The 55588-nt window shown below is 74.4% G+C and carries 50 protein-coding genes and 1 tRNA gene (2 of these 51 only partly in view); 19 read left to right on the top strand and 32 right to left on the bottom strand.

The window, feature by feature from the left end; all coding sequences use genetic code 11:
- The 18 genes from IEX99_RS13995 to IEX99_RS13910 all read right to left on the bottom strand — a co-directional run.
- Positions 1–922, bottom strand: the 5' portion of a protein-coding gene (locus IEX99_RS13995) for an ABC transporter ATP-binding protein (RefSeq protein WP_188901303.1). It extends 74 nt beyond the left edge of the window; the window shows 922 of its 996 coding nt (coding positions 1–922); its start codon is at positions 920–922; the stop codon falls past the left edge of the window.
- A complete protein-coding gene (locus tag IEX99_RS13990; RefSeq protein WP_188901302.1) occupies positions 919–1629 on the bottom strand; it encodes a DUF1028 domain-containing protein in 711 nt (236 codons plus the stop codon). The genes IEX99_RS13995 and IEX99_RS13990 overlap by 4 nt, the downstream gene beginning before the upstream one ends.
- A gap of 135 nt (positions 1630–1764) precedes the next feature.
- Positions 1765–2781 carry a branched-chain amino acid ABC transporter permease gene (locus tag IEX99_RS13985; RefSeq protein WP_188901300.1) on the bottom strand — a complete coding sequence of 339 codons (1017 nt, stop codon included), beginning with the start codon at positions 2779–2781 and terminating at the stop codon, positions 1765–1767.
- Between the two features lie 3 nt (positions 2782–2784).
- Positions 2785–3669, bottom strand: coding sequence for a branched-chain amino acid ABC transporter permease (locus tag IEX99_RS13980; protein ID WP_188901298.1), 885 nt, complete (start codon positions 3667–3669; stop codon positions 2785–2787).
- Positions 3670–3693: 24 nt separating this feature from the next.
- Positions 3694–4926, bottom strand: coding sequence for an ABC transporter substrate-binding protein (locus IEX99_RS13975; protein WP_188901296.1), 1233 nt, complete (start codon positions 4924–4926; stop codon positions 3694–3696).
- Between the two features lie 63 nt (positions 4927–4989).
- Positions 4990–6228, bottom strand: coding sequence for an ABC transporter substrate-binding protein (locus tag IEX99_RS13970; protein WP_188901294.1), 1239 nt, complete (start codon positions 6226–6228; stop codon positions 4990–4992).
- A 62-nt stretch (positions 6229–6290) separates the two neighbouring features.
- Positions 6291–7520, bottom strand: a complete 1230-nt coding sequence (locus IEX99_RS13965) for an ABC transporter substrate-binding protein (protein ID WP_188901292.1) — start codon at positions 7518–7520, stop codon at positions 6291–6293.
- Positions 7521–7632: 112 nt separating this feature from the next.
- Complete coding sequence (locus IEX99_RS13960; RefSeq protein ID WP_188901290.1) at positions 7633–8889, bottom strand: ABC transporter substrate-binding protein; 1257 nt, start codon at positions 8887–8889, stop codon at positions 7633–7635.
- Positions 8890–8952: 63 nt separating this feature from the next.
- Entirely contained in the window at positions 8953–10200 is a 1248-nt protein-coding gene (locus IEX99_RS13955; RefSeq protein WP_188901288.1) for an ABC transporter substrate-binding protein, read from the bottom strand.
- Between the two features lie 62 nt (positions 10201–10262).
- The gene (locus IEX99_RS13950; RefSeq protein ID WP_188901286.1) at positions 10263–11504 is read right to left on the bottom strand and encodes an ABC transporter substrate-binding protein; all 1242 of its coding nucleotides are present in this window, start codon (positions 11502–11504) and stop codon (positions 10263–10265) included.
- A gap of 75 nt (positions 11505–11579) precedes the next feature.
- A complete protein-coding gene (locus tag IEX99_RS13945; RefSeq protein WP_188901285.1) occupies positions 11580–12803 on the bottom strand; it encodes an ABC transporter substrate-binding protein in 1224 nt (407 codons plus the stop codon).
- Between the two features lie 91 nt (positions 12804–12894).
- Complete coding sequence (locus IEX99_RS13940) at positions 12895–13587, bottom strand: ABC transporter ATP-binding protein (protein WP_188901283.1); 693 nt, start codon at positions 13585–13587, stop codon at positions 12895–12897.
- Entirely contained in the window at positions 13580–14341 is a 762-nt protein-coding gene (locus tag IEX99_RS13935; protein WP_229678031.1) for an ABC transporter ATP-binding protein, read from the bottom strand. Before IEX99_RS13935 ends, IEX99_RS13940 begins: the two co-directional genes overlap by 8 nt.
- Before the next feature lie 237 nt (positions 14342–14578).
- Positions 14579–15943: a trigger factor gene (gene tig / locus IEX99_RS13930; protein WP_188901279.1), complete on the bottom strand. Its 1365-nt coding sequence runs from the start codon at positions 15941–15943 to the stop codon at positions 14579–14581.
- A 60-nt stretch (positions 15944–16003) separates the two neighbouring features.
- Positions 16004–16088: transfer RNA gene (locus IEX99_RS13925), tRNA-Leu, on the bottom strand.
- 130 nt (positions 16089–16218) lie between these two features.
- Positions 16219–18510: a 1-deoxy-D-xylulose-5-phosphate synthase N-terminal domain-containing protein gene (locus tag IEX99_RS13920; protein WP_229678042.1), complete on the bottom strand. Its 2292-nt coding sequence runs from the start codon at positions 18508–18510 to the stop codon at positions 16219–16221.
- A 247-nt stretch (positions 18511–18757) separates the two neighbouring features.
- Entirely contained in the window at positions 18758–20257 is a 1500-nt protein-coding gene (locus IEX99_RS13915; RefSeq protein WP_229678030.1) for a malonyl-CoA decarboxylase, read from the bottom strand.
- A 14-nt stretch (positions 20258–20271) separates the two neighbouring features.
- On the bottom strand, positions 20272–21720 hold the full coding sequence (locus IEX99_RS13910; RefSeq protein ID WP_188901275.1) for an NAD(P)H-hydrate dehydratase: 1449 nt from the start codon (positions 21718–21720) through the stop codon (positions 20272–20274).
- A gap of 481 nt (positions 21721–22201) precedes the next feature.
- Between IEX99_RS13910 and parA the strand changes: the two genes are divergently transcribed.
- The 3 genes from parA to IEX99_RS13895 are packed head-to-tail and all read left to right on the top strand — an operon-like array spanning position 22202 to position 23755.
- Positions 22202–22849 carry a ParA family partition ATPase gene (parA, locus tag IEX99_RS13905; protein WP_188901273.1) on the top strand — a complete coding sequence of 216 codons (648 nt, stop codon included), beginning with the start codon at positions 22202–22204 and terminating at the stop codon, positions 22847–22849.
- Between the two features lie 7 nt (positions 22850–22856).
- A complete protein-coding gene (locus IEX99_RS13900; RefSeq protein WP_229678029.1) occupies positions 22857–23315 on the top strand; it encodes a CopD family protein in 459 nt (152 codons plus the stop codon).
- Positions 23312–23755: a GNAT family N-acetyltransferase gene (locus IEX99_RS13895; protein ID WP_188901269.1), complete on the top strand. Its 444-nt coding sequence runs from the start codon at positions 23312–23314 to the stop codon at positions 23753–23755. Before IEX99_RS13900 ends, IEX99_RS13895 begins: the two co-directional genes overlap by 4 nt.
- A 597-nt stretch (positions 23756–24352) precedes the next feature.
- Here the strand turns inward: IEX99_RS13895 and IEX99_RS13890 are convergent.
- Positions 24353–25291 carry a DMT family transporter gene (locus IEX99_RS13890; RefSeq protein WP_188901267.1) on the bottom strand — a complete coding sequence of 313 codons (939 nt, stop codon included), beginning with the start codon at positions 25289–25291 and terminating at the stop codon, positions 24353–24355.
- 37 nt (positions 25292–25328) lie between these two features.
- Between IEX99_RS13890 and IEX99_RS13885 the strand changes: the two genes are divergently transcribed.
- From IEX99_RS13885 to IEX99_RS13865, 5 genes are read left to right on the top strand one after another with little or no spacing between them, the layout of a single operon-like run.
- Positions 25329–26012, top strand: a complete 684-nt coding sequence (locus IEX99_RS13885) for an NUDIX domain-containing protein (RefSeq protein ID WP_188901265.1) — start codon at positions 25329–25331, stop codon at positions 26010–26012.
- 2 nt (positions 26013–26014) lie between these two features.
- Positions 26015–26740: an alanyl-tRNA editing protein gene (locus IEX99_RS13880; protein ID WP_188901435.1), complete on the top strand. Its 726-nt coding sequence runs from the start codon at positions 26015–26017 to the stop codon at positions 26738–26740.
- Between the two features lie 5 nt (positions 26741–26745).
- Positions 26746–27594, top strand: a complete 849-nt coding sequence (locus IEX99_RS13875) for a sulfurtransferase (RefSeq protein WP_188901263.1) — start codon at positions 26746–26748, stop codon at positions 27592–27594.
- Entirely contained in the window at positions 27594–28814 is a 1221-nt protein-coding gene (gene metC / locus IEX99_RS13870; protein ID WP_188901261.1) for a cystathionine beta-lyase, read from the top strand. Before IEX99_RS13875 ends, metC begins: the two co-directional genes overlap by 1 nt.
- A complete protein-coding gene (locus tag IEX99_RS13865; RefSeq protein ID WP_229678027.1) occupies positions 28815–30038 on the top strand; it encodes an MFS transporter in 1224 nt (407 codons plus the stop codon). It abuts the gene before it with no gap.
- A gap of 36 nt (positions 30039–30074) precedes the next feature.
- Here the strand turns inward: IEX99_RS13865 and IEX99_RS13860 are convergent, their stop codons facing one another.
- Positions 30075–30590, bottom strand: a complete 516-nt coding sequence (locus IEX99_RS13860; RefSeq protein WP_188901259.1) for a Fur family transcriptional regulator — start codon at positions 30588–30590, stop codon at positions 30075–30077.
- A gap of 51 nt (positions 30591–30641) precedes the next feature.
- Between IEX99_RS13860 and hisI the strand changes: the two genes are divergently transcribed.
- The 5 genes from hisI (at position 30642) to IEX99_RS13840 (ending at position 34451) form a co-directional block, all read left to right on the top strand.
- Positions 30642–31064 (top strand): phosphoribosyl-AMP cyclohydrolase, encoded by a 423-nt coding sequence (gene hisI, locus IEX99_RS13855; protein WP_188901257.1) that lies wholly within the window; start codon positions 30642–30644, stop codon positions 31062–31064.
- 63 nt (positions 31065–31127) lie between these two features.
- Entirely contained in the window at positions 31128–31757 is a 630-nt protein-coding gene (locus IEX99_RS22520; RefSeq protein WP_229678026.1) for a GNAT family N-acetyltransferase, read from the top strand.
- Positions 31754–32647, top strand: coding sequence for a carbon-nitrogen hydrolase family protein (locus tag IEX99_RS13850; RefSeq protein WP_229678025.1), 894 nt, complete (start codon positions 31754–31756; stop codon positions 32645–32647). The genes IEX99_RS22520 and IEX99_RS13850 overlap by 4 nt, the downstream gene beginning before the upstream one ends.
- Positions 32644–33801: a lipid-A-disaccharide synthase gene (gene lpxB / locus IEX99_RS13845; RefSeq protein WP_188901253.1), complete on the top strand. Its 1158-nt coding sequence runs from the start codon at positions 32644–32646 to the stop codon at positions 33799–33801. The genes IEX99_RS13850 and lpxB overlap by 4 nt, the downstream gene beginning before the upstream one ends.
- Positions 33798–34451 (top strand): class II aldolase/adducin family protein, encoded by a 654-nt coding sequence (locus tag IEX99_RS13840; protein WP_188901251.1) that lies wholly within the window; start codon positions 33798–33800, stop codon positions 34449–34451. Before lpxB ends, IEX99_RS13840 begins: the two co-directional genes overlap by 4 nt.
- A gap of 99 nt (positions 34452–34550) precedes the next feature.
- Here IEX99_RS13840 and IEX99_RS13835 read toward each other — a convergent pair whose 3' ends face one another.
- On the bottom strand, positions 34551–35558 hold the full coding sequence (locus IEX99_RS13835) for a Gfo/Idh/MocA family protein (RefSeq protein ID WP_188901249.1): 1008 nt from the start codon (positions 35556–35558) through the stop codon (positions 34551–34553).
- 119 nt (positions 35559–35677) lie between these two features.
- Here IEX99_RS13835 and secD point away from each other — a divergent pair, with 119 nt between their 5' ends.
- A complete protein-coding gene (gene secD / locus IEX99_RS13830) occupies positions 35678–38299 on the top strand; it encodes a protein translocase subunit SecD (RefSeq protein ID WP_188901247.1) in 2622 nt (873 codons plus the stop codon).
- A 1-nt stretch (position 38300) separates the two neighbouring features.
- Complete coding sequence (locus IEX99_RS13825; RefSeq protein ID WP_188901245.1) at positions 38301–39302, top strand: tripartite tricarboxylate transporter substrate-binding protein; 1002 nt, start codon at positions 38301–38303, stop codon at positions 39300–39302.
- Positions 39303–39323: 21 nt separating this feature from the next.
- Here the strand turns inward: IEX99_RS13825 and IEX99_RS13820 are convergent, their stop codons facing one another.
- On the bottom strand, positions 39324–40496 hold the full coding sequence (locus IEX99_RS13820) for an iron-containing alcohol dehydrogenase (protein ID WP_188901242.1): 1173 nt from the start codon (positions 40494–40496) through the stop codon (positions 39324–39326).
- Between the two features lie 94 nt (positions 40497–40590).
- On the opposite strand from IEX99_RS13820, the gene IEX99_RS13815 reads away from it, so the two are divergent.
- Positions 40591–41253 carry an AroM family protein gene (locus IEX99_RS13815; RefSeq protein WP_188901241.1) on the top strand — a complete coding sequence of 221 codons (663 nt, stop codon included), beginning with the start codon at positions 40591–40593 and terminating at the stop codon, positions 41251–41253.
- Positions 41254–41272: 19 nt separating this feature from the next.
- On the opposite strand, the gene IEX99_RS13810 is transcribed toward IEX99_RS13815, so the two are convergent.
- On the bottom strand, positions 41273–42052 hold the full coding sequence (locus IEX99_RS13810; RefSeq protein WP_188901239.1) for a class II aldolase/adducin family protein: 780 nt from the start codon (positions 42050–42052) through the stop codon (positions 41273–41275).
- Positions 42053–42409: 357 nt separating this feature from the next.
- Between IEX99_RS13810 and IEX99_RS13805 the strand changes: the two genes are divergently transcribed.
- Positions 42410–42973, top strand: coding sequence for a GlcG/HbpS family heme-binding protein (locus IEX99_RS13805; protein ID WP_188901237.1), 564 nt, complete (start codon positions 42410–42412; stop codon positions 42971–42973).
- Between the two features lie 231 nt (positions 42974–43204).
- Positions 43205–44131, top strand: a complete 927-nt coding sequence (locus IEX99_RS13800; RefSeq protein ID WP_229678024.1) for a DMT family transporter — start codon at positions 43205–43207, stop codon at positions 44129–44131.
- On the opposite strand, the gene IEX99_RS13795 is transcribed toward IEX99_RS13800, so the two are convergent.
- The 7 genes from IEX99_RS13795 to IEX99_RS13765 form a co-directional block, all read right to left on the bottom strand.
- Complete coding sequence (locus tag IEX99_RS13795; RefSeq protein WP_188901233.1) at positions 44097–44558, bottom strand: acyl-CoA thioesterase; 462 nt, start codon at positions 44556–44558, stop codon at positions 44097–44099. The genes IEX99_RS13800 and IEX99_RS13795 overlap by 35 nt on opposite strands.
- 10 nt (positions 44559–44568) lie before the next feature.
- Positions 44569–44955, bottom strand: a complete 387-nt coding sequence (locus IEX99_RS13790) for a hypothetical protein (RefSeq protein WP_188901231.1) — start codon at positions 44953–44955, stop codon at positions 44569–44571.
- A complete protein-coding gene (locus tag IEX99_RS13785) occupies positions 44955–45662 on the bottom strand; it encodes an RraA family protein (protein WP_188901229.1) in 708 nt (235 codons plus the stop codon). The genes IEX99_RS13790 and IEX99_RS13785 overlap by 1 nt, the downstream gene beginning before the upstream one ends.
- A 127-nt stretch (positions 45663–45789) precedes the next feature.
- Entirely contained in the window at positions 45790–48108 is a 2319-nt protein-coding gene (locus tag IEX99_RS13780) for a xanthine dehydrogenase family protein molybdopterin-binding subunit (protein ID WP_188901227.1), read from the bottom strand.
- Positions 48109–48193: 85 nt separating this feature from the next.
- Positions 48194–48802 carry a cysteine hydrolase family protein gene (locus IEX99_RS13775; RefSeq protein WP_188901225.1) on the bottom strand — a complete coding sequence of 203 codons (609 nt, stop codon included), beginning with the start codon at positions 48800–48802 and terminating at the stop codon, positions 48194–48196.
- A 1-nt stretch (position 48803) separates the two neighbouring features.
- Positions 48804–50864 (bottom strand): hydantoinase/oxoprolinase family protein, encoded by a 2061-nt coding sequence (locus IEX99_RS13770; RefSeq protein ID WP_188901223.1) that lies wholly within the window; start codon positions 50862–50864, stop codon positions 48804–48806.
- Complete coding sequence (locus IEX99_RS13765) at positions 50861–52552, bottom strand: hydantoinase B/oxoprolinase family protein (protein WP_188901221.1); 1692 nt, start codon at positions 52550–52552, stop codon at positions 50861–50863. The genes IEX99_RS13770 and IEX99_RS13765 overlap by 4 nt, the downstream gene beginning before the upstream one ends.
- Positions 52553–52898: 346 nt before the next feature.
- Between IEX99_RS13765 and IEX99_RS13760 the strand changes: the two genes are divergently transcribed.
- Positions 52899–53090, top strand: a complete 192-nt coding sequence (locus IEX99_RS13760) for a hypothetical protein (protein ID WP_188901219.1) — start codon at positions 52899–52901, stop codon at positions 53088–53090.
- 22 nt (positions 53091–53112) lie between these two features.
- On the opposite strand, the gene IEX99_RS13755 is transcribed toward IEX99_RS13760, so the two are convergent.
- Positions 53113–55257: a glycosyltransferase family 4 protein gene (locus tag IEX99_RS13755; protein WP_188901217.1), complete on the bottom strand. Its 2145-nt coding sequence runs from the start codon at positions 55255–55257 to the stop codon at positions 53113–53115.
- A gap of 16 nt (positions 55258–55273) precedes the next feature.
- A protein-coding gene (locus IEX99_RS13750) for a glycosyltransferase family 4 protein (protein ID WP_229678023.1) crosses the window boundary here: on the bottom strand, positions 55274–55588 show its end. The gene runs 1053 nt beyond the window's last position; 315 of the gene's 1368 nt are visible here — the last part of the coding sequence; the start codon falls outside the window, past its right edge — the gene reads right to left on this strand; the stop codon is at positions 55274–55276.

The following is a 55588-nucleotide window of genomic DNA, read 5'->3' as shown; positions in this document are numbered from 1 at the left end:
CGAGCGGCGGGGCCTCCTCGGCGCAGCGCGCGATGCGGAACGGGCAGCGCGGGGCGAAGCGGCAGCCGGGGGGCGGGCGCGCCATGTCGGGGACGGCGCCCTCGATGCTCGCCAGCCGCCCGCCGGCGGCGCGGCCGAGCCGCGGCGCGGCGCCGAGCAGCCCGACCGTGTAGGGGTGCTGCGGCACGGCGAACAGCGCCGCGGCGGGCGCGCGTTCCGCGATGCGGCCGGCGTACATCACCGCCACGTCCTCGGCGTGGTCGGCGACGACGCCGAGGTCGTGGGTGATCAGCACCACCGCGGTGCCGGTCTCGCGCTTCAGCTCGTCGATCAGCGCCAGGATCTGCGCCTGCACCGTCACGTCGAGCGCGGTGGTCGGCTCGTCGGCGATCAGCAGGCGGGGGCGGCAGGCGAGCGCCATGGCGATCATCACCCGCTGGCGCATGCCGCCCGAGAGCTGGTGCGGATACTGCCGCGCCCGGCGCGCCGCGTCCGGGATGCGCACATGCGCGAGCATCTCGACCGCGCGGGCGAAGGCCTCGCGGCGCGAAAGGCCCTGGTGCAGGCGGAGCGCCTCCGCCACCTGCTCGCCCGCGGTGAAGGCGGGGTTGAGGCTGGTCATCGGCTCCTGGAAGACCATCGCCATCTCGGCGCCGCGCATCTTGCGCCGTTCCTCCGGCGCCAGCGTCGCGATCTCGCGCCCGGCGAGGCGGATCGAGCCGGAGACGCGGGCGTGGGGCGGCAGCAGGCCCATGATCGCCAGCGCGGTGACCGACTTGCCGCAGCCGCTCTCGCCGACGATGGCGAGGGTGCGCCCCGGGGCGACGGCGAAGGAGACGCCGTCCACCGCGCGCAGGATGCCGCGGTCGGTGGCGAACTCGACGGCGAGGTCGCGCACCTCCAGGGCGGGAGGCGCGCTCACGGGGCGTTCTCGCGGGTGGCGGCGGCGATCGCCGCCTCGATCACCGCGCGGTCGAAGACGCCGGGGTGGTCGCGGCCGGGGAGGAAACGGCGGAAGTGGACGAAGCGGCGCCGCGCCACCGCGTGCAGCCGGCGCAGCTCGGCGATCGGATCGGGATGGTCGTCCGCCCGCAGGTCCAGGTCCGGGTAGGGATCGGCGCTCGCCACCTGGAGCGCGGCGGACTGCCGGCCGCGCCGGTCGCCCCCCGCCGCCTCGCCGGCCTCGAGCGCGGCGAGCAGGCGCTCGGCGAGCGGGGCGCCGGCGGTGGCGAGGAAGGCGTCGCGCGTCGCCTCGATCACCGCCGGGCCGGCGAGCATGTTGCCGGCGACGGAGACATCCGTGCCGGCGAGATGTCCGGCCCAGCCGACGCAGGCCTCGCCGGTGTGGCGGGCGCTGCGCCCGTCCCAGGCCATGAGGTGGAGCTGCCGGGCGGCGCGGCCGGCGTCGGCGCCGGTCAGGGCGGCGACGATGGCCTCCGGCGCCTCGCCGGCGCGCAGCCGCGCCATGCCCTCGAGGGCGTAGATCGGGTTGACCAGCGCCTGGGTGGCGAGCGCGCCGACGCCGCCCTCGGCGCGCGGGCAGAGGGCGCCGACCGCGAAGAACCGCGTCGCCACGGCGACGCCGATGGCGCCGGCCGCGGGATCGCGGGCGAGGATGGACCAGGTCATGCGCGGCCATTCCACCGCCCCGGGCGGCGGGCGCCAAGGGCCAAAAACGCCCCGGCGGGGGCCGGGGCCGCGGATCGCTCCGCCGCCCCGTAGGGGACCGCCCGTGCCGCGCGGAGGCGCGCGGCGCCGGGGAGCCTACAGCTTCACCCGCAGCAGGTTGCCGATCTCGCCGACGATGCCGCGGCGGAAGGCGAGCACGCAGGCGACGAAGATCGCGCCCTGGATCACCGTCACCCAGGCGCCCATCTCGGCCAGGTAGTTCTGCATGGTGACGATCACCGCCGCGCCGACCAGCGGGCCGAACACGGTGCCGAGGCCGCCGACCAGGGTCATCAGCACCACCTCGCCCGACATCGCCCAGTGCACGTCGGTCAGCGTGGCGATGCCGAAGACCAGCGACTTGGTGCCGCCCGCGACGCCGGCGAGGGTGGCCGAGAGGATGAAGGTGACCAGCTTGTAGTCGTCGGTGCGGTAGCCGAGCGAGGTGGTGCGCGGCTCGTTCTCGCGGATCGCCTTGATCACCTGGCCGAAGGGCGAGTGCACGATGCGGTGGATCAGCAGGAATCCGGCGAGGAAGATGGCGGCCACGAACCAGTACATGGCCATGTCGTCCTGCAGCCCGATGAAGCCGAGCAGGGTGCCGCGCGGGATCTGCTGGATGCCGTCCTCGCCGCCGGTGAAGGGGGCCTGGACGCAGAAGAAATAGACCATCTGCGCCAGCGCCAGGGTGATCATGGCGAAGTAGATGCCGGAGCGGCGGATGGCGAGCCACCCGAACACGGCGCCGAGCCCTCCGGCCACCGCCGCGCCGGTCAGGATGGAGAGCTCCGGCGGCAACCCCCAGACCTTCGCGGCGTGCCCGGCGAGGTAGCCGCCCATGCCGAAATAGGCCGCGTGGCCGAAGGAGAGCAGGCCGACATAGCCGATCAGCAGGTTGAAGGCGCTGGCGAACAGGGCGAAGCAGAGCAGCTTCATCAGGAAGACGGGGTAGAGCCAGAACGGCGCCACCACCAGGAAGACGATGAGCACCGCGAGCGCGCCGAGCTGCGCGCGCGTGAACCCCCACAGGCCGAGTTCGTCCGGCCGGGAGGCGGCGGGCCGGCCGAGGGCGGCGCCGGGGGTGGCGGTCGTCAGGGAGGTGTCGGGCGACATGGTTCAGGCCCTTCCGAACAGACCGGCGGGACGCGCGAGCAGCACGATCGCCATGATGACGAAGATCACCGTGGCCGAGGCCTCGGGCCAGAAGACCTTGGTGAGCCCCTCGACCACGCCGAGGGTGAAGCCGGTGAGCACCGCGCCGAGGATCGAGCCCATGCCGCCGATGACGACGACGGCGAAGACCACGATGATGAGGTTGGTGCCCATCTGCGGGTTGACCGAGTAGATCGGCGCGGCGAGGACGCCGGCGAGCGCCGCCAGCGCCACGCCCCCGCCATAGGTGAGCGTGACCATGCGCGGCACGTTCACGCCGAAGGCCTGGACCAGCGGCGCGTTCTCGGTCGCGGCGCGGAGGTAGGCGCCGAGCCGGGTCTTCTCGATCACCAGCCAGGTGGTGAGGCAGAAGATCAGGGCGGCGATGACGACCCAGCCGCGGTAGACCGGCATGAACATGAAGCCGAGGTCCCAGGCCCCCTGGAGCTGGTCCGGGATCCGGTAGGGCAGGCCGGAGGAGCCGTAGTAGTTGCGGAACACGCCCTCGATCACCAGGGCGAGGCCGAAGGTGAGCAGCAGGCCGTAGAGGTGGTCGAGCTTGTAGAGGCGGCTGATGAACAGCTTCTCCAGCGCCATGCCGAACAGGCCGACGATGACGGGCGACAGCAGCATCGCCCACCAGTAGCCGAGCCCCGCGTAGTTGAGCAGCATCCAGGCGACGAAGGCGCCCATCATGAACAGGGCGCCATGGGCCAGGTTGACGATGTTGAGCAGCCCGAAGATCACCGCCAGCCCGAGCGAGAGCATCGCGTAAAAGGCGCCGTTGATCAGGCCGAGCAGCAGCTGTCCGAACAGCAGCGGCGCGGGTATGCCGAAGATTTCGTCCATAGGCGGTGTCTTCCCGGGTTTCGATCAGCTGCGAATGAAGGCGCAGCCGCCTTCGTTGAGCGGTCGGAACGCCTCCTCGCCCGGCGTCGTGGCGACCACCTTGTAGTAGTCCCAGGTGCCGGAGGATTCCTGCGGCGTCTTGACCTGGAAGAGGTAGGCAGGGTGCAGCTTGCGGCCGTCCTCGCGGATCCGGCCGGGGCCGAAGGCGTCGTCGTCGCAGGGCATCGCCTTCATCCGCTGCACCACCTCCACGCCGGAGGCCTTGGCGCGCTCCGCGCCCATGTCGGCCACGGCCTTGAGGTAGTGGAGCGTCGCGCCGTAGCAGCCGGCGGGCACCATCGCGGGCGGACGGTTCTGGTTGTTCGGCCGGATGCGCGCGGTGAAGGCGCGGGTGCGGTCGTTGAGGTCCCAGTAGAAGCTCTCGGTCAGCAGCAGGCCCTGCCCGAGCTCCAGCCCGAGGGCGTGGATGTCGATCACCCCCATCAGCAGGGCGGCGAACCGCATGTTGCGGTGCAGGCCGAACTCGCGCGCCGCCTTGATGGTGTTGACCGTGTCGGTGCTGGCGTTGGCCATGCCGAGCACCTTGGCGCGGCTCGCCTGCGCCTGGAGGACGAAGGCGGAGAAGTCGGTGGTCTGCGGGAAGGGATAGCGGACCGCGCCGAGCACCTGCCCGCCGGCGGCGCGCACGAAGTTGGCGGTGTCGCGCTCCAGCGCGTGGCCGAAGGCGTAGTCGGCGGTGATGAAGAACCACGTGTCGCCGCCCGCGCGGGTGATCGCCCCGCCCGTACCCTTGGCGAGCATGTAGGTGTCGTAGGTCCAGTGGATGGTGTTCGGGCTGCACTGGGCGCCGGTGAGGTCCGAGGTCGCGGCGCCGGAGTTCAGGAACACCTTGTTCTTCTCGCGCGCGATCGCGGCGATCGAGAGCGCGACCGAGGAGGTCGGGATGTCCACGATGGCGTCCACGCCCTGGTCGAACCACTGCCGTGCCAGGTTGGAGCCGACGTCCGGCTTGTTCTGGTGGTCGGCGGAGATGACCTCGATGTTGAAGCCCCGTCCGCTGAACTCCGCCGCCGCCTGCTGGGTGCAGACGACGCTGCCCGGCCCGGTCGCGTCGCGGTAGGGGCCGGACATGTCGGTCAGCACGCCGATGCGGATGGTGGTCCGCGCCTGGGCGCGCGCCCGGCGCCCGGGCAGGGCGGAAGCCGCCGCCGCGAGGCCGGCGGCGCCGAGAAGATCGCGGCGGGCAACTCCTGTCATGGTGATCGTTCCTCCCGTTCCTTCTGTCGCGTCACATGCCGCCGCGCGGTCCCGGATTCCGCCTCAGCTCCGGACGAGGGGGCAGCCGCCCTCGTTCAGCGGGCGGAACGCCTCCTCGGCCGGGGTGGTCTGCAGCAGCTTGAGGTAGTCCCAGGCCCCCCGGCTCTCCTCCGGCTTCTTCACCTCGAACAGGTAGGAGGGGATGATGCGCCGGCCGTCGGGGCGGATCTCGCCGCGGCCGAAGGCGTCGTCCTCGGTCGGCATCGCCTTCATGCGGTTGATCACCGCGGTGCCCGACGCCTTGGCGGCGGGCACGCCCATGTCGGCCACCGCCTTCAGGTAGTGCAGCACGGCGGAGTAGTTGCCGGCGGTGACCATGTTCGGCGGCCGCCGGTCGGTCAGCCGGCCCCGCACGCGCTCGGTGAAGGCGCGGGTGCGGTCGTTGAGGTCCCAGTAGAAGCTCTCGGTCATGACGAGACCCTGCGCCGTCTGCTGGCCGAGCGCGTGGACGTCGTCGATGAACATCAGCAGCGCGGCGAGCTTCACGCCGCGCCGCGTCAGCCCGAACTCCGCCGCCTGCTTGATGCAGTTGGTGGTGTCCTGACCGGCGTTGGCCAGCCCGATCACCTTGGCCCGGCTCGCCTGCGCCTGCAGCAGGAACGAGGAGAAGTCGGTGGTGCCCGGGAACGGCGTGCGCACGCCGCCGAGCACGCGCCCGCCGGCCTGGCGCACGAAGTTGGCGGTGTCGCGCTCCAGCGCGTGGCCGAAGGCGTAGTCGGCGGTGATGAAGAACCAGGTGTCGCCGCCCGCCCGCACCGTCGCCCCGCCGGTGGACTTGGCCAGCATGTAGGTGTCGTACACCCAGTGGATGGTGGTGGGCGCGCACTGGGCGCCGGTGAGGTCCGAGGTCGCCGAGCCGACGTTGATGTAGGCCTTGTCCCGCTCGCGGCAGACCTGGTTGACCGCGAGCCCGACCGAGGAGGTCGGCACGTCGAGGATCATGTCCACCCCGTCGCGGTCGATCCACTGCCGCGCCAGGTTGGAGCCGACGTCCGGCTTGTTCTGGTGGTCGGCCTGCAGCACCTCGACGGTGAAGCCCCGGTTGCCGAACTCCTCGGCCGCCGCACGGGCCAGGGCGACGCCATTGGCCCCGCCGATGTAGCTGTAGAGGCCGGACTGGTCGTTCATCACGCCGATCCGGATCGTGTTCGCGGCCTGGGCGCGCGCGAGGCGAGGCGCGCACTGCGCGAAGGTCGCGCCGACGGCGGCGCTGGCGATCAGCTTGCGGCGGGTGAGCGTCATCTCTGCCTCCGTTCGTTCGCAGCAGGACCCGCCGCGGGGCGGCGGGCCTCCGCCCGTTCGGTCTAGCTCCGCACCAGCGGGCAGCCGCCCTCGTTCAGGGGGCGGAATGCCTCCTCGGCCGGGGTGGTCTGCACCAGTTTGAGATAGTCCCAGGCCCCCTGGCTCTCCTCCGGCTTCTTCACCTCGAACAGGTAGGAGGGGATGATGCGCCGGCCGTCGGGGCGGATCTCGCCGCGGCCGAAGGCGTCGTCCTCGGTCGGCATCGCCTTCATGCGGTTGATCACCGCGACGCCCGACGCCTTGGCGGCGGGCACGCCCATGTCGGCCACCGCCTTGAGGAAGTGCAGCGTCGCCGAGTAGCAGCCGGCGTGGATCATGTTCGGGTAGTTGTTCGGGGTGCGCGGCAGGACGCGGCGCGTGAAGGCCCGGGTGCGGTCGTTGAGGTCCCAGTAGAAGGTCTCGGTGCAGGTCAGGCCCTGCGCCGCCTGCAGCCCCATCCCGTGGACGTCGTTGATGAACAGCAGCAGCGAGGCGAGCTTCACGCCGCGCCGCGTCAGCCCGAACTCCGCCGCCTGCTTGACGCAGTTCTGCGTGTCCGAGCCGGCGTTGGCCAGCCCGATCACCTTGGCCCGGCTCGCCTGCGCCTGCAGCAGGAACGAGGAGAAGTCGCTCGTGCCCGGGAACGGCGTGCGCACCTGGCCGAGCACGCGCCCGCCGCTGGCGCGCACGAAGTTGGCGGTGTCGCGCTCCAGCGCGTGGCCGAAGGCGTAGTCGGCGGTGATGAAGAACCAGGTGTCGCCGCCCGCCCGCACCGTGGCGCCGCCATTCGACTTGGCGAGCATCCAAGTGTCGTACGCCCAGTGGATCGTGGTCGGCGCGCAGGCCGGGCCGGTGAGATCGGCGGTCGCTGAGCCGACGTTGACGTAGGCCTTGTCCTTCTCCCGCGCGATCTGGTTGACCGCGAGCCCGACCGAGGAGGTCGGCACGTCGAGGATCAGGTCCACACCCTGGTCATACCACTGCCGCGCCAGGTTGGAGCCGACGTCCGGCTTGTTCTGGTGGTCCGCCTGGATCACCTCGATGTTGAAGCCGCGGTTTCCGAATTCGGCCACCGCCTGCTCCGTGCAGGCGACCGAGGTCGGACCGGTGTTGTCGCGGTAGGTGCCCGACATGTCCGTCATCACGCCGATGCGGATCGTGTTCGCGGCCTGGGCGCGCGTGAGGCGCGGCAGGGACGTGACGACGCCCGCGGCGGCGCCCGAGGCGATCAGAGTGCGGCGACCCAAAGCCATACTGTCTGTCTCTCCTGAACCCTTGTTGCGGCGCCGGGCCGGGGCGCGCCCCGGTCCGCTCGTTCCGGTCGTTCGCCCCGTCGTCGTAGCACCAGCCCAGTCGTTCGGCCCCTCAGCTCCGCACCAGGGCGCAGCCGCCCTCGGCGAGGGGGCGGAAGGCCTCCTCCGGCGGCACGGTCTGGAGCAGCTTGTAGTAGTCCCACGGCCCGCTGCTCTCCTCCGGCTTCTTGACCTCGAACAGGTAGGCCGGGTGCAGCTTGCGCCCATCGGCCCGGATCGAGCCCGGGCCGAAGGCGTCGTCGTCGGTTGGCATCGCCTTCATCCGCGCCACCGTCGCGGCGCCGTCGGCCTTGGCCTGCGCCACGCCCATGTCCGCCACGGTCTTGAGGTAGTGCAGGACTGCGGAGTAGCAGCCGGCCTGGGCCATCCCCGGGCGCAGCCCGCCCGGCATGTTCGGCAGCACGCGCCGCGTGAAGGCCCGGGTGCGGTCGTTGAGGTCCCAGTAGAAGGTCTCGGTCAGCACCACGCCCTGCGCCGTCTGCAGCCCGAGGGCGTGGACGTCGGAGATGAAGACGAGCAGGCCCGCGAGCTTCACGCCGCGCCGCGTCAGCCCGAACTCGCCTGCCTGCTTGATGCAGTTGATGGTGTCGCCGCCGGCGTTGGCCAGCCCGATCACCTTGGCCCGGCTCGCCTGCGCCTGCAGCAGGAACGAGGAGAAGTCGGTGGTGCCCGGGAACGGCGTGCGCACCTGGCCGAGCACGCGCCCGCCGGCCTGGCGCACGAAGTTGGCGGTGTCGCGCTCCAGCGCGTGGCCGAAGGCGTAGTCGGCGGTGATGAAGAACCAGGTGTCGCCGCCCGCCCGCACCATGGCGCCCCCCGTGGAGCGCGCCAGCATCCAGGTGTCGTAGGTCCAGTGGACGGTGTTCGGGCTGCACTGCGCGCCGGTGAGGTCGGAGGTCGCGGCGCCGGAGCAGAGGAAGATCTTGTTCTTCTCCCGGCAGATCCCGGCGACGGCGAGGGCGACCGAGGAGGTCGGCACGTCCACGATCACGTCCACGCCGTCGCGGTCGATCCACTGCCGCACGATGGTGGAGCCGACGTCCGGCTTGTTCTGGTGGTCGGCCTCCATCACCTCGACCGCGATGCCGCGCTGGCCCGCGAACTCCTGCACGGCCTGCCGCACGCAGACGGTCGAGCCCGGCCCGGTGATGTCGCGGTACAGGCCGGACTGGTCGTTCATCACGCCGATCCTGATCGTCTGACCGGACTGCGCCCGCGCGCCCCGCCCAGCCCCGGCCGGCAGCGCGGCCACGAGCGGCGCCAGGGCGGCGCCCCGGATCAGACTGCGGCGGTCGAAGGCGGTCGTCATGTCGTCCTCTCCTCAGGGTGGAGCGCCCGCCCGGCCGGAGCCGGCCGGGCGGCGCGCCCTTGCTCAGCTCCGCACCAGCGGGCAGCCGCCCTCGTTCAGGGGGCGGAATGCCTCCTCGGCCGGGGTGGTCTGCAGCAGCTTGTAGTAGTCGAACGGGCCGCGACTCTCCTCCGGCGCCTTCACCTCGAACAGGTAGGCCGGGTGCAGCTTGCGGCCGTCCTCGCGGATCCGCCCCGGGCCGAAGGCGTCGTCGTCGGTCGGCATCGCCTTCATCCGCGCCACCACCGCGCGGCCATCGGCCTTGGCCTGCGCCACGCCCATGTCGGCCACCGCCTTCAGGTAGTGCAGCACCGCCGAATAGTCGCCCGCCTGGGCCATGCCGAGCGGCACCTGCCCCGCCACCGCCCGCGCGCGCTGCGCGAAGGCGCGGGTGCGGTCGTTGAGGTCCCAGTAGAAGGTCTCGGAGCAGACGAGGCCCTGCGCCGTGCGCAGGCCCAGGGCGTGCACGTCGGGCAGGAACATCAGCATCGAAGCGAGCTTCACGCCGCGCCGCGTCAGCCCGAACTCCGCCGCCTGCTTGATGCAGTTGATGGTGTCGGTGCCGGCGTTGGCCAGCCCGATCACCTTGGCCCCGCTCGCCTGCGCCTGCAGCAGGAACGAGGAGAAGTCGGTGGTGCCCGGGAACGGCGTGCGCACGCCGCCGAGCACGCGCCCGCCGGCCTGGCGCACGAAGTTGGCGGTGTCGCGCTCCAGCGCGTGGCCGAAGGCGTAGTCGGCGGTGATGAAGAACCAGGTGTCGCCGCCCGCCCGCACCATCGCCCCGCCGGTGGAGCGGCCGAGCATCCAGGTGTCGTACACCCAGTGGATCGTGTTCGGCGTGCAGGGGCGCCCGGTCAGGTCGGCGGTCGCAGTCGAGGTGGCGATCGCCACCTTGTTCTTCTCGCGCGTCAGCTCCCACAGCGCGAGCGCGACGGAGGAAGCGGCGACGTTGAGGATCATGTCCACGCCGTCGCGGTCGAACCACTGCCGAGCGATGTTCAGCGCCACGTCCGGCTTGTTCTGGTGGTCGGCGAAGACGACCTCGACGTTGAAGCCGCGGGCGCCGAATTCCTGCGCCCCGAGCCGGGCGCAGGCGACCGAGACCGGGCCATTGATGTCGCGATACGGCCCCGACATGTCGGTGATAAGGCCGATCCTGATCGTGTTCGCCGCCTGCGCGCGGGCGGGGCGCGCCCCGGCGGCCAGCGCTCCGGCGAGCGGCGCGGCGGCCGCAGCACCGATCAGGCTGCGGCGGTTGATGGCTCCGGTCATCTCGTTTCCTCCCCTTGTCCTCGATTGCCCCCGCAGGGCCGGCCAGGCCGGCGCATCCCGCGTCAGCTCCGCACCAGCGGGCAGCCGCCCTCGCCGAGCGGGCGGAACGCCTCCTCGGCCGGGGTGGTCTGCAGCAGCTTGTAGAGGTCGAACGGGCCACGGCTTTCCTCGGGCCGCTTCACCTCGAACAGGTAGGCCGGGTGCAGCTTGCGGCCGTCCTCGCGGATCCGCCCCGGGCCGAAGCAGTCGTCGTCGGTCGGCATCGCCTTCATCCGCGCCACCACCGCGCGGCCATCGGCCTTGGCCTGCGCCACGCCCATGTCGGCCACCGCCTTCAGGTAGTGCAGCACCGCCGCGTAGCTGCCCGCCTGGTGCATGGTCAGCGGCACCTGCCCCGCCACCGCCCGCGCGCGCTGCGCGAAGGCGCGGGTGCGGTCGTTGAGGTCCCAGTAGAAGCTTTCGGAGCAGACGAGGCCCTGCGCCGTGCGCAGGCCCAGGGCGTGCACGTCGGTCAGCACCATCAGCAGCGCGGCGAGCTTCACGCCACGCCGCGTCAGCCCGAACTCCGCCGCCTGCTTGACGCAGTTGATGGTGTCGCCGCCGGCGTTGGCCAGCCCGATCACCTTGGCCCCGCTCGCCTGCGCCTGCAGCAGGAACGAGGAGAAGTCGGTGGTGCCCGGGAACGGCGTGCGCACGCCGCCGAGCACGCGCCCGCCGGCCTGGCGCACGAAGTTGGCGGTGTCGCGCTCCAGCGCGTGGCCGAAGGCGTAGTCGGCGGTGATGAAGAACCAGGTGTCGCCGCCCGCCCGCACCGTCGCCCCGCCGGTGGACTTGGCCAGCATCCAGGTGTCGTAGGTCCAGTGCACGGTGTTCGGCGTGCAGGCGCGGCCCGTGAGGTCCGAGGTGGCGGTCGAGGTGTTCAGCATGACCCGGTTCTTCTCGCGCACCAGGTCGGCGACGGCGAGGGCGACCGAGGAGGCGCCGACATCCGCGATGGCGTCCACGCCGTCGCGGTCGAACCACTGGCGCGCGATGTTCACCGCCACGTCCGGCTTGTTCTGGTGGTCGGCGGCGATCACCTCGACGTTGATCCCGCGGGCCGCGAACTCCTGCGTGGCGAGTCGGGCGCAGGCGACGGAAACGGGGCCTGTCGGGTCGCGATACAGCCCCGACTGGTCGTTCAGCACGCCGATCCTGATGGTGTTCGCCGCCTGCGCGCGGGCGCGGCGCCCGGCGAGGGGCAGGGCCGCCGCGATCGGCGCGGCGGCGGCCCCGGCCAGAAGGTTTCGGCGCTCGATGGCCATGGACGTCTCCCGTGTCTCTCCCCTGGCGGTCCCCCGGCGCGGGCGCGCCGGTTCCGCCTCCTTGCCGGTTCCCGCTCAGCTCCGCACGAAGGGGCAGCCGCCCTCGGCCAGCGGGCGGAACGCCTCCTCGGCCGGGGTGGTCTGCAGCAGCTTGTAGTAGTCCCACTCGCCCCGGCTCTCGCTCGGCGCCTTAACCTGGAACAGGTAAGCCGGGTGCAGCTTGCGGCCGTCCTCGCGGATCCGCCCCGGGCCGAAGGCGTCGTCGTCGGTCGGCATCGCCTTCATCCGCGCCACCACCGCGCGGCCATCGGCCTTGGCCTGCGCCACGCCCATGTCGGCCACCGCCTTCAGGTAGTGCAGCACCGCCGCGTAGCCGCCGGCGTGGTTCATGCACAGCGGCACGCTGATGTGCGGCCTGATGCGGCGGGTGAAGGCGCGGGTACGGTCGTTGAGGTCCCAGTAGAAGGTCTCGGTGCAGATCAGCCCCTGCGCGGTGTTGAGGCCAAGGGCGTGCACGTCGGGCAGGAACATCAGCAGCGAGGCGAGGCGGATGCCGCGCCGGGCGAGACCGAATTCGGCCGCCTGCTTGATGCAGTTGATGGTGTCGGTGCCGGCGTTGGCCAGCCCGATCACCTTCGGCCGCGCCGCCGCCGCCTGCACCAGGAACGAGGAGAAGTCGGTGGTGCCGGGGAACGGCGTGCGCACCGCCCCCAGAACCCGCCCGCCCGCGCGGCGCACGAACTCCGCCGTGTCGCGCTCGAGCGCGTGGCCGAAGGCGTAGTCGGCGGTGATGAAGTACCAGGTGTCGCCGCCGTCGCGCACCGTGGCGCCGCCGGTGGACCTGGCGCACATCCAGGTGTCGTAGGTCCAGTGCACGGTGTTCGGCGAGCAGGCGCGGCCCGTGAGGTCCGACGTCGCGGAGGAGGTGTTGAGGAACACCTTGTTCCTCTCCCGCACGATGTCGTTGACCGCGAGCGCGACCGAGGAGGCGCCGCCGTCCACGATCACGTCCACCCCCTCGCGGTCGATCCAGGTACGCGCCAGGTTGGAGCCGACGTCGGGCTTGTTCTGGTTGTCGCCGAAGATGACCTCGATGTCGAAGCCGCGGTTCGCGAACTCGGCCGCCGCGAGGCGGATGCAGGCGAGTTCGGTGGGGCCGGTCACGTCGCGGTACATGCCGGAGAAGTCGCACAGCAGCGCGATCCTGATCGTGTTCGCGGCCTGCGCGCGGGCGCGCCGCCACGGCGATGCGCCCGCCGCCGCGGCCGCCCCGAGGAACACCCTTCTGCCAATCGCCATCCCGCCCGTTTCCTCTCCTGGTCCTGTTTTCCCGGCGCTTCCCGTCGCCCTCGCCGGCGCGCCGCCCGCCCGCTTCCCGGTGCCCGCGCCCTCAGACGCCGAGATACTCGTGCAGCCGCTCCATGGACGCCCCGAGCTGGTCGTTCGGCACCATGTCCACCACCCGGCCGTTCTCCATCACGTAGTGCCGATCGGCCACGGTCTGGGCGAAGCGGAAGTTCTGCTCCACGAGCAGCACGGTGAATCCGCGCGCCTTGATCTCGTGGATGGTGCGGCCGATCTGCTGGACGATGACGGGGGCGAGCCCCTCGGTCGGCTCGTCGAGCAAGAGCAGCTTCGCCCCCGTGCGCAGGATGCGCGCGATCGCGAGCATCTGCTGCTCGCCGCCGGAGAGCTTGGTGCCCTGGCTGCGCGCGCGCTCCTTCAGGTTCGGGAACAGCCCGTAGATCGTGTCGAGGTCGAGCCCCCCCGGCTGCACCACCGGGGGCAGCAGCAGGTTCTCGGTGACGTCGAGCGAGGCGAAGATGCCGCGCTCCTCCGGGCAATAGGCGATGCCGCACCGCGCGATCGCGTCCGAGCGCTCGTCGATCAGCTCGCGCCCCTGGTAGCGGATGCTGCCGGTGCGTCGCGGCACCAGGCCCATCACCGAGCGCAGCGTGGTCGTCTTGCCCGCACCGTTGCGGCCGAGCAGCGTCACCACCTCGCCGTCCTGCACGTCGAGCGAGACGCCGTGCAGCACGTGGCTCTCGCCGTACCAGGCCTCGAGGTTGCGGATCTCAAGCATGCGCCGGCGTCTCCGTGCCGAGGTAAGCGGCGATGACTTCGGGATTGCGGCTGACCGAGGCGTAGTCGCCCTCCGCGAGCACCCGCCCGCGGGTCAGCACGGTAATGGTGTCGCACAGCCCCTGGACCACCCGGAGGTTGTGCTCGACCAGCAGCACCGTCCGCCCCTCCGCGACGCGCTTCACCAGCGCCACGATGCGGTCCACGTCCTCGTGCGCCATGCCGGCCGTCGGCTCGTCGAGCAGCATCATCACCGGATCGAGGGCGAGGGTGGTCGCGATCTCCAGCGCCCGCTTGCGCCCGTAGGGCAGTTCGCCCGCGGTCAGATCCTCGTAGCCGGCGAGGCCCACGGCCTCGAGCAGCTCGCTCGCGCGCCGGTCGTAGGCGCGCAGCAGCGTCTCCGAGCGCCAGAAGTCGAAGCTGCCGCCGCGCTGGCGCTGCAGGGCGATGCGGACGTTCTCGAGCACGGAGAGGCGCGGGAACACCGCCGAGATCTGGAAGCTGCGCACCAGCCCGAGCCGCGCCACCTCGGCCGGCTTCATGCCGGTGATGTCGCGCCCCTCGTAGCGGATCGTCCCGCGCGTCGGCTGGAGGAACTTGGTGAGCAGGTTGAAGCAGGTGGTCTTCCCGGCGCCGTTCGGGCCGATGAGCCCGTGGATGGCGCCGCGGCGGACCCGCAGCGAGACGTCGCTGACCGCGACGAAGCCGCGGAACTCCTTGGTCAACCCCTCCGTCTCGAGGATGATGTCGGACAAGCCCTTGGCGCTCCCTGCAATCCGGCCGCTTCCTGGCCCCATGGCCGCTAGGTATGGACACAGGTCGCGCGTCTTGCAAGGCACCCTTGCGCCATCTGCGCGGCTCCGCGCGCTTGTCGGACCGATCCGCCGGGCGGGACCATCCGGGCAGGCGCAGCGCCCCGGCCATGCACCGGCCGGAAGGGATCGTCCGCCGGACCAGGCGGCCCGGCGCCGGCGGGGAAGCGGTAGCGCCGGTCAGGCGCGGGCCGGCGGCGCCGTCAGCTCCTCGGGCGTCACCTCGCGCTCGGTGACCCTGGCCAGCTCCAGCATGAAGTCCACGACCTTCTCCTCGAAGATCGGCGCGCGCAGGCCCTCCGCCGCCTGCGGGGTGCGGCGGAAGAACTCCATCACCTGCTGCTCCTGGCCCGGGTAGCGCGCCGCCTCCTGGCGCATCGCGCGCGCCAGCTCCTCCGGCGTGACCTGGATGTTGTTGGTCCGCCCGATCTCGGCGAGCAGCAGGCCGAGCCGGATCCGGCGCTCGGCGATGGCGCGGTACTCGGCGCGCAGGGTCGCCTCGTCCTTGCCCTTGTCCTCCTCCTCGAGCCGCCCGGCCTTCATGTCGGCCTCGACGCGCTGCCAGATCTGGGCGAACTCCGCCTCGACCATGCCCTCCGGCACGGTGAAGCTCGCCTGCTCGGCGAGCTTGTCGAGCAGCGCGCGCTTCAGGCGGAGCCGCGACAGCGCGTCGTACTCGCCCTGGATCTGCTGGCGCACGAAGTCGCGGAGACGGGTGAGGTCCTCGAAGCCGAGCCTCTTCGCCAGCGCGTCGTCGACCGGCGGCACGACCGGGCGCTTGAGCGCCTTGGCCGTCACCTCGAACCGCGCCTCCTTGCCGGCGAGCTCCGTCGCCCCGTAGTCGGCGGGAAAGGTCACGGTGATGGTCCGGGTCTCGCCCGGCACGATGCCCTCGAGCTGCTCGGTGAAGCCGGGGACGAAGCCGCCGGCGCCGATCTCGATCGGCATGTCGGTCGCGGAGCCGCCGGGGAAGCTCTCCCAGGCCTCCGGCGAGTCGTCGCCGGCCGCGGCGCCCTCCTTGCGGCGCCGGCCGGTGAAGTCGCAGATCACCACCTCGCCCTTGGCGGCGGGCCGGGACTCGGCGATGTCCTCCAGCGTCCGGCTGCGCTCGGCGAGGGCGGCGAGCGCCTTGTCCACCTGCTCCTCGGTCGGGGAGGCCTTCAGCCGCTCGAGCTCGATGGCGCCGAAGTCCGGCATCGGCACCTCGGGCATGACCTCGAGGTCCATGCGGAACTCGAGATCCTGGCCTTCGCCGCCCGACTTCAGCTCGATCTTCGGCTGCAGCGCCGGGCGCAGGCCGCGGTCGGAGATGACCTGGCGCATGGCGTCGCCGACCGACTGCTCGAGCACCTCGCCCATCACCGCCGCGCCGTAGCGCTGGCGCACGATCGCGGCGGGCACCTTGCCGGGGCGGAAGCCCGGGATGCGCACGTCCCTGGCCAGGGCGGCGAGCCGCTTGTCGCGCTGCGCGGCGATCTCGCCGGCCGGGACAACCACGGAAAAGGCCCGCTTCAACCCCGCGGACTCGAGCTCGGTCACCTGCATCGTCGGAAGATCCACCCTTGCCTCGCGCGCCTGCGCGCGCCACGCCGGAGCGGCGACCGGTGGTGCGGGCGGAGGGATTTGAACCCCCACGGCTTGCGCCACCGGAACCTAAATCCGGCGTGTCTGCCAGTTCCACCACGCCCGCCCGCCGCGCCGTCGACCGGTCGGCCGGCCGACCATCCCGGCGGCAGTCGTGAAGGGGGGCGTGTAGCGCGGCCGGGCGGGTGGCGGAAGGGGCGCCGCGCCTCTCCCCTTCAGACCCGCGCCTCTCCCCTTCAGACGCCGCCGAGCAGGGCCTCGGCGCAGGCGTCGAGGATCGCGTCCGCGTCGAGCCCGTATGCCCGGTAGAGGTCCGGGATGTCGCCGGCCTGGCCGAACCGGTCCACGCCGAGCGGCGCCACGCGCTGCCCGCGCACCGCGCCGAGCCAGGCATGGGCGGCCGGATGCCCGTCCAGCACCGTCACCAGCGCGGCGTCGGAGGCGAGCGGGGCGAGCAGCGCCTCGATGTGGCTCGGCGCCGCGTCGCGCTCGCCGGCCCGCGCCCGCCGCCGCGCGGCGAGCCACCCGGCATGCAGCCGGTCCGGCGAGGTGATGGCGAGCAGCCCGGCCTCCGGCACCTCCTCGCGGAGCTGGGCGAAGGCCTCCGCGGCCTCGGGCGCGACCGCGCCCTGGTAGGCGATGGCGATGCGCGCCCCGGGCGCCGGCGGCACCGCCCAGTGCGCGCCGGCGATCACCGCCGCCGGGTCGAGCCGCCGCTCCGGCTGCACCAGCGGCCGGGTCGAGAGCCGCAGCCAGACCGAGGAGCCGTCGGGCCTCTGCATGTGCTCGAAGGCCCAGCGCATCAGGATCGCGAGCTCGTCCGCGTGCGCCGGCTCGAAGCTCGCGAGCCGGTCCTGCGCCATGCCGAGGAGCGGCGTGTTGACGCTCTGGTGCTGCCCCCCCTCGGGCGCGAGGGTGAGGCCGGAGGGCGTGCTCACCAGCAGGAAGCGCGCGTCCTGGTAGCAGCCGTAGATCAGGGCATCGAGGCCGCGGTTGACGAAGGGGTCGTACACCGTGCCGATGGGCAGCAGCCGCGCGCCGTAGAGGCTGTGCGAGAGCCCCGCCGCCGCCAGCAGCAGGAACAGGTTCTGCTCGGCGATGCCGAGCTCGACGTGCTGGCCCTCCGGCGACATGCCCCAGCGCTGGGCGGAGGCGAGCTTGGCGTCGCGGAACACGTCGTTCTTGGTGTGGCGGTCGAAGATGCCGCGCCGGTTCACCCAGGGGCCGAGATTGGTCGAGACCGTCACGTCGGGGCTGGTGGTGACGATGCGCGCGGCGAGCGGGGCGAGCTCGCCCTGCCCGCGCCCGATCTCGGCCAGGATGTCGCCGAACGCCGCCTGGGTGGAGAGCCTGCGCCCGGGCGGCGCCTTCGGCGTCGGCAGCGCCGCGGGCACCGGCACGGCGGGCGCCGAGAGCGCGCGGCCCTCCGGCGCGAGCGGGCGGGCGAAGGGCACGGAGGCGAGGAAGGCGCGAAGCTCCGCCTCGGGCAGATCGAGGCCCTCGAACGGGTCCCATTCGTGGCCGTCGCGGATGTTCATGCTCCGCTTGAACTCCGCCATCTGCTCCTTCGTCATCAGGCCGGCGTGGTTGTCCTTGTGGCCGGCGAAGGGCAGGCCCATGCCCTTGATGGTGTAGGCGATGAAGCAGGTCGGCTGGTCGCCCTCCGCGTCCGCGGCGCGGAAGGCCTCGATCAGCGTCTCGATGTCGTGGCCGCCGAGGTTGGTCATCAGCGCGGCCAGCTCTTCGTCGGTGAGCGGGTCGATGATCGCCCGCGCGCCCTCCGACCGGCCGAGATCGGCGAGGAGGGCGTTGCGCCAGGCGGCGCCGCCCTGGAAGGTGAGCGCGGCGTAGAGGCTGTTCGGGCAGTCGTCGATCCAGCGCCGGAGCGCCTCGCCGCCCGGCCGCGCGAAGGCGGCCTGCAGCCGCCGGCCGTACTTCAGCGTGACGACGTTCCAGCCCATGTCGCGGAACAGGCCCTCGATGCGGCCGAACAGGCGGTCGGGCACGACGGAATCGAGGCTCTGGCGGTTGTAGTCCACGACCCACCAGAGGTTGCGCACGTCGTGCTTCCAGCCCTCGAGCAGCGCCTCGTAGATGTTGCCCTCGTCGAGCTCGGCGTCGCCGACGACGGCGACGTGCCGCCCCGCGGGGACGTCGGGCCGGGCGAGGCCGTGCAGGCGGATGTAGTCCTGCACCAGGCTGCCGAAGGTGGTCATGGCGACGCCGAGGCCGACGGAGCCGGTGGAGAAGTCCACCTCCGGCCCGTCCTTCACCCGCGACGGATAGGGCTGGATGCCGCCGAACTGCCGCAGGGTGGCGAGCTTCTCCCGCGTCTGCCGCCCGAGCAGGTAGTTCACGGCGTGGAACACCGGCCCGGCGTGCGGCTTCACCGCCACCCGGTCCTGCGGCCGCAGCACCTCGAAGTAGAGCGCCGTGAGGATCGAGATCACGGAGGCGCAGGAGGCCTGGTGGCCGCCCACCTTCAGCCCGTCGCGGTTCGGGCGGATGTGGTTGGCGTGGTGGATCATCCAGGCGCTGAGCCAGAGCAGCTTGCGCTCGATCGCATGCAGGGCGCGCAGGCGGCGGAGGTCCTCGCCCGGCGGCGTCCCGGCAGGGGCCGGCCTGCGCTGCTGCGCGACGGTCATGCGATGTCCTCCGCCCTCGGCCGGCGCGCGACGCGCCCGGATTCGCGGCGAGCATATAGAGACAGGAGGCGGCCGCGCACAGGCCGCGCGGGCCGCCGGGCGGCGAGGGCGGGGCGACCGCGCCGCCGCCTCAGGCCCAGCCGCGCGCCAGGCGCCGGAGCGCCGTCGCCGCCGGGCGCCTGCCCTCCCCCACATAGCCTTCGTGGTAGGTCTCAATCCGCGCGGGGTCATAGAGGTAGTTCACCATCAGCCCGCAGCTCTCCCGCATCCCCTTCTCGGAGACGTCGCCGAGCCAATTGATGCGCTCCACGCGCGCGCCGTTGGAGAGATGGAAATGCGCCACGGGGTCGCGCGCGCGCCTCGGGTTGCGCGGGTCAACCTCGGCCAGCAGGTAGCGCGCGCAGAGACGGGTCAGCACCGGCTCCAGTCCCTTCGCCAGCTCCTGGTCGCGATGCCAGCCGCGGCGCGCGAGGATGCGGCGCAAGGCCTGCGCACCCTCGGGCATCTCCACCGCCGTCGCCATGGACCCGGCCATCGCCGTCGCGCTGCCGTTCGGAGCTGGCAGGGCCGGCAGCTCCGGCGCGGCCTTCAGCAGCGCCTCCGTCTCGGACTCCGTGAGCAGTTCCGGGTCCTCGACCAGGGCCTGGTCCAGCCAGCGGCAGAAGCCCGGGATCGGCGACAGCGTGGCGAAGGTCTTGAGGCTGCGGAACTCCGCGCCGAGCAGGGCGACGACGCGCTTGATCAGGAAATTGCCGAAGGAGATGCCGTCGAGGCCGCGCTGGCAGTTGTTGATCGAGTAGAAGATCGCGGTGTCGGCCTCGCGCGGGTCGAGCACCGGCGCCTTCTCGTCGAGCAGGCGCTGCACGCTGGTCGCCATGCCCTCGACCAGCGCGACCTCGACGAAGATCAGCGGCTCGTCCGGCATGCGCGGATGGAAGAAGGCATAGCAGCGGCGGTCGGAATCGAGCCGGTTCTTGAGGTCGCGCCAGGTGCGGATGCGGTGCACCGCCTCGTAGCCGACGAGCTTCTCGAGCAGCGAGGCCGGCGAGGACCAGTCTATCCGGCGCAGGTCGAGGAAGCCGACGTCGAACCAGTTGGCGAGCAGCGACTTGAGGTCGCCTTCCAGCGCCGCGAGCAGCGGGTCGCCGTTCGCCGCGCGCAGCAGGTGGGCGCGCAGGTTGACCAGGAACTTCACCCCGTCGGGGATGGTGGTGAACTGCGTCAGCAGCCGCAGGCGCGGCGGCTCGAGCGCGCGGCGGAGCTGCGCCTGGGCGGCGGAGCGCTCGGCCGCGTCGCGCGCCGCGTTGACGCGCTCGATCGCGCGCGCCACCGCCTCCGGGTCGGAGTCGAAGCCGGCGAGCGCGCGCAGGAACTCGCGCCGCCCGTCCTCGTCGGCGGAGAGGTATTCCTGCGCGAGGCGCGCGGCGCGGTTGCGCGCCGAGACCTCGCCGCCCCGCCCCTCGAGGCAGGCGCGCATCTGCGCCTCGATCCCCTCCTCGGCGCCGCCCGCCACCGCCGAGGCCATGTCACGCCACAGGCTGGCGACGCGGCGCAGCGCACGGTCGAACAGGCCGATCTGCTCGGGCTGCGAAGCCGTGATGGCGATGTCCGACATGCGGCGGCCCCTCACGCTGGTCGTCGTCCTCACCGAGTGTAACCTAGCGCAACGGGGCGTGAAGGACAGGCGCCGCAGGCCTCGGAGAGCGCAGCCGGCAGGAAGTTGATGAGGTCTTCCGCGATCAGGCCCTGCGGTTGTTGCAACGCAGCGGCGCCGGCCGCGGCGCCGTGCAGCCAGGCCCCGGCGCAGGCCGCCTCGAACGGGGCCATGCCCCGGGCGAGCAGGGCGCCGATGATGCCCGCGAGCACGTCGCCGCTGCCGGCCGTGGCGAGCGAGGGCGGGGCGTTGGCATTGATCGCAGCCCGCCCGTCCGGCGCGGCGATGACCGTGTCCGGGCCCTTGAGCAGCACCACCGCACCCGTCAGGGCCGCGGCGCGCCGGGCGGCGCCGGGCCGGTCGCCGGCGACGGGGCCGAAGACGCGCGCGAACTCGCCCTCGTGCGGCGTGAGGACCGCGGCGCCGCGCAGCGCCTCGGGCGCGCCGGCGCAGGCGGTGACGGCGCCCGCGTCGGCGACGGCCTGGCGCCCGCCGGCCTCGACGATGCGGCGCAGCGCGGCACGGGTGGCGGGCTCCGGCGCGAGGCCCGGGCCGAGGACCCAGACCCGGCGGCGGGGGTCGGCGAGCAGCGAGGCGAGCGGCTCCTCGGTGACGATCGTGCCCGGGTCGCCGCAGCGGTAGACGGCCGCGGAGGCGGCATCCGGCGCGGCGATGGTCACCAGCCCCGCGCCCGCCCGCCGCGCCGCGCCGGCGACGAGCCGCGCGGCGCCGGTCATCGCCGCCCCGCCCAGGACGGTGAGGTGGCCGCGGGCGTATTTGTGCGCCGCCGGCCCGTGCTCCGGCAGCCGCCACAGCGCGCCGGGGCCGTTGGCGAAGGTGCGCGGCGCGACGGCGACGAGCACCGAGGCGGGCAGGCCGATGTCGGCGAGCAGCGTCTCGCCGCAGAGCGTGCGCCCGGGCAGCAGGAGGTGCCCGGGCTTGAGCCGGAAGAAGGTGACGGTGAGCGCGGCCTGCGGCGCGACGCCGCGGACCTGCCCGGTCGCGCCGTCCACGCCGGAGGGCACGTCCACCGCCAGCACCGGGCGGCCGGCGCAGGCGTCGAGCGCCGCCGCGGCGATCCCGTCCACCGGCCGGGCAAGCCCGGCGCCGAAGACGGCATCCACCACCAGCCCGGCGCGCGCGACCGGGTCCGGCCCGAACGGGACCATCGGCCCGCGCCAGCGCGCGGCCGCGAGCGCCGCGTCGGAGCCGGGGCGCGGCGGAGCGAGCGCGGCGACCGCGACCGGCCAGCCGGCCTGCTCCAGCAGGCGCGCGGCGACGTAGCCGTCGCCGCCATTGTTCCCGGGCCCGGCGAGCACCAGGGTCCGGCAGGGGCGGAAGCGGCGCAGGGCCGCGCGGGCCACCGCCCGCCCCGCCGCCTCCATCAGCGCGATGCCGGGGATGCCGCCGCCGATCGCCAGCGAATCGGCGCGGCCCATCTCCTCCGGCGTCAGGAGCTCCGGCGGCGGCGCTGCCGAAGCTTCGCGAGGCTTCCTCTTCGCGCGCCCGGGGGATGGCGAGGCCGGGAGGCTGGAACGGTCCATCGGCCCACTCTACCAGGATGAGCCGGGGCGCGCCGATGCGCCGGCCCGGGGAGGCCGGGGCGGCGGGCGCGGGTCTCGGTCGCGCGTCGTCGGCCGAGGATTCCGCGCCCGGCGGTGGCCGGCGGGCGGCCTGCGGGGGCCGGCGAATCGCCGCCCGCGGCCCGGGCCGGGCGGCGCGACGCGGCGGACGGCGCCGCGCCGGCTGGCGGCGGCGCGGCCCCCGCCGGTGCGGCCAGGGCGATCGCGGAACGGCGCGGCCTCGCACCGGGCAGGGGCCGCGCACCGCGGGCGTGCCAGGCGCGCGCCGCGGGCGGCTGCCCTCGCGGCCTCCGGCACTGCTATAGGACGCCGGCATCCGGGCAGGGCGGGATTCGGCATGGCCTTCGTGGTGGCAGTGGCGCAGCGCAAGGGCGGGGCGGGGAAATCCACCGTCGCCGCCACGCTCGCGACCGCGCTTGCGGCCCGCGGCGCGCGGGTGGCGCTGCTCGACACCGATCCGCAAAGGTCGCTCGCGCGCTGGCATGCCGAGCGGCAGGCGCGGGGCGGGCGCGCCGCGCAGGCGCCGCTCGCCTTCGACGCGCCGTCCGGCTGGCGGATCGGCGGCGCGCTGGAGCGGCTGCGGCGAGGCGGCGGCCTGGACTTCGTGCTGCTCGACACGCCGCCGCACGACGACACGGACGCGCGGCTCGCCATCCGCAACGCCGACCTGGTGCTGGTCCCGCTGCAGCCCTCGCCGGCCGATCTCTGGGCGACGGACGCGACCCTCGCGCTGGCCGCGGGCGAGCGGCGGCCGGCGCGGCTGCTGCTCAACCGCGTGCCGGCGACGGGCAATCTGGCGCCGCGGATCGTCGAGGAGATCGGCCGCCGCCGGCTGCCGCTGCTGGACGAGGCGCTCGGCAACCGCAGCGCCTATGCCAGCGCCTTCGCCCAGGGGCTCGGCGTGGTCGAGGCGGCGCCGCGCAGCACCGCCGCCGAGGAGGCGCGCCGGCTGGCGACGGCGATCGCCGCTCTCAAGGGAGGCTGAGGGAGAGGTGGGAAACCTGCTCTACGCGCTGCACGTGCTGGGCGCGGTGCTCTGGGTCGGCGGCATGGCCTTCGCGGTCCTCGCCCTGGCGCCCTCGCTCGGGGCGCTCGAGCCGCCGCAGCGCCTGGCGCTGCTCTCCGGCGTGTTCCGGCGTTTCTTCCTGGTCGTCTGGCACGCCATGCCGGCGGTGCTGCTCACCGGCTGGGCGCTGCTGTTCGTCTGGTACGGCGGGTTCCGTGGCGCGGGCTGGCACGTGCACGTGATGCACCTGACGGGCCTGGCGATGGGCGCGGTCTATCTGGCGATCGCCTTCGGGCCGTGGCGGGAGATGCGCGCGGCCCTGGCGGCGGGTGGGGCGGCGGAGGCCGGCGCCGCCGCGGGGCGCATCCGCCGGCTCGTGGCGCTGAACCTGGCGCTCGGGCTCGTGACGGTGGCGGTGGCGGCGTGGGGGCGGTTCGGCGGATGAGCGCGCATCGCGACCTGCCCGACGGCATCGAGATCATCGAGGACGCCGCGCCGGAGTTCGAGGACGTCGCGGCGATCCAGCGCGGGCTGCACGCCTTCAACCAGGAGATGGGCGGCCCCTACGACCGCGAGCCGGTGACGCTGCTGGTGCGCGACGCCGAGCACCGGACGGTCGGCGGGCTGCTCGGCCTGACCTTCTGGGGCTGGCTGTTCATCGACTGGCTCTGGCTCTCGCGCGAACTGCGCGGCCGGGGGATCGGCGCCGAGCTGCTGCGCCGCGCCGAGGCGATCGCGCGCGGGCGCGGCTGCACCAACGCCTACACCGACACCTTCAGCTTCCAGGCCCCGGGCTTCTGGGAGCGCTGCGGCTACGCCGAGTTCGGCCGGCTGGAGGGCATGCCGGCCGGCCATGCCCGCATCTGGTTCCGCAAGGCGCTGTAGCGGCGGGCTGGCCCCGCCCGCGCCCCGGGGGATTCAGAGGAGGAAGCGGGAGGCGCTCAGGTTCATCGCGCTCCCGAGCAGGATCCCCTGTCCGCCACGGCGTCGGCGTTCACGCCCATCTGGATCAGCGCGACCGCGTCGGCCTCGCTGCAGATGATCTGCCCCTGCCTTCCCCCTGAAGCGCTTCGCCCCGAGGAGGGCGAAGGCGTCGTCCCCGGCCATGAGGCCGTTGGCGCCGCGCACGGAGAGATCGGTCTTGTCGCCCTGGCCTCGGCGGAAGTCGGCGCTGGTGTCTGCGCCGTAGGTCGCATCGGACCCGGCGCGGCCGGTCAGCGTGTCGGCGCTGCCCCACCGCAAAGCGTGCCGTTGCCGGCGCCGAGATGGCGGAGATTGCACCCGAGAGGGTGGCGTGGCGGTAGCCGTCGCCGCCGCTCGATCCCTGGCGGCAGGCCATGCTCCCGGTTCCTCCCCGCTCTGCGCCGCCCCCCTGGGGTGGCGGACCGGATGGCGCGGATCATGCGCGTGCGTCGTGGTAACGGCGCGTGCTGCCGTTTCGGATCGCTTCGCGGCACGTTGCGCGGGTTGCGCGGCGGCCGCTCAGCGCTTCACGCCGAGCGTCACCTCCCGGTGCCAGATGTAGAGGCCGGAGCCGATCAGCACGGCGATGCCCGCCGCGGCCGAGATGTGCGGGACCTCGCCCCACAGAACGAAGCCCATGCCGACAGTCCAGACGATGGCGGAGTACTCGAAGGGCGCGAGCAGCGTGCTCTCGCCGGTGCGGTAGGCGTTGGTCATCATCACCTGCGCCAGCGCCGAGATCAGGCCGACGCCGGCGAGCAGGAGCCATTGCCCGGGCGTCGGCCAGACCCAGACCGGGATCGCCGCCACCGCCGCGACCAGCGAGGAGCCGATCGCGAACCACAGCACGATCGTCACCGCCTCCTCGCCCGCCTCGCCCATGCGCCGGATGGTGATCATGGCGAGCGCCCAGCCCACCGCGCCGAGCAGCACCGCGCCCGCCGCGACGAGATCGAGCGCGCCGGCCCCCTCCCCCGCTTCGCCGGGACGCACGATCAGCAGCACGCCGAGGAAACCGACGACCACGGCGAGGCTGCGCCGCCAGCCGACCCGCTCGCCGAGCAGCGGCACCGAGAGCACGGTGAGGAACAGCGGCATGGTGAAGCCGAGCGCCGAGACCACCGCGAAGGGCAGGTGCGCCAAGCCATAGAAGCTGCCGAACATGCCGAGCAGGCCGAACAGGATGCGCGCGGCGTGGCTCATCGGCCGCGCCGTGCGCAGCGCGGCGAGGCCGCCGTGCTGAACCATCAGCGGCAGCAGGGCGGGGATGGCGAAGAGGTTGCGCCAGAGGACCACTTCGGCCAGCGGCACCGCGCCGTCGAGCGCCTTCACGCAGGCCGCGGCGAGGGAGAAGGCAGCCGCCGCGCCGAGCACCAGCAAGATCGCCCGGCGACGGGACAGCCGGAGCGCATCGGCGGCGGAGCCCGCGGGGCGCGGGCGGGGCGGGTCGGCGGACATGGACGGGCGGCCCGGGCGAGGCTAGGGTCCGGAACGCATGAAGGCCAGACATCCGAAGGCCCCGCCCCTTCCTTCCTACCCGGGACTGCGCATCGTCTCCGACGAGATCGTCTGGGACGGACGCTTCCCGCTGCAGCGCGTGCGCTTCCACCACCGCCGCTTCGACGGGCGGGAGAGCGGCCTGCGCACCTGGGAGCTGTGGCGGCGCGGCGCCGCGGTCGCCGTGCTGCCCTACGACCCGGACGCCGACCGCGTGGCGCTGATCGAGCAGTTCCGCCTTCCCGCGCTCGCCGCCGGCCTCGATCCCCTGGTGACGGAATGCGCGGCGGGCTTCGTGGACCCGGGCGAGACGCCCGAGGCGGCGGCGCGGCGCGAGGCGGAGGAGGAGATGGGCCTCGCCCCGCAGCGGCTGGAGCGGATGGGGCGCTGGATCCTCACCCAGGGCGGCTGCGACGAGACGATGACCTGCTTCTGCGCCTGCATGCCGCTCCCCGCGCCCGGCATCGTGGCGCATCACGGCGTGGACCACGAGCACGAGGACATCCGGCTCAAGGTGCTGAGCGCCGGGGAGGCCTTCGCCATGCTGGACGACAACCGCATCAACAACGCCACCGCGGCCCTGGCGCTGTTCTGGCTGCGCGCGAACCGCGACCGGCTGCGCCGGGAATGGGCCGGGGCGACACCGCCGGGCGGCGAGGCCGGACCGGCGCAGGGGGCGTGACCATGCCGACGGAGGCGATCTTCCGCGCCGACCCGCGGGCGCGCGCCTGCACGGCGCGGGTGCTGAGCGCCGGGCCGGAGGGCGTGGTGCTCGACCGCACCGTGTTCTACGCGCAGGGCGGCGGGCAGCCGGGCGATGTCGGCACGCTGCGCTGGGACGGCGGCGAGATGGCGGTGGCGAACGCGGTGAAGGGGCCGGAGGGCACGATCCTGCACCTCCCCGCGCCGGGCGCCGCCCTGCCGCCGGCGGGGGCCGAGGTCGCGGCGGCGATCGACTGGGCGCGCCGCCACCGGCTGATGCGCATGCACACGGCGCTGCACCTGCTGTGCAGCCTGATCCCGGGCGCCGCGGTCACGGGCGGGCAGGTCGGGCCGGACCGCTCGCGGCTCGACTTCGACCTGCCGGAGCCGCCGGCGAAGGAGTGGCTGACCGAGCGGCTGAACGCGCTGATCGCCGCCGACCATCCGGTGGGCGAGCGGTGGATCGAGGAGGCGGAGCTCGACGCCAGTCCCGGCCTCGTGCGCACGCTCTCGGTCAAGCCGCCGCGCGGCCCGGGGCGGGTGCGGCTGGTGCGCATCGGGCCGGAGGCGGCGCCGGTGGACCTCCAGCCCTGCGGCGGGACGCATGTGCGCTCGACGGGCGAGATCGGGCGCGTCGAGGTGGCGAAGATGGAGAGCAAGGGCCGGCAGAACCGCCGCGTCTATGTCGTGCTGGCCGGGGAGGGGTGAGGGCGATGGAGGATCTCGTCTCGACGGCGTGGCTGGCGGCGGAGCTGGGCAGCCCCGACCTGCTGGTCTTCGACTGCACGAAATACCTGCCGAACGAGCCGCTCGACGGGAAGGCGGAGTTCCTCCGGGCGCACGTCCCGGGGGCGCGCTACTTCGACATCGACCTGTTCGCCGATCCCGACACCGACCTGCCCCACATGGTCCCGACGCCGGGGCGCTTCGCGCGGCTCGCCGGCGCGGCCGGGATCGCGAACGCCTCGCGGGTGGTGTTCTACGACCAGAAGGGCCTGGCGAGCGCGGCGCGCGGCTGGTGGCTGATGCGCCTGTTCGGGCACGAGAAGGCCGCGGTGCTCGACGGCGGCCTGCCCAAGTGGCGCGCCGAGGGCCGCCCGCTGGAGAGCGGCGAGCCCGCGCCCGCCCGGCCCGCGGCCTTCGTGCCGGATTTCCGCGCCGACCGGCTCGCCGGCATCGGCGACGTCAAGCGCGTCGTGCGCCAGGGCGGCGGCGCGGCGGTGATCCTCGACGCGCGGGCGAAGGGGCGCTTCGACGGCACGGCGCCGGAGATCCGGCCGGGCATCGTCTCCGGCCACATGCCGGGCGCGCGCAACCTGCCCTACACGGAGCTGCTCAACCCGGACCAGACGATGAAGGAGCCCGCGGCGCTGCGCGCGCTGTTCGCGGCGCGGGGCGTGGACGGCACGGTGCCGGTGATCACCTCCTGCGGCTCCGGCGTCACCGCCTGCATCCTGACGCTCGGCCTGGTGCGGGCCGGGCTGCCGGAGGGCGCGGTGTACGACGGCTCCTGGACCGAGTGGGGCGGCCGCCCCGAGACCCCGAAAGCGACCAATCCCTGATGCCCGACGACAGCGCCCGGACCGGCCGGCGGCCCGCCGAGGGCGGCCACGGCTTCGCCACCCGCATGTCCCACGCCGGCCGCGCCGGCACGCGCGTGCACGGCTTCGTCAACCCGGCGGTGCACCGCGGCTCCACCGTGCTGCACCCGAACTGCGAGTCGCGCCGGACCTTCCAGAAGGACCGCTTCAACCGGGTGATGACCTACGGCACCGCCGGCGGCCCCACCCACTACGCGCTCGAGGACGTGGTCGCCGAGATCGAGGGCGGCACCCGCTGCGTCATCGTCGGCACCGGCCTCGCCGCGATCTCCGTGCCGCTCATGGCCTACCTCCGGGCGGGCGACCACTGCCTGATGCCGGATTCGGTCTATGGCCCGGCGCGCGCCCTCGCCAACGGGCTGCTGAGGGGCTGGGGCGTCGAGACGACCTTCTACGATCCGAGGGTGGACGAGGCCGGCATGGCCGCGCTGATCCGTCCCAACACCAGGGTCGTCTACACCGAGAGCCCGGGCAGCCACACCTTCGAGATGCAGGACGTGCCGGCGATCGCCCGCGCCGCGCATGCCCGCGGCGCCAAGGTGCTGATGGACAACACCTGGGGCATCCACCACTTCCAGCCCTTCCGCCACGGCGTGGACGTCTCGATCCAGGCGCTGACCAAGTATGTGGGCGGGCATTCGGACCTGCTGCTCGGCGCCGTTACCGTCGCGAACGAGGCGGACTACCTCGCGGTGCGCGGCGCGGCGGCGCAGATGGGCCACTACGCCAGCCCCGACGACTGCTGGCTGGCGCTGCGCGGCGCCCGCACCCTGCCGGTGCGGCTCAGGCAGCAGGAGGCCTCGGCGCTGGAGGTGGCGCGCTGGTTCCAGCGCCAGCCGCAGGTGCTGCGCGTGCTCTTCCCCGCCCTGCCGGAGGACCCCGGCCACGCGATCTGGAAGCGCGACTTCACCGGCGCCTGCAGCCTGTTCGGCGTCGTGTTCCAGCCGCGCTACGGCGAGGCGGACATCTTCGCGATGGTGGACGGCCTCGCCCTGTTCGGCATCGGCGCGAGCTGGGGCGGGTTCGAGAGCCTGGCGGTGCCGACCACCGGCTTCATCACCCGCACCGCGACCAGCCCCGACCTCGGCGGCTATGCGGTGCGCTTCCACATCGGCCTGGAGGACCCGGCCGACCTGATCGCGGACCTGGCGCAGGGACTGGCGCGGCTGGAGTCGCGCTGAATGCGCCGCGCCGCCCTCCCCGCCAGCGCCTGGCCGATCCTGGCCGGCGTGGCGGTGATGCTGAGCGTCGCCATGGGGCTGCGGCAGAGCCTCGGCCTGTTCATGCCGCCCGCGGTGCGCGACCTCGGCATCGCGGTCAGCGAGTTCACGCTGGCGATCGCGGTGCAGAACCTGATCTGGGGCTTCGCCCAGCCGGTCGCCGGCGCCTTCGCCCAGCGCCTGGGCTTCCGCCCGGTGCTGGCGGCGGGGGGCGCGTTCTACGTCGCCGGCCTCCTCGTGCTGGCGAACGCGGGCGGGGCGACGGGGGTGATGATCGGGGCGGGCGTGCTGGTCGGCGCGGCGCTCGCCTGCACCGCCTCGGCCATGGGCATGGCCGTCGCGGCGCGCTCGGTGCCGACGGCGGTGCGCAGCACGGTGCTCGGCGTCGTCTCGGCGGCCGGCTCGCTCGGGGCGCTGTTCTCGGCGCCGGTCGGGCAGATGCTGTCCGGCGCCTTCGGCTGGCGGGCCGGCGTGCTCGGCTTCGCCGTGCTGGCGCTGCTCATGCTGCCCGCGGCCTGGGTCGCCGGGCGGGTGGACGCGGTGCCGGTGCAGCGGACGGCGGGCGAGGCCGGCAGCGCCGCCGACGCCTTCCGCCTCGCCATGCGCCACGGGCCCTTCCTGGTGATGGCGGGGTCCTACTTCATCTGCGGGCTGCAGCTCGTCTTCCTGACCACCCACCTGCCCTCCTACCTCGTGCTCTGCGGCATGGACCCGATGCTGGGGGCGAAGGCGCTCGCCGTGATCGGCGGCTTCAACGTCCTCGGCAGCCTGTTCTTCGGCTGGGCGGGCGGGCGCTGGTCGAAGGCGGCGCTGCTCGGCGGGCTCTACCTCGCGCGCTCGGTGGTGCTCGCCTGGTACTTCGCCGTGCCGCCGACGCCGGAATCCACGCTGGTGTTCGCGGCGGTGATGGGGTTCCTCTGGCTCGGCGTCGCGCCGCTGATCGCGGGGGCGGTGGTGGAGATGTTCGGGCTGCGCTGGCAGGCGATGATCCAGGGCATCGCCTTCACCAGCCACCAGCTCGGCAGCTTCCTCGGCGCCTATGGCGGCGGGCTGCTGTTCGACGCGCTCGGGTCCTACGACCTGGCGTGGAAGCTCGGCGTCGGCATGGGGATCGTGGCGGGGACCGCGCAGCTCGTCGGCGCCCTGCCCCGATGGCCCGGGGCGCCGCGGACCGCGCCGGGGTGAGCGCGGGCCGGGCGGCCACCGGAAGCCGCCCCCCGCTCAGGCGCCGGCGCAGTGGGCGCAGCGCCCCTCGATTTCGACGGTGGCGCGCTGGGCGGTGAAGCCGGCGCGGGACGCGGCCGCCGCCACGGCGCGGGCGACGGCCGCGTCGGTCAGCTCCAGGGTGGCGCCGCAGCTCCGGCAGATCAGGAACTGGTGGGGGTGGTCGTGGGCGCCCTCGCAGGCGCAGTCGGGGGGATGATCCTCGATCCCGCTGCAGCCGACGAAGGCGTTGAGCCGCTCGACCTTGTGGATCAGGCCCTGCTCCAGCAGGAAGTCGAGCGCGCGGTAGACGGTCGGCGGGGCCGCGCCGCGGCGCTCCGCCCTCAGCCGGTCGAGCAGCGCGTAGGCGCCGATCGGCTGCCCGGCCTCCAGCACCAGCCGCAGCACCTGGCGGCGGAGCTCGGTGAGCTGGGCGCCGCGGCGCGCGCAGGCCGCGGCGGCGTGGTCGAGCGCCGCCTCCATCGCCGCCGTCGCCGGTCCGCCCCGGCCGCCGCCGCTGCCGCCCCTGTCCATCCCGCCGGGTCCTTCCCTGCGATGATCCGCCCGGAAGCAGTATATAGGGGCATGAGCGACGTCACGCCCGTTCCCGATCCGACCGCCCGCGCCCGGCTGCTGGACGCCGTGCGGTTCGACTCCCGCGGCCTCGTCCCCGTCGTGGCGCAGCAGCACGACACGGGCGAGGTGCTGATGCTGGCCTGGATGAACCGCGCCGCCCTCGCCGAGACGCTGGCGACGGGCCGCGTGACCTACTACTCGCGCTCGCGCGACGCGCTGTGGCGCAAGGGCGAGACGAGCGGGCAGGTGCAGCGCCTGGTGGACCTGCGGCTCGACTGCGACGGCGACGCGCTGCTCGCGCTGGTGGACCAGGCCGGCGTCGCCTGCCACACGGGGCGGCGGAGCTGCTTCTCCTGGGCGCTGCGCGAGGGGGAGGTGCGCCCGATCGCGGAGCCGCTGGTTGATCCGCAGGCGCTCTACGGGGGCCGGTGACGCGCGATCGCCGCCGGGGCGCGGACCTTTCGCCCGCGCCCGCGCAGGCCTATCCATAGGCGCATGGCCGCCCCCCCTGCCCCGCTCCGTTTCGAGCTCCTGCGCGGCGCGGCGCTTGCCCCCTGGCTCGACCAGGTGGCGCGGCTGCGCATCGCGGTGTTCCGCGAATGGCCCTACCTCTACGAGGGCGACGAGGCGTACGAGCGCCGCTACCTCGCCACCTACGCCGAGAGCCCCGGCGCGGCGCTGGTCGTCGCGATCGCGCCGGGCGAGCGGGTCGTCGGCGCCGCCACCTGCCAGCCGATGACGGAGGCCGCGGCGCCGGTGCGCGAGGCGATCGCGGGACGGGGGCTCGATCCGCGGCGCTTCTGCTACTTCGGCGAATCCGTGCTGCTGCCGGAATGGCGCGGGCGCGGCGCCGGCGTGCGGTTCTTCCAGGAGCGCGAGGCCCATGCGCGCGGCACGCTCGGCCTCGACTACGCCGCCTTCTGCGCGGTGCGGCGCGATCCGGACGATCCGCGCCGGCCCGCGGACTACGTGCCGCTCGACGGGTTCTGGCGCCGGCGGGGCTACACGCCCTATCCCGACCTGCGCTGCGTCTTCTCCTGGCGCGAGATCGGCCAGGCGGAGGAGACGCCGCACGAGCTCTCCTTCTGGATCAAGCCGCTCGCCGAGGGGGTGCCCCTGCCGTGAACCGCGCGCTCCGCCTCGGCCTGCTGCAATACCCGGTGGAGCGGCCGGCGAGCGTGGCCGCCTGGGCGGCGAAGCTCGACCGCTGGCTGGCCGAGGGGCGCGCCGCGGGGGGCGAGCTGCTGGTGCTGCCGGAATACGCGTGCGTCGAGCTGGGCGCCGCCCTCTCCGGCCGGGACATCCCCGACGAGGCGGCCGAGCTCGCGGCGATGGTCGGGGCGGCGGAGGAGATCCTCGCCGCGATGCGCGAGGCGGCGCGCCGCCACGCCGTGTGGCTGCTGCCGGGGTCCCTGCCGATGCGCGACGGCGCCTCCGGCCGCGTGGTCAACCGCGCGCCGCTGGTCACGCCGGAGGGCCTGCTCGCGCACCAGGAGAAGCGCGCGATGACGCGCTTCGAGTCCGAGCGCTGGGGCGTCTCCAGCGGCGATTATCCCTCCGTGTTCGACACGCCCTGGGGCCGGATCGGCGTCTCGATCTGCTACGACGCGGAGTTCCCGAAGCACGTCCGCACCCAGGTCGTGGCCGGCGCCTGGCTGATCCTCGCCCCTTCCTGCACCGACACCATGCACGGCTTCAACCGCGTGCGCTTCGCGGCGCAGGCCCGCGCGCTGGAGAACCAGTGCTACGTCGCGATCGCGCCCACCGTGGGCAAGGCGCCGTGGTCGGCCGCGCTCGACCGCAACCGCGGCTTCGCGGCGGTGTTCGGACCGGTGGACCGGGGCTTCCCGGAGGACGGGGTGCTGGCGCGCGGGCCGCTCGACATGCCTGGCTGGGTGTTCTGCGACCTCGACCCGGCGCGGATCGAGGAGGTGCGGGAGCACGGCGCGGTGCGCAACCACCGCGACTGGCCGACCGAGCACTTCCCGCCCCCCGGACCCGCGCGCTTCGCGTGACGCTCGTCTATCTCGTCGCCGGCGAGGCCTCGGGCGATGCGCTCGGCGCGCGGCTGATCGCCGCGCTGCGGGCGCGGCGGCCCGACCTCGCCTTCGCCGGCATCGGCGGCGAGCGGATGGCGGAGCAGGGCGTCGCCTCGCTGTTCCCGATGCGCGAGCTGGCGCTGATGGGGCTGCTGGAGGTGCTGCCGAACCTCCGCCGCCTCGCGCGGAGGCTGCGCGAGACGGCGGCGGAGGTCGCGGCGCGCCGGCCGGCGGTGGTGGTGACGATCGATTCGCCGGGATTCGCCATGCGCCTCGCCGGGCGGGTGAAGCCGCTCGGCATCCCGCTGGTGCACTACGTCGCGCCGCAGGTCTGGGCCTGGCGTCCGGGGCGCGTGGCGCAGATCCGCGAGCGGGTGGACCGCATCCTCGCGCTGCTGCCCTTCGAGCTGCCGTTCTTCGAGGCCGCCGGAATCCCGGTGACCTTCGTCGGCCATCCGGTGCTGGAGAGCGGCGCCGATGGCGGCGACGCCGCCCGTTTCCGCGCCCGGCACGGCCTCGCGCCCGGGGAGCGCGTGGTGGTGGCGATGCCGGGCAGCCGGCGGACGGAGGTCAGCCGCCTGCTGCCGGTGTTCGGCGAGGCGCTGCGGCTGGCCGCGGCGCGCGTGCCCGGGCTGCGGCCGGTGGTGCCGGTCGCCGGCGTCGTCGAGGGCGCGGTGCGCGCGGCGGCCGCGTCCTGGCCGGTGCCGCCGGTCCTCGTCGCCTCGCCGGAGGACAGGCGCGACGCCTTCGCGGCGGCCGAGGCGGGGCTGATCAAGAGCGGCACCTCCTCGCTGGAGATGGCCGTGGCGGGCGTGCCGCATGTCGTCGCCTACCGGGTCAACCCGGTGACGGCGGCGATCGTGCGGCGGCTGGTGCAGGTGCCCTATGCCTCGCTGGTGAACCTGCTGGACGAGGCGCCGGTCGTGCCGGAGCACCTCCAGGAGGCATGCACGCCGCCGGCGCTGGCGGAGAGCCTGGTCCGGCTGCTCGGCGACCCGGCGGCCGCGGCGGCGCAGCGCGCGGGCTTCGCCGCGGCGCTGGCGCGGCTGCGCCCGCCGCAGGGCCGGCCGAGCGAGGCGGCGGCGGAGGCGGTGCTCGAGGTGCTGGCGAGGCGGGAGGCGGAGGCATGACGCGGCCGGGCGCGGCGGAGGCGAAGCGGGCGGAGCTGGTCCGGCTCGCGCAGGCGCTCGACGCGGCGGGCATGATGCCCTCGAAGTCGGGCAACCTGTCCTGCCGGGCCGGCGACGGGATGCTGATCACGCCGTCGGGCCTGCCCTACGCGGCGATGACGCCGGGCGACCTGGTGTGGCTCGGGCCGGACGGGCAGGTGCGGTCGGGCGGCCGGCCCTCCTCGGAGTGGCGGCTGCACCAGGCGATCTACCGCGCCCGGCCGGAGGTCGCGGCGGTGGTGCACACGCACAGCCCGAAGGCCACGGCGCTCTCCTGCGCCCGGCGCGGCATCCCGGCCTTCCACTACATGGTGGCGCTGGCCGGGGGGGACGACATCCGGTGCAGCGACTACGCCACCTTCGGCACGGCGGAGCTGGCGGAGGCGACGCTGCGCGCGCTGGAGGGGCGGCGCGCCGCGCTGCTCGCCAACCACGGCGTGGTGGCGGTGGGATCGAGCCTCGCCGCCGCCTACGCGCTGGCGCTGGAGGTCGAGAACCTGGCGGGGCAGTACCTGGCGCTGCTCGCCTCGGGCCTCGCGCCGGTGCTGCTCGGCGAGGCGGAGATGGCCGAGGTGCGGGCGCAGTTCGGGGCCTACAAGCGGCTCGGCTAGCGCAGATCGCGGACGGCCGGGAACAGCCGGGAGCGTGGATCCGCCCGACAAACAACGAGCGGGAGCCGCTGCAGCGGGCACGGCCGAGCGAAATCGGCGCTAGTCGGGGCCGAGCAGGCCCGAGGCCTCCGCCTTCGCCCGGTTCGCCGCGATCGAGTCCAGCACCCGGAGCCCGGCCTCCAGCGCCCGCCGCCCCGCGGCGCCGTCCACCACCACCGGCGCGCCGTCGAGGCAGCTCGCGACGAAGGCGCGCAGCTCCGCCTCCAGCGAGTCGTGGTCCTGCCAGCTCCGCGTCTCGATCCCGAACTCCGGCATGGCGGGGAGCGGCTCGCCGGCGCCCCTGCGCACCAGGTGCAGGCTGCGGGCGAGGAAGTCGGCGTTGAGGTAGCCCCGCGTCCCGAACACGCGCAGCTTGCGCTCCATCTTCAGGCTGACCCGGCTCGCCGTGATCGTCGCCGCCGCGCCGTCGGCGAAGCGCAGCCGGGCGTTGGCGATGTCGGTGTGCGGCGACATCACCGGCGCGCCGACCGCGTCCACCGACTCCAGCTCGCTGCCGACCAGGGCGAGCGCCAGGTCGAGGTCGTGGATCATCAGGTCGAGCACCACCGAGACGTCGAGGCTGCGCGGCCGGAACGGCGCGATGCGGATCGCCTCCAGGTAGAGCGGCCGTCCGATCCACTCGCGCAGCACGCCGCCGCCGGGGCCGGCGCCGCACAGGAGCTGCAGCGCGGCCGAGAACCGCTCCAGGTGGCCGACCTGCAGCACGGCGCCGCGCCGGCGCGCCAGGGCGATCAGCGCGTCGGCCTCGGCGAGGCTCGCGGTCATCGGCTTCTCCACCAGCACGTGCCGGCCGGCGGAGAGGGCGGCGCCGGCCAGTTCGGCATGGAACCGGGTCGGCGCCGCCACCACCACCGCGTCGGAGGCGGCGATCAGCGCGGCGGCGGAGTCCAGGGCCGGCGCGCCGGCCTCCGCGGCGATGGCGGCGGCGCGCGCCGGATCGGCGTCGAACACGCCGGCGAGCCGCGCGCGCGGCACGGCGGAGGCGAGCTTGAGCGCGTGGAATCGGCCGAAATGGCCGACGCCGAGCACGCCGACGGAGAGCACCATGTCGGCCGATCCCTCGAGGCGGGCGGCTTCCTAGCAGCCCGGGCGCGAGGGTTGCATCCCCCCCGTCCCGCTGTCAGATACCGGCGGGCCGCCGAGAGTCCGGGGAGTCGCTTCGCCCGATGATGCATTTCGCGCGCTGGAAGACCGCCGCGATCCTGGCCGTCCTCCTGCTCGGCGTGCTGTTCAGCCTGCCGAACCTGTTCCCCCGCGCCTCCTTTCCGGACTGGCTCCCGGCCCGCCAGGTCAACCTCGGCCTCGACCTGCGCGGCGGCTCCTACCTGCTGCTCGAGGTGGACACCAGTGCGATCCTGCGCGAGCGGCTGGTCGCGCTGGAGGACGCGGTACGCACCGGCGCATCGCGCGCAAGCCCGCGCATCCTCTACACCGGGCTCGCCTCGAACGTGGCGGAGCGGCGCGTCTCGGTGCGGCCGTCCGACCCGGCGCGGGCCCAGGACCTCGCGCGCATCCTGCGCGAGGCGGCGGTGCAGGTCCCGGTCGGCGGCGGCCTGACCCAGCCCGACATCGCCGTCGAGGTGCGGCCCGACGGCACCGTCACCGCGACCCTGACCGAGGCCGGGCTGCGCGCCCGGGCCACCGGCGCGGTTGAGCAATCCATCGAGATCGTCCGCCGCCGCATCGACGAGAGCGGGCTGGTCGAGGCGCTGGTCGCGCGCCAGGGCCAGAACCGCATCCTGGTCCAGCTCCCCGGCGTGGAGGACCCGAACCGGATCAAGGAACTGCTCGGTCGGACGGCGCGGATGACCTTCCACCTGCTCGACGAGAGCGCGGACCTGACCCGCCCGACGCCGCCACCGGGGGTGATGTTCCTGCCCGGCGACCAGCCCGGGGAGCGCTACGCCGTGCGCCGGCAGGTCGCGGTGGACGGGGCGAACCTGACCGACGCGCGGGCCGGGCAGGACCCGCGCACCGGCGAATGGGTGGTGAACTTCCAGTTCGACAGCGTCGGCGCCCGCCGCTTCGCCGAGGTGACGCGCCAGAACGTCGGCCGGCCCTTCGCCATCGTCCTCGATGACAAGGTCATCTCGGCCCCGGTGATCCGCGAGCCGATCACCGGCGGGCGTGGCCAGATCAGCGGCAACTTCACGGTCCGCACCGCCAACGACCTCGCCGTGCTGCTGCGCGCCGGCGCGCTGCCGGCGCCGCTGACGGTGGTGGAGGAGCGCACGGTCGGGCCCGAGCTCGGCGCGGATGCGATCCGGGCCGGCATCATCTCGCTGGCCGTGGGGACGGTGTTCGTCTTCCTCTACATGGGCTTCGCCTACGGGCTGTTCGGCTGGTTCGCCAACGTCGCGCTGGTGTTCAACATCATCCTGATGGTCGCGGCGCTGTCGCTGCTGGAGGCGACGCTGACGCTGCCCGGCATCGCCGGCATCGTGCTGACGCTCGGTACCGCGCTCGACGCGAACATCCTGATCAACGAGCGCATCCGCGAGGAGGTGAGGAACGGCCGCACCCCGGTCGCGGCGATGGAGGCGGGCTTCGTCCGGGCCTCCGGCACCATCTGGGACTCGAACCTGACCAACCTGATCGCCATGGCCTGCCTCTACGCCTTCGGCTCGGGGCCGGTGCGCGGCTTCGCGGTGACGGTCTCGATCGGCACCGTGGTGCAGATGTGGACGGCGACGGTCCTGGTGCGGCTGCTGATGTCCTGGTGGTACCGCCGCACCCGGGCGAAGGAGCTGCCGGTGGCGGAGCGGCCGGGCGCCGGCCTGCTGGAGCGGCTGCGGCGACCGCTGTTCCGCATCGTCCCGGACAACACGCGCATCCGCTTCATGCGCGGTGCGCGGATCGGAGTGATGACCTCGGCGCTCATCTCCACCCTCGCCGTCGTGGGGGCCTTCTATCCGGGGCTCGAGAAGGGCATCGACTTCCGCGGCGGCATCGTGATGGAGGTGCGCACACCCGGCCCCGCCAACCTCGCGACGCTGCGCTCGGCGACGAGCGGCCTCGGCCTCGGCGAGGTCGGGCTGCAGCAGTTCGGCGATGCCTCCACGGTGCTGGTGCGCCTGCCGGTCCAGGGCGACGAGGCGGGGACGCAGCGGGCGGTCGAGGCGGTTCGCGGCGCGCTCGACAGCGCGGCGCCCGGGACACGCATCCTGCGCGTGGAGGCGGTCGGCAACCGCATCTCGGCGGAGCTGTTCCTCGGCGGCCTGATCGCGCTCGGGCTCTCCTTCCTCGCGATGCTGCTCTACATCTGGTTCCGCTTCGAATGGCAGTTCGGCCTGGCCGGCGTCGCGACGCTGATCCTCGACACCACCAAGGTCGTCGGGTTCATGGTGCTGACCGGCATCGAGTTCAACCTGACCACGGTCGCCGCGATCCTGACCATCATCGGCTTCAACGCCAACGACAAGGTCGTGGTGTTCGACCGGATGCGGGAGAACCTGCGCAAGTTCAAGCAGATGCCGCTCGACCAGCTCGTTGATCGTTCGATCAACGAGACGCTGAACCGTACCATCGGCACCTCGATGACGCTGCTGCTCGCGGCGGTGCCGCTCGGGCTGTTCGGCGGGACGACCCTGTCCGGCTTCGCCTGGCTGATGGTGTTCGGCATCGTGGTCGGCACCTCCTCCTCCATCTTCATCGCCGCGCCGATCGTGCTGTTCACCGGGCGCCGGTCGCTGCGGCCGAGCGATACGGGCGGCACCGGCAAGGGCGAGCCCGCGGCCACCGAGGGGCGGGAGGCCGGGAAGGTGGCGGCGCGCGCCGCCAAGGCGTGACATGGTCGGCGCGGTCGCCGCGTCGCGCGTGACGCGCCGTCGCATCGCCTTCGGCGCGGCGGGTGCCGCGGTCGCCGCCGCGGGCGCCGGGCCGGCCCTGGCGCGACGGCCGACCGCCCTCACGCTGCTCGTCGGCGCCGGCCCGGGAAGCCCGGCCGACCGCTGGGCGCGCGGCTTCGCGCCCTTCCTCGAACGGCACTGGCCGCGCAGCGGCATCGCCCTGCGCAACCTGCCTGGCGAGGGCGGCCTCGTCGCCGCCCGCGCCCTGCTCGACTCGCCGCCGGACGGGCGGACGCTCGGCGTCGTCTCCGTCCCGGCCCTGATCGCGCGCTGCATCGAGCGTGCGGAGGCGCCGCTGCTGTCGGGGCTGGATTTCGTCGCCTCGGTGGCCGAGGAGGCGGTCGTCCTGGTCGCCGGGGCAGCGGCGGCGAGCGGCGGCGGGCCCGCGGCGGAACTGGCGGCGCTGCGCGCGCCTGGCGCGCGCAGGGGGCTGCTCGGCACGCCGCCGCCCGGCGGCGCGGCGCAGCTCGTCGCGGCGATGCTCTCCGCCGCGCTGCCGCTGCCGCGCCTCGCCTTCCCCAGTGCCGCAGCGGCGCGCAGCGCGGCGGTCGCCGGCAACGTCGCAGCGGCGATGCTGCCGCTGCCCGACGCGATCATCGGGCTCCGCGAGGGCAAGCTGGTCGGCCTCGCCATCGCGAGCGAGCGCCGCTACCCCCCGCTCGAGGAGATCCCGACCTTCGCCGAGGCGGGCCTGCCGCCTCTCCGCCTCGCCGACCACCGCGGCCTCGCCGCGCCGCGCGGCGTGCCGGAGGCGAGGCTGGCGGCGCTCGATGCCGCGCTCCGCGCCGTCGTCGCCGATCCCGAGTTCGCCTCCCAGGCCGAGTCGGGCGGCTACGAGCCGCGCTACATTCCGCGCGCCGAATGGGCGCCGGCCCTGGCCGGCCTGACCGACACGCTGCGCCGGCGCTGGCAGCGGGAGCCCTGGACCGCCCCGGAAGGCTGAGCCCGGCGCGCTCGCCGGCCCTCACCCGCCCGCGTAGCAGCGGCGGTAGAGGGCGACGATCTCCTCCGCCCCCGGCACGCGCGGATTGTTCGCGGGGCTGCCCGAGGCCAGCGCCTGCTCGGCCATCCTCGGCAGCAGCGCGTTCCAGCGCGCCTCCTCGATGCCGTAGGCGCGCGGCGTCGGCACCTCGAGGTCGCGGTTGAGCGCGCGCAGCTCCTCGACCAGCCTCGCCGCCGCCGCCTGGTCGCCCTCGGCGGCGGAGGCGACGCCCATCGCCCGCGCCGCCTCGGCGTAGCGCGGCAGGGCGGCCGGCAGCGAGTACTCGGTCACGGCGGGCAGCAGCATGGCGTTGGAGAGGCCGTGGGGGACGTGGAAATGCGCCCCGATCGGGCGCGACATGCCGTGCACCAGCGCCACCGAGGCGTTCGAGAAGGCGAGGCCGGCGAGCGTGGCGCCGAGCATCATCGCCTCGCGCGCCTTCGCATCGCGCGGCGCGCGGTAGACGGTGCGCAGGTTGGGCGCGATCAGGCGCATGGCGCGCAGCGCGTACTGGTCCGCCTCGGGATTCGCGCGCCGGGAGACGAAGGCCTCCAGCGCGTGGGTCAGGCTGTCTATGCCGGTGTCGGCCGTGGTGCGCGGCGGGACGGAGAAGGTGAGCTCGTAGTCCACGATCGCGGCCAGCGGCAGCGCGCCGAGGCCGGCGATCAGCATCTTCTCGTCGCGCTCCGTGTCGGTGATGACGGTGAAGCGCGTCGCCTCGGAGCCGGTGCCGGCGGTGGTGGGGATGCAGACCACCGGCAGCGCGGCGCGGTTGGCCTGCGCCGGGACCTTGAACTCCCGGATGTGCGTGCCCGGCGGCGCGGCGGCGAGGATCGCCATCGCCTTGGCGGTGTCCATCGGGCTGCCGCCGCCGAAGCCGACGAGGCAGTCGAAATCCCCCGCGCGCAGCCTCGCCACGCCGGCCTCGACGACCGTGTCGGTCGGGTCGGAGACGGTCTCGGAGAAGACCTGCGCGGCGATGCCGGCGGCCCGCAGCGGGGCGAGGACGCGCTCGACCGTGCCGGAGGAGGCCATCCAGGGATCGGTGACGAGGAGCGGGCGCGAGAGGCCGAGCTGCGCGAGCGCCTCCGCCGCCCGCGCGACGGCGCCGCCGCCGATCATCAGCAGGCGCGGCGAGACGAGTGAGACGACCATGGCACGATCCCCTGGGCCGGGCTGAGGAGGGCGCAGACTAGGCGCGGGCGCGGGCCGCCGCTACCCTCGCCGCGGCAGCCTCCGGGAGGGACGGATGGAACCGCGCCTCAACGTCCTCGTGATCGGGCAGGCGCCGCGGACCGACCTCGCCGCGGAGATCGCCGCCGCCGTGCCGGGCATCGGGATCGCCATGGCCGGCGCGCTGGACGGGCTCTCGCGCGCCGAGATCGCCGATGCCGCGCCGCGCGGGCCGGGGGACTACCTGTTCAGCGTGCTGCCCTCGGGCGAGACGATGACGCTCTCCAAGGCGGTGGTGGGGGAGCGGATGCGCGCGCTGGTCGCGAGGCAGACCGGGCCGGTCCTGCTCGCCTGCACCGGCGCCTTCGCCGGGCTGCCGGAGCGGCCCGACATCGTGCAGCCGACCCAGGTGCTGAACGCGCTGGTCCAGGCGCTGCTGCCGCGCGGCCGGCTCGGCGTGTTCGTGCCGCTGCCGGAGCAGGCGGAGTTCACCTGCGCGCGGCGCCGGCGCCAGGGGCTGGAGGTGGTGGCGGTGCCGCTCCGCCCGCGCTCGGACGACGAGGCGCGGGCGGCGGCGGGGCGGGCGATGGCGGCCCATGCGCCCGATCTCGCGGTGCTCGACTGCATCTCCTACACGCGGGCAGACAAGGCGCGGATCGCGCCGCTGCTGCCTTGCCCCGTCCTGCTCTCGGTCGCGGTCGCGGCGCGGGCGGCGGCGAGCCTGCTGGCGGAGGCGTGAGCAGGGCGTCGCGTCCGCCCTACTGACGCCAATCGGGCCCCTGGCCCTCGATCAGGCGCAGCACGGCCCGCCAGACCATGTCGTAGTGCGCGAGGTCGTCGAGCCGCTCGAACTGCGCCGCGGTGCGCTCGCACACCTCCCTCGGCGGCAGGACCAGCTCCGCCCCGCCGGTCATGGCTGCGAGCTGGGCCTGGCAGGCGCGCTCGAGCATGTAGATCAGGTGGAAGGCCTCCGGGATGGTCCGCCCGCAGACCAGCAGTCCGTGGTTGCGCAGGATCATCGCCCGGTGCGGGCCGAGATCGGCGACCAGCCGCTCCCGCTCGCCGAGGTCGAGGGCGACCCCCTCGTAGTCGTGATAGGCGAGCCGGCCGTAGAAGCCGAGCGCGTGCTGGCTGATCGGCAGCAGCCCGTGCCTCTGCGCCGAGACCCCGATGCCCGCGGCGGTGTGGGTGTGGACGACGCAGATCGCGTCCTCGCGCGCCATGTGCACCGCGGAATGGATGGTGAAGCCCGCCGCGTTCACGGGGCGGGAGGCCGCGTCCGGCTCCAGCACCCTTCCCTCCAGGTCGATCCGCACCAGGTCGGAGGCGCGCATCTCGTGGAACAGGACGCCGTAGCGGTTGATGAGGAAGTGGTGCTCCGGCCCGGGCAGGCGCGCGCTGATGTGGGTGTAGACCAGGTCGGTCATGCGGAAATGCGCGACCAGGCGGTAGAGGGCGGCGAGATCGCAGCGGGTGCGCCACTCCACCGCGCTCATGCCGCGCGGCGGAGCGGCGGGAGGGGATGCGACGGGGCTCATCGGCGGGTCTCCCTCGGAGGATCGCGATCGTCCTGCCGCCGCCGGGGCGCGTCAACGTGGCCCGGCATGCGCGAAACGGTCCCGACGCGGCGGAAACCCCATCCCCGCTGCGGCGGCATCGGTTCGCAACCGGCGCCGCCCGCCGGGCGCGGTCCGGGGAGGCCGGGATGACGGAGCCGGCCCGGGTGCGAGGCGGGTGCGGGGACGACCGGCCGGCCCTGCAGGCGGGGTGCCGGCGCGTGCTGCGACGAGAGGGAGGTCGCCGAGGCGGCGTGACCGCAGCGGAGCCGGCGAGCGGCCCCTTCCCGCCGGCGGGCCGGACATGCGAAAGGCATCGCAGCAGGAAGGAGGTCCGACATGCTCCGCCGCCTCGCGCTCGCGGCCGCGCTGATCCTTCCGGGCGCCGCCGGCGCCCAGGCCCCCGCCCCGCCCGCCTCCCCGGCGACGCCGCCGCCGGCCGCGCCGCAGGCGCAGCAGCAGGCCGCGCCGCGCGCCGGCCTCGTCGCGGAGCGCAGCATCTCCGCCCTCCTCGCCGCCGAGGCGGTTGCCGCGGCGGTCGAGGCCTGCGCCGGCCGCGGCTGGCGCGTCGCGGCGGCGGTGGTGGACCGCTCCGGCATCCTGAAGGCGCTGCTGCGGGGCGACGGCGCCGCGCCCCACACGGTGGAAAGCGCGCGCGGCAAGGCCTACACGGCGGCCACCCTGCGCAACACCACCAGCGCGCTCCTGGAAATGGTGCGCACCAACCCGGGCGCGTCGCAGCTGCCCGCCATCCCGGGCCTGCTGATCCTCGGCGGCGGCATCCCGATCCGGGTCGGCGAGGAGGTGGTCGGCGCGATCGGCGTCGGCGGCGCGCCGGGCGGGCATCTCGACGACCAGTGCGCCGAGGCCGGCATCGCGCGCATCCGTGACCGGCTGCAGTGACGGCATGCGCCTCCCGGCGGAGGACGCGGAGCGCAGCACCGGCGGCGGCGATGCGTCCGAGGCGGGCGCCGGCCCGCGCCACCGCCCGCCGAGGGGCCTGCAAGCCGGCCGTCCACGCCGCGCGCGCCGCGCCGTCGCATCGGATGCGCCGCAGCGGATGACTCCCGCCCTTCGATGCCGCGTGGCGGACCCCCGCGAGCGCGGCGCGCACACGGCGCGGAGCGGCGCCGCTTGAGGGCGCACCCCCTCCCCCGCCCCTCCGCCGCCACGCTGGATGCGACCGCGGTGGGCCTCATGGTGCTGCTCTGCGCGCTCTGGGGCCTGGCGCAGGTGGCGGTGAAGGTCGGCAATGCGGGAATCGCGCCGGTGCTGCACTGCGCGCTGCGCTCGCTCGGCGCGGCGGCGCTGGTGCTGCTGTGGTGCCGGCTGCGCGGCATCCGGCTCGGCATGCGCGACGGCTCGCTCGGGCCGGGGCTGCTTGCCGGCCTGCTGTTCGCCGGCGAGTTCCTGCTGATCTTCGCCGGCATGGACCGCACCACCGCCGCGCGCGGCGTGGTGTTCCTCTACTTCTCGCCCTTCGTCGTCGCGCTCGGCGCCCACTGGTTCACGCCGGGGGACCGGCTGACCGGGGCGAAGCTCGCCGGGCTCCTCGCCGCCTTCCTCGGCCTCGCCCTCGCCTTCGCCGACAGCCTGCGCCTGCCCTCGGCGCGCGAGCTGGAAGGCGACCTGATGTGCCTGGCCGCGGCGGTGCTCTGGGGGGCGACGACGGTGGTGATCAAGGCGTCGCGCCTCTCGCGCCTGCCGGCGGCCAAGACGCTGCTCTACCAGCTCGTCGTCTCGGCGGCGGTGCTGCCGCCGGCCTCGCTGCTGCTCGGCGAGAGCTGGACGATCCGGTGGGCGCCGCTCGTGGCCGCCGCCCTCGCCTACCAGGTGCTGATCGTGGCGTCGGCGAGCTACGTCGCGTGGTTCTGGCTGATCGCGCGCTACCCGGCCTCGCGCCTCGCGGCCTTCAGCTTCCTGACGCCCGTCTTCGGCGTCGCCGCCGGCGCGCTGCTGCTCGGCGAGCCGGTGACGCCGGTGCTGGCGGCGGCGGTGGTGCTGATCGGCTTCGGGATCTGGCTCGTCAACCGGCCGGGGCCGGCGCGGCCCGCGGGTTGAGGCGCAGGCGCCTGGCGGGGCCGCCGGTCGCGGCGGCGGCGAAGCGGGCGAGGACGTCCTCCGGCCAGGAGGCGACGCGCCGCGCGCCGAGGTCCACGCAGAGGTAGAGGACCTCGTTCTCCGCCACCTCCCACCCCTCCTCGGCGTGGCGCATGCGGTGGCGGAGGAGGAGGCGCTTGGAGTCGAAGGCGAGGACCTCCGAGTCGCAGGCGAGTGGCGTGCCGAGCGTCACCTCGCGGATGTAGGCCTGCCAGGACTCGGCGGCGAAGGTGCCGAGGCCGCGCTCGCGGAAGCCGGGGCCGAGGCCGAGGCGCGGCCAGAGCACGTCGGTCGCCATGTCGAAGACGACCAGGTAGTAGGCGAGGTTCATGTGGCCGTAATGGTCCACCCATTCGGGGCGGACGCGGGCGATCGGCTCGGTCTGCATGGCCCGGCTTCTACCCGCAAGCGGGGTAGGCGAGCCAGCCCAGGATCGCGCCGTCCGCGGCCTCGACCCGCCGCGCGTCCACGCAGCGGCGTTCGAGGAAGAAGGCGGGGTCGGAGGCCCGCGGCACATGCTGCGCGGACGGCACGGGCGCGCGCTGGCGGACGCCGCCGGCGGGCATGGCCTCGCACAGCTCGCGCGTGCCGTCCGCGCGGTGGACCACCAGCCGCGCGCCGCCCCCGGGAAGATCGGCCGCGAGGGTGGCGAAGGCGTGCGGGTCCCCCGCGAGGCAGACGCGCGCGGCCATCGCCCAGGCGAGCCGCTCCTGCCCCCGCGCCGGCGGCGCGAGGGCCGGCGGGAGCGCCGCGAGCAGGGCCGCCACGGCGACGCCCGGCCGCATCAGTGGATGTCGTCCATCTTGCGGAAGGCCTCCCGCAGGCTGGCGAGGGTCAGCTGGCCCGCGCGGCAGAGGTCGAGGATCACCTTCTCCCGCCGCGCGCCGAGCTCGATCGCGGCGGGCAGCAGCGTCACCGCCTCGGCCGGGATCACCACCGCGCCGTGGCGGTCGGCGTGGACCACGTCGTTGTGCGCGCAGGGCATGCCGTGCACGTTCACCTCGCCGCCGAAATCCACGACATGCACATAGGCGTGCGACGGGCCGACCGCGCCGGCGAGCATCTGGAAGCCCGGCGCGACCATGTCGAGGTCGCGGATCGAGCCGGAGGTCACGACGCCCAGCGCGCCGAGGGCCTTGTGCACGGCGCTGTTCACCTCGCCCCAGAAGGCGCCGGTGCCCGGGATCTCGTCGAGGTCCTCGATCACCACCACGGTCGGCAGCGGGCTCTTCGCGACGTACTCGTACCAGCCGAGCCGCGCGGCGCGGTCCTCCTCCTTCGTGCGGCCGGAGGGCTGGGCGGCGCGGATCGTGCCGGTGCGGGCGAGGCCGCAGATCGGCGGCAGCGAGGGATCGGCGCAGACGAAGGGGCGGACGGAGAAGCCGCGGCCGCGGCGCGCGGGCGCGACGATCTCCAGCGCGTTGCAGATCGTCGGCGTGTCCCACTGGCGCAGCGCCTCGAGATCGGCGGCGGTGAAGGGCAGGTCGGTCATGGCTGGGGCCTCCTCGGGCGCGGAACATCGGGCGGCGCGGGGCGCGGGGTCAAATCCCCGCGCGCGGACCGGCCGGCGGCGCCCCGCGCCGGGGAGGCGCCGCCTTGACCCGTGAAAGCGCCGCCGGTCAGGCCGCGGCCCGGCCGTTCAGGGCGCGCCAGACCTTCTCCGGCGTCAGCGGCATGTCGAGATGCGCGACGCCGAGCGCGTCGCACACCGCCGAGACGATCGCCGGCGGCGCGCCGCAGGCCCCGCCCTCGCCCGCGCCCTTCACGCCGAGGTCGTTGCTCGGGCAGGGCACGACGTTGAGGTCGAGGCGGAAGGCGGGCGCGTCGGCGGCGCGCGGCAGGGCGTAGTCCTGGAAGGTGGCGGTGAGGAACTGGCCGCTCTCGGGATCGTAGCGCGCGTGCTCCAGCATCGCCTGGCCGATGCCGGCCATGATGCCGCCGTGGCACTGGCCGTGCACGAGCATCGGGTTGATCGGCACGCCGACATCGTCGACGGCGGCGTAGTTCACCAGCGCGACCTGGCCGGTGTCCGGGTCGATCTCCACCTCGGCGACATGGCAGCCGTTCGGGAAGTTGCACTCGGTGTCGCGCCTGTAGAGAAGCTTCTCGTCGAGGCCGGGCGCCTCGCCGGGAGGAAGGCGCGCGGGGTCGTGCGCGGCAGCGATCACCTGGTCCCAGGTGACGGAGAGGTCGGTGCCGGCGACGCGGAAGGCGCCGTCCTCGAACTGCACGTCCTCGGCGCCGGCCTCGAGCAGGTGCGCGGCGATGCGGCACGCCTTCCGCATCACCAGCGCCGCCGCGCGCGCCACCGCGACCCCGCCCATCTGCGAGAAGCGGGAGCCGCCGGTGCCGCCGCCCTGCTCCACCACGTCGGTGTCGCCCTGGATGAGGTCGATCCGGTCGTAGGGGATGCCGAGCTTCTCCGAGAGCACCTGCGCGAAGGCCGTCTCGTGCCCCTGGCCGTGGCTGAAGGTGCCGACGACGAGCCTCGCGCGCCCGTCCTGCGTCAGGGTGACGCGTGCCCATTCCTGCGGCTGGCCGCCGGAGGCCTCGATGAAGTAGCCGAGGCCGATGCCGCGCAGCCGGCCGCGCGCCTGCGCCGCCGCGCGGCGGGCGGGGAAGCCCTGCCAGTCGGCGAGCCTCAGCGCCATCGCCTGCGTCTCCTCGAAGCGGCCGCTGTCGATCACGTTGCCGACGCAGTTGGCGTAGGGGATCTGCTCCGGCCGGATGAAGTTGCGCCGGCGGATCTCGTCGCGGCCGATGCCGAAGGCGGCGGCGCCCTGGTCGAGCAGGCGCTCGATCACGTAGGCGGTCTCCGGCCGGCCGGCGCCGCGGTAGGCGTCGGTCGGCGCGGTGTTGGTGAAGACGCAGCGCACCTGCACGTTGACGGCCTGGATGTCGTAGACCGTGCCGTTGATCCGCCCGCCGGCGAGGGTCGGGATGCGCGGGCCGAAGTCGAGCAGATAGGCGCCCATCGCCGCGATTGTGCGCACCTTGAGGCCGATCGCCTTGCCGTTGGCGTCGAAGGCCATCTCGGCGTGGGTGACGTGGTCGCGGCCGTGCGGGTCGCAGAGGAAGGTCTCGGTGCGGTCGGCGCGCCACTTCACCGGGCGCCCGAGCCGCCTCGCCGCCCACAGGACCAGCGCGCTCTCCGGGAACAGCTTGCCGCGCAGGCCGAAGCCGCCGCCGACATCGGGCGAGACGACGCGCAGCCTGTCCTTCGGCACCTTGAAGACGTGCTGCGCCAGGCCGTCGCGCACGCGGAGCGCGCCCTGGGTGGGCGAATGCAGCACGTAGCGGCTGCCGTCCCATTCGCCGATCGCGACGCGCGGCTCCATCGGGTTGCCGACGAGGCGGTTGTTGATCAGGTCCACCGCGACGACCCTGTGGGCGCGGGCGAAGGCCTCCTCGGTCTCCTTCTCGCGTCCGCTCGACCAGTGGACGCAGAGGTTGGAGCCGCGCTCGGGCCAGATCACCGGCGCGCCGGGCGCGTCGGCGGCGGCGGTGTCGGTGACGCCCGGCAGGATGTCGTACGCGACCTCGATCAGCTCGGCCGCCTCGATCGCCTGCGCGCGCGTCTCGGCGACGACGAGGGCGACGGGGTCGCCGACGTAGCGCACGCGCTCGCCCTGCAGGATCGGCCGCGGCGGGCGCCAGAGCGGCTTGCCGTCCACGCCGGGCACCTCGACCAGCACGGGCAGGAAGCCGAGCCCGTCCTCCGCCACCTCCTTGCCGGTGAGGACGGCGACGACGCCGGGCGCGGACCTCGCCGCAGTGGTGTCCATCGAGACGATCCGCGCATGGGCGTGCGGCGAGCGCAGGATCGCGGCGTGCGCCTGTCCGGGGCGGTCGATGTCGTCGGTGTAGGTGCCGCGGCCGGTCAGGAAGCGGACATCCTCCTTCCGGCGCACGGGCTGTCCGATGCCGAACTTCTCCATGGGCTTCCCTCGAAGGTCGGATGCATAGGAAGCGGGGCGGCGGCGGACTGTCGAGGGGGGACGGTCCGTGTGCCGCCCCTGTGGCTCACGAAAGCTCCGCAAGCGCCTCGGCGATGGTGGCGATGCGCGCGACCGGGCGCAGCGCCTCCACGGCGACGCGGTGCACCTCCGGGGAGAAGGCGGCGCAGCCGTCCTCGACCAGCGTCACCTCGAAGTCGCGCACATGGGCGTCGCGCACGGTGGAGGCGACGCCGCCGTTGGTGACGATGCCGCAGGCGAGCAGCCGGCGGATGCCGGCGCGGCCGAGCACCCATTCCAGCCGGCTCATGTAGAAGGCGGAGAAGGCGACCTTCTCGACCGCGATGTCGGCCGGGGCGAGCTCCTCCACCAGCGCGTGGCCCCAGGAGCCGGGGGCGAAGTCGCCCTTCGCCAGGAAGGGGCGGAGCCGGCGCAGATGCGGCGAGAGGAAGGGCTCGCCGCCCCTGCCGGGGACGAGGGTGAAATGCGTCGAGACGATCCAGCCGCCGGCCTCGCGCATGCGCCGCGCGAGCGGGGCGATGCGGGCCGGCAGGGCGGCGATCTCCGGCGCGGACTGGCCGGCGCGGCCGTAGGCGCCGCGCGGGTGGAGGAAGTCGTTCTGCAGGTCGCAGAGCAGCAGCGCCGTCTGGCTGACGGGGATCGGCGGGCCGGCCATCTCACGCCCTCTCGATGATCAGGTTGCCGAAGCGGTCCACGCGCGCGACGAGGCCGGGGTCCACGACGATGGTGGCGTCCGGCTGTTCGAGGATCGCCGGCCCCGGCACGACGGCGCCCACGGGCAGGTCGAGGCGCGAGAGGATCGCCGTGTCGCGCCAGGCGCCGTCGAAGAACACCGGCCGCGTGCCGCGCGCCGCCGCCGCCATCGAGGCCCCCTCCCCCGGCGCGAGCGCGGCGAGGTCAAGCGGCGGCCGGCGCCCGATCGCCGCGGTGCGGAGGGTGACGATGCGCACCGGAAGGCCCGGGAGCAGGCGGCTGAAGGCGGCCTGGTAGGCGGCCTCGAACGCCTCGCGGACGGCCGCCTCGGTGACGCCGGTGGTGCCGTTCCGCACCGCGACCGGCACGGGGACGCCGACCGTGTGGGTCTGGCCCTGGTAGTGCATGTCGAGCTCGAACAGGGTCTCGATGCGCTCCACCGGCAGGCCGGCGGCCTCGACGACGGCGCGCGCGGCGGCGGCCTCGGCGACCATGCGCCGGTCGAGCGCCGCCGCGTCGAGGCCGTCGAGCGCGAGGTTCAGCGTCCGCACCTGGTCGTGGCGCACATCGGCGATGACGCAGCCGAGCGCCGAGGTGACGCCCGGGAAGCGCGGCACCAGCGCGGCCCGGAGACCGACCTCGCGGATCAGCGCCCCGACATGCAGCGCGCCGCCGCCGCCGAAGGTGACCGCGACGAAGCGCGCCGGATCGTGGCCGCGCTCGATCGAGACCAGGCGGATCGCGCCGGCCATGCGGGCGTTGGCGACACGCACGATCGCCTCGGCCGCGGCGAGCGGGTCGAGGCCGAGCGGCGCGCCGACATGGCGCGCGATCGCCTCGCGCGCGGCCTCCGTGTCGAGCCGCGCCAGGGCGCCGCCGATCGGGCGCCCGGCGTTGATGCGGCCGAGCACCAGGTTGGCGTCGGTCAGCGTCGGCCGGTCGTTGCCCTGGCCGTAGCAGACCGGGCCGGGGCGGCTGCCGGCGCTCTCCGGCCCGACCTGCAGCAGCCCGCCCCGGTCCACGCGCGCGATCGAGCCGCCGCCGGCGCCGATCGTGGTGATCTCGATCATCGGGCTGCGGATGACGAGGCCGAAATCGATCGTCGCCTGCGCGGCGAGCGCCATCCGGCCGCCGACCACCAGCGAGACGTCGAAGGAGGTGCCGCCGAGGTCGCAGGTGATCGCGTTCCCGAACCCCGCCGCGCGGGCGATCGCCGCCGCGGCGATCACGCCCGCCGCGGGACCGGAGAGCGCGGTGCGCGCGGGCATGCGCCGCGCGCGCGCGGTGGACATGAGGCCGCCGTTGGACTGGACGATGTGGAACCGGCCGGCGAACCGCTCCTCCGCGAGCGCCGATTCGAGCGCGCCGAGGTAGGAGGCGACGACGGGCTGGAGGTAGGCGTTGAGCGCCGTGGTGGAGGCGCGCTCGAACTCGCGGATCTCCGGCAGGATCTCGGAGGAGACGGAGACGTGGGGGTTCGGCCAGAGGCCCCGCACGACCTCCGCCGCCGCGCGCTCGTTGGCCGGGTTGGCGTAGCTGTTGATGAAGACGATGGCGCAGGCCTCGGCGCCCCTGGCGAGCAGGGCGCGCGCCGCCTCGCGCACGGCGCCGAGGTCCACCGGCGCGCGGATCGTGCCGTCGGCGAGGGTGCGCTCCGGCACCTCGAGCCGCAGGTCGCGGTCGGCGATCGGCGTGAAGTCGCCCCAGAGGCCCCAGGTGTGGCGGCGGTCGCGCCGGCGCATCTCCAGCACGTCGCGGAAGCCCGCGGTGGTGATGACGCCGAGCCGCGCGCCCTTGCGCTCGAGCAGCGCGTTGGTGCCGACCGTGGTGCCGTGCACGATCGCGCCCATCCCCGCCACGCCGCCGAGCGCGCGCAGGCCGGCGAGGAAGCCCACCGCCTCGTCGCCGCGGTGCGAGGGGACCTTCGCCGTGCGGAAGGCGCCGCTGGCGGGGTCGAAGAGGAACAGGTCGGTGAAGGTGCCGCCGACATCCACGCCGACGATCGCGGCGCCTTCGGTCCTCATGCGACATCCACGCCGTAGTCGCGCCGGGCCGCCTCGGCGCTGACGTAGCCGAGGCGCAGGTCGCGCGCGACCCGCTCGCGCGGCCGCGCCCGCGGGTCGCCGAAGCCGCCGCCGCCGGGCGTCTCGAGCCGAACGCGCCGGCCCTGGCGGATGGTCACGCCGACGACCTTGCTCGCCATCGGCGGGCTCGCCCAGCCGGTATCGGTCTGCCAGGCGAAGCGCGTCATCGCCGCCGGGCCGCCGCCGTTCACGCCGAAGGGCGGGAAGCGGCCGCGCTCGCCGAGCAGCGCCACCTCGGTGGCGCCGGGGGCCAGCGCCTCGATCTCGTAGATGGCGCCGACGCCGCCGCGGTGCATGCCGGGCCCCGCGCTGTCGGGGCGCAGCGCCCATTGCGTGAACATCACCGGGTTCGCGGCCTCCAGGATCTCGGCGGGCGGGATGGTGGCGGTGCTGATCGGGTTGTTGGCGTGGTGCAGGCCGTCGCTCTCGGGGTTGCCGCCGAGGCCGCCGCCGAAGAAGGAGAACATCAGCCAGCGCGTCCCGTCGGGGCGCTGGCCGGAGAGCGAGAGCGCGTTGATCGTGCCGAAGGGGCCGGCCGTCGCGCGCTCCGGCACCGCCTTGCCGAGGGCGCCGAGGATCACGCCGATCAGGCGCAGGATCGTCTCGGTGTAGCCGGCGACCGGGCGCGGCGCCCTGGCGCCGAGGAGCGTCGTCTCGGGGACGACGAACCGGATCGGCCGCAGCACGCCCGCATTCGCCGGCACCTCCGGGAAGGCGTGCTTCAGCGCGACGTAGCAGGCCGCGACGGTGGTGGCGTAGGAGATGTTGAGCGGCCCGGCGCAGGGCGGGGAGGAGCGCGAGAAGTCGAGCGTCATCCGGTCGCCGGCCACCGTCAGGTCGAGCGCGACGGAGAGCGGCTCGTCCCTCACCCCGTCGTTGTCGAGCCAGTCGTCGAAGCGGTAGCTGCCGTCCGGCAGGGCCGCGATCTGCTCGCGCATCAGCGCCTCGGCCCGGTCCGTGAGCGCGCCGAGCGCCGCCGCGATGCGCTCGTCCCCGTACTCGTCGAGCAGCTCGGCGAGCCGCCGCTCGCCGAGGTCGAGCGCGTTGAGCTGGCCGTTCAGGTCGCCCCAGTTCGACTGCGGCACGCGGCTGTTGCAGGCGAGGATGTCCACGATGTCCCGGTTCATCCGCCCGGCGGCGATGAGCTTCACCGGCGGGACGCGCACGCCCTCCTGGAAGCTCTCGATCGCCGCGGCGTTGTAGTTGCCGGGCACGTTGCCGCCGATGTCGAGCCAGTGGCCGACGCTCGCGATCCAGCAGAACAGCCGCCCGCCGCGGAAGACCGGCCGCACCAGGCGGAAGTCGTTGAGGTGCGTGCCGCCGTCGTAGGGGTCGTTGAAGAGGAAGGTGTCGCCGGGCCCGAGCCCGCCCTCGCGCGCGACCTTCGCGATCACCGAGCGGACGGCGAAGGACATGGCGCCGACGAAGATCGGCAGGCCCTTGGTGCCCTGCACCAGGGTGTCGCCGCTCCCGGCGTGGTAGAGGCCGTGGCAGGCGTCGCGCGCCTCGGCGATGATGGGGTTGAAGGCGCTGCGGTAGAGCGTCGCGTCCATCTCGTCGGCGATCTGCTCCAGCCGGCCCTTCAGCACGGCGAGGGTGACGGGGTCGAGCGGGCAGGCGGCGTTCATGTCGGCTGCGGTCCCGGACAGGTGCGCCTCGGGCGGGAAGGCCGGTCGCACCCTAGCGGCGGCGCCGCCGATCGCGAAGCCGCCCATCCCGGTGCGCCGGGGTGGTCCGCTCCGGAGGCCGCCGATGCGGCGTCCGGTGCCCGGCAGGTCCGGCCCGACGCCCCCGGCCCGCGCGCGTTGACGCGGCGCCGCGCACCCCGCAGCCTGACGGCGAGCGCCCTGAGCGTGCGCACTGCAGGCGGGCACGCCAGGGCGCGAATCGACGGCTCGAACGCGCCTGGATCCGACTCGCCCCGACCCTGGCCGGGCGATTCGGATCCGGGCGCCGGACAGGGGATCCGATGCGATGCGCGCCTACGAGAACCAGTTCTCCGACAACCGCCCGATCCGGCGCTCGCGCGACGAGAAGCGGCGCCAGCTCGCCGAGCTGCGCCAGGTCCTCGCGGGCATGAAGCCGCATGTGACCCCGGCGCTGCGCGCTTCGATCGCGGCGAAGATCGCGGCGCTGGAAGCGGAGCTTCGCGAGCAGAAAGGCTGACGGACGGGCGCGGCCGGGCGGCTCAGCGCGACGGCGGCTGGAAGGCCAGGCGCCGCTGCTCGAGGAATTCGAGCCGCGCGGCAAGGTCGTCCGGGCAGCACAGCAGCACGCCGGCGAGGCCGAGGCCGACGCGGCGGCCGCCCGGGGAAAGGGCCACGCCCGGCTCCTCGCTGTCGATGTCGAGATCGATCGCGGCGAGGCCCGGCGGGGCCGCGAGCGCCACGGTGAACCGCGTGCCGGCCTCGGCGAGCAGCCGATGCTCGGGTCCCTCGGGGCCGAGCCGCAGGCGCACCGACAGGTCCTGCGGCGGCGCGACGCAATCGAGCTGCAGGCGCAGCGGCTCGGAGGTCGGCGCGTCGAGCGGCAGATGGAGGCGCGCACGCCCTGGCCGGGTCCAGACGCCCCAGGACTCCAGCGGATGCCAGCCGAGGCCAAGGCGCGCCATGTCCGCCAGGGCCATCTCCACCCTCGGCACGGGCTCGCCGAGCAGCCGGAGCGCCAGCGGGCGGCCGGGCCGCAGCGTGGGGCGGAGCAGGTCGCGCGACGCTGGCGCGACGGTATCGGCGCCGGCATGCGAGGGGACGTCGCGGAGCGCGGCGAGGATCTGGTCCGTCACGGCGCCCCAGTCCCGCAGCCGCAGGCGTTCGGCGATCCGCGCCTCGGCGGCGGCGCGCGCCGCCGGGTCGAACATCAGCTCCTCGAGCCTGGCCACCAGGTCGTCGAGATCGCCGGGCGTGAAGTATGCCGCGGCCTCGCCGCCCGCCTCGACCAGCGCGGAATGGCGCGGCACCAGCGGCACCCGGCCGAAGGCCAGGCTCTCGGTGACCGGCAGCCCCCAGCCCTCGTAATGGCTGTTGTACAGCGTGAACAGGCAGCGCCGGTAAAGGGCGACGAGCGCGCCGTCGGGGATGCCGTGCAGCACCGAGATGCGCTGCGCGAGCTCCGGCGCCTCGCGGAGCAGCGCGAGCGCCGGCTCGGCCAGCCATCCGGGCTTGCCGACGCAGAGGAGGCGCGGCACGGCGGCCGCGCCGTGGCGGGCGATCAGCCTGCGCCAGGCGCGGAAAGCCAGCAGATGGTCCTTGCGCGACTCGATGGTGCCGACGAACAGGACGAAGGGCTCGCCCGGCACCGGAAGGCGCGCATCGGCCGAGGCCGCCGCGTCGGCCTCGGCCGCGCCGAGCATGGCGCGCGGGTCCGCATCCAGCGGGACCACCGTCGCCGGCAGGTCGAGCCCCGGGAGCAGAGCCGCGATCTGACGCCGCACGTCCGCGAGGGTGCAACGCGAATTGCAGAGCAGCGCGTCGGCATGCAGGGCGAGAGAGGCGAACCACTGGGCGAACTCGCGCACCAGCCCGCCGGCGCAGTGCTCCGGCACGATCAGCGGGATGCAGTCGTGTACGAACGGGACGTAGCGCAGGCCGAAGCGCGTCTTGGCGTCGCGCACGCGGAGGAAGTAGTCGCGGATCCACCACGAGGTGCCAAGGTTGCAGAGCACCGCCCCGGGCGCGAAGTCGAGGTCCGGCGCCGCGGCGAGGGCGCCGCGCAGCTCCGCGAGCGCCGCCTGCCAGACCAGGTCGTGCGGGTCGGCGCCGCTGCGGGAAAGGCGCCAGAGGCCCAGGAACAGGGCGGGGTGGATCTCCCGCCAGCCGCCGCGGTCCTGGTCGAACGCCACGACCGCGACCGGCTCTTCCGGGCGGGCGGCCGAAAGGGCGTGGGCGATGACGTTGAGCTGGACGCGCTGGATGCCGGTCGGCGCGCGGTTGTCGGCGAAATAGGCGACCAGGTCGGAGGCGTCGAAGACGAAACGGGTGCCCGTCGCGGCGCCGGCGGCCGGGGCGGCGACGGTCGCCGGTGGCGCCATGGCGGTCCCGCCCTCGCCGATCGCGGCGATGGCCTCCGCGAGGCGCTGCCGGGCGATGTCCGCCTCCGGCACTCCTTCGGCGAGCGCGACCGCCTCGCGGTACTCGCGAACGGCGGCGGCGAGGTCGCCGGCGGCGGCGAGGCAGCCGCCGAGGGCGAGGCGCGCGCGCCAATCCTCCGGCCGCTCGGCGAGCACCGCGCGCCACGCCGCGATCGCCGCCCCCCACAAGCCGGCGGCGGCGAGCTGGGCCGCGGTCTCGGCGCCGTCCGGCGCGGCACCGGCGGCGATCGGAGCCGGCCCGTCCATCAGGCCATGCCGCGACTCAAGATGGCCACTTCACCCCGGCCTTCGCGTAGGCCTCGCGCAGGCGCTGGCGGTAGCGCTCGGCGCCGAACTGGGCGGCCTGCTGCGGCCCGGCCTGGGAGAGGCGGCCGCGCAGCTCGGGGTCGGCGTCGAGCGCGCGGATCGCCTGGGCCATGTCGCGCACATCGTAGGGATCGACCTGCAGCGCTGCGTTGCCCACGACCTCTGGCATCGAGGCGGTGTTGGAGGTCATCACCGGCGTCCCGAGGGTCATCGCCTCGAGCGCCGGCAGCCCGAATCCCTCGTAGAGGGAGGGGAACAGCACCGCCTTGGC

It is taken from the genome of Caldovatus sediminis (assembly GCF_014644455.1).
Classification (GTDB): Bacteria; Pseudomonadota; Alphaproteobacteria; order Acetobacterales; family Acetobacteraceae; genus Caldovatus; species Caldovatus sediminis.
The sequence above is the reverse complement of the archived record's forward strand: the minus strand, read 5'-3'. Positions and strand labels throughout refer to the sequence as shown.

Bases quoted from the DNA above. Each gene is read 5' to 3' on its own strand.
- IEX99_RS13990 (WP_188901302.1), bottom strand. From the start codon at position 1,629: ATGACCTGGTCCATCCTCGCCCGCGATCCCGCGGCCGGCGCCATCGGC.
- IEX99_RS13985 (WP_188901300.1), bottom strand. From the start codon at position 2,781: ATGTCGCCCGACACCTCCCTGACGACCGCCACCCCCGGCGCCGCCCTC.
- IEX99_RS13980 (WP_188901298.1), bottom strand. From the start codon at position 3,669: ATGGACGAAATCTTCGGCATACCCGCGCCGCTGCTGTTCGGACAGCTG.
- IEX99_RS13975 (WP_188901296.1), bottom strand. From the start codon at position 4,926: ATGACAGGAGTTGCCCGCCGCGATCTTCTCGGCGCCGCCGGCCTCGCG.
- IEX99_RS13970 (WP_188901294.1), bottom strand. From the start codon at position 6,228: ATGACGCTCACCCGCCGCAAGCTGATCGCCAGCGCCGCCGTCGGCGCG.
- IEX99_RS13965 (WP_188901292.1), bottom strand. From the start codon at position 7,520: ATGGCTTTGGGTCGCCGCACTCTGATCGCCTCGGGCGCCGCCGCGGGC.
- IEX99_RS13960 (WP_188901290.1), bottom strand. From the start codon at position 8,889: ATGACGACCGCCTTCGACCGCCGCAGTCTGATCCGGGGCGCCGCCCTG.
- IEX99_RS13955 (WP_188901288.1), bottom strand. From the start codon at position 10,200: ATGACCGGAGCCATCAACCGCCGCAGCCTGATCGGTGCTGCGGCCGCC.
- IEX99_RS13950 (WP_188901286.1), bottom strand. From the start codon at position 11,504: ATGGCCATCGAGCGCCGAAACCTTCTGGCCGGGGCCGCCGCCGCGCCG.
- IEX99_RS13945 (WP_188901285.1), bottom strand. From the start codon at position 12,803: ATGGCGATTGGCAGAAGGGTGTTCCTCGGGGCGGCCGCGGCGGCGGGC.
- IEX99_RS13940 (WP_188901283.1), bottom strand. From the start codon at position 13,587: ATGCTTGAGATCCGCAACCTCGAGGCCTGGTACGGCGAGAGCCACGTG.
- tig (WP_188901279.1), bottom strand. From the start codon at position 15,943: ATGCAGGTGACCGAGCTCGAGTCCGCGGGGTTGAAGCGGGCCTTTTCC.
- IEX99_RS13920 (WP_229678042.1), bottom strand. From the start codon at position 18,510: ATGATCCACCACGCCAACCACATCCGCCCGAACCGCGACGGGCTGAAG.
- IEX99_RS13910 (WP_188901275.1), bottom strand. From the start codon at position 21,720: ATGGGCCGCGCCGATTCGCTGGCGATCGGCGGCGGCATCCCCGGCATC.
- parA (WP_188901273.1), top strand. From the start codon at position 22,202: ATGGCCTTCGTGGTGGCAGTGGCGCAGCGCAAGGGCGGGGCGGGGAAA.
- IEX99_RS13895 (WP_188901269.1), top strand. From the start codon at position 23,312: ATGAGCGCGCATCGCGACCTGCCCGACGGCATCGAGATCATCGAGGAC.
- IEX99_RS13890 (WP_188901267.1), bottom strand. From the start codon at position 25,291: ATGTCCGCCGACCCGCCCCGCCCGCGCCCCGCGGGCTCCGCCGCCGAT.
- IEX99_RS13885 (WP_188901265.1), top strand. From the start codon at position 25,329: ATGAAGGCCAGACATCCGAAGGCCCCGCCCCTTCCTTCCTACCCGGGA.
- IEX99_RS13880 (WP_188901435.1), top strand. From the start codon at position 26,015: ATGCCGACGGAGGCGATCTTCCGCGCCGACCCGCGGGCGCGCGCCTGC.
- IEX99_RS13875 (WP_188901263.1), top strand. From the start codon at position 26,746: ATGGAGGATCTCGTCTCGACGGCGTGGCTGGCGGCGGAGCTGGGCAGC.
- metC (WP_188901261.1), top strand. From the start codon at position 27,594: ATGCCCGACGACAGCGCCCGGACCGGCCGGCGGCCCGCCGAGGGCGGC.
- IEX99_RS13865 (WP_229678027.1), top strand. From the start codon at position 28,815: ATGCGCCGCGCCGCCCTCCCCGCCAGCGCCTGGCCGATCCTGGCCGGC.
- IEX99_RS13860 (WP_188901259.1), bottom strand. From the start codon at position 30,590: ATGGACAGGGGCGGCAGCGGCGGCGGCCGGGGCGGACCGGCGACGGCG.
- hisI (WP_188901257.1), top strand. From the start codon at position 30,642: ATGAGCGACGTCACGCCCGTTCCCGATCCGACCGCCCGCGCCCGGCTG.
- IEX99_RS22520 (WP_229678026.1), top strand. From the start codon at position 31,128: ATGGCCGCCCCCCCTGCCCCGCTCCGTTTCGAGCTCCTGCGCGGCGCG.
- IEX99_RS13840 (WP_188901251.1), top strand. From the start codon at position 33,798: ATGACGCGGCCGGGCGCGGCGGAGGCGAAGCGGGCGGAGCTGGTCCGG.
- IEX99_RS13835 (WP_188901249.1), bottom strand. From the start codon at position 35,558: ATGGTGCTCTCCGTCGGCGTGCTCGGCGTCGGCCATTTCGGCCGATTC.
- secD (WP_188901247.1), top strand. From the start codon at position 35,678: ATGATGCATTTCGCGCGCTGGAAGACCGCCGCGATCCTGGCCGTCCTC.
- IEX99_RS13825 (WP_188901245.1), top strand. From the start codon at position 38,301: ATGGTCGGCGCGGTCGCCGCGTCGCGCGTGACGCGCCGTCGCATCGCC.
- IEX99_RS13820 (WP_188901242.1), bottom strand. From the start codon at position 40,496: ATGGTCGTCTCACTCGTCTCGCCGCGCCTGCTGATGATCGGCGGCGGC.
- IEX99_RS13815 (WP_188901241.1), top strand. From the start codon at position 40,591: ATGGAACCGCGCCTCAACGTCCTCGTGATCGGGCAGGCGCCGCGGACC.
- IEX99_RS13810 (WP_188901239.1), bottom strand. From the start codon at position 42,052: ATGAGCCCCGTCGCATCCCCTCCCGCCGCTCCGCCGCGCGGCATGAGC.
- IEX99_RS13805 (WP_188901237.1), top strand. From the start codon at position 42,410: ATGCTCCGCCGCCTCGCGCTCGCGGCCGCGCTGATCCTTCCGGGCGCC.
- IEX99_RS13795 (WP_188901233.1), bottom strand. From the start codon at position 44,558: ATGCAGACCGAGCCGATCGCCCGCGTCCGCCCCGAATGGGTGGACCAT.
- IEX99_RS13790 (WP_188901231.1), bottom strand. From the start codon at position 44,955: ATGCGGCCGGGCGTCGCCGTGGCGGCCCTGCTCGCGGCGCTCCCGCCG.
- IEX99_RS13785 (WP_188901229.1), bottom strand. From the start codon at position 45,662: ATGACCGACCTGCCCTTCACCGCCGCCGATCTCGAGGCGCTGCGCCAG.
- IEX99_RS13780 (WP_188901227.1), bottom strand. From the start codon at position 48,108: ATGGAGAAGTTCGGCATCGGACAGCCCGTGCGCCGGAAGGAGGATGTC.
- IEX99_RS13775 (WP_188901225.1), bottom strand. From the start codon at position 48,802: ATGGCCGGCCCGCCGATCCCCGTCAGCCAGACGGCGCTGCTGCTCTGC.
- IEX99_RS13770 (WP_188901223.1), bottom strand. From the start codon at position 50,864: ATGAGGACCGAAGGCGCCGCGATCGTCGGCGTGGATGTCGGCGGCACC.
- IEX99_RS13765 (WP_188901221.1), bottom strand. From the start codon at position 52,552: ATGAACGCCGCCTGCCCGCTCGACCCCGTCACCCTCGCCGTGCTGAAG.
- IEX99_RS13760 (WP_188901219.1), top strand. From the start codon at position 52,899: ATGCGCGCCTACGAGAACCAGTTCTCCGACAACCGCCCGATCCGGCGC.
- IEX99_RS13755 (WP_188901217.1), bottom strand. From the start codon at position 55,257: ATGGACGGGCCGGCTCCGATCGCCGCCGGTGCCGCGCCGGACGGCGCC.